Below are 57671 nucleotides of genomic sequence, written 5' to 3'. Positions count from 1 at the left end.
TCCACCCTTCCATGGGCTGCCAAAACAGGCAACCTTACCATGCATCACCATGCAGTGGTACACTCTATCATTTATGATGATGAAAAAGGAAAGGCCACAGGAGTAAGGGTGATCGATGCCCAAACCAAAGAGATGAAGGAGTTCTATGCAGAAGTCATCTTTGTCAATGCCAGTGCTTTGAATACCAATTTAATTTTGCTGAATTCTACTTCCAGCCGCTTTCCCAATGGTCTTGGCAATGACAGTGGTGTGCTAGGGAAATATGTTGCCTTCCACAATTACCGTGCAGGCATCTCTGCAGAATACGATGGGTTGAAGGAATACACTACAGAAGGAAGAAGACCTACCTCAGGTTATTTCCCCAGGTTCAGGAACCTCCACAAACAAGAAACAGACTTTTTAAGAGGCTATGCAGCGGGCTTTAGTTCCAGTAGGCGAACCATCAGTGATTATTCCGGCATAGGCGATGAGCTGGAAAAATCCATGGCAAAGGCACCTGAGTATGGTCCTTGGCGCATGGGCTCCCACATGATGGGGGAAACCATTCCTAAAGAAGAAAGTCAGGTAAGCCTGGACTCCGAACTAAAGGATGAATGGGGTATACCACAATTGAAAATTGCCATGGATTATGACGACAATGATGAGGCCATGATCAAGGATTATTTGGAGCAAATGTCGGAGATGTTTGAGGCAGCAGGTTTTACCAATATCCGAACCAGAGACGACAAACGTGCTCCGGGTCTGGACATCCACGAAATGGGAGGAGCACGAATGGGCAAAGACCCAAAAACATCGGTACTTAATGAATGGAATCAAGTACATGCCTGTCCCAATGTATACGTTACGGACGGCGCTTGCATGACTTCCACCAGCACCCAAAACCCTTCCCTTACCTATATGGCCATTACTGCAAGAGCAGTAGACCATGCGGTGAAGAACAGGGGTAAAAGTTAAATTAAAAATAAATTAGAAAGACCCAAAAGGTCAATCAAACAGGCCGGGAATATTTTCCGGCCTTTTTTTGGGGATTGGGTTCGCCTTCAGGAGGTCGGGGGGATTTGTTTGATGATTAATGAACGTTTGAGATTTTGTCAGCATTGTTGCTAAATTAGCCCACTGATTATCATCAAAAAAATTAGTTTAAATTGGTTAAATCAATTTGATTTTATCAGGACACTATCGTTTTTCCTCACCAACTAAATAGTTCTTTAAAAAAGCAATTTTCTTATCATAACCTAGTGATAGTTCCTGAATTTCTTCCTCTATTGGATCCGTGCTTCGATCACAAAATTTGATAGCGTTAGAATAACTTTCTTTCCAGTCAGGTTTATTTTGAGCGAACAATAATCGTCCCAAATACAAGTGGCTTTCCCATTGCTTGGAATTCAAAGTGAGGGCTTTTTGAAAGTGTTCTTGCGCCAATTCCTTTTTTCCTTGTTGCCTATATGCTTCAGCAATGTTGTGTGTGATCCTGGCATATCGAATACTGTTTTTCTCCAAATAGAATCTGTGATTATCAATTGTATGATATAGGATTTCTAAAGCCTCAGAAGGTACACTTGATGGTTGCTTTAAAAGTACAGCGGCTCGAATATGTAATACCTCTGCCATTGTTAGTAATAAATCTTTTGACGGAGTTGGATCAGCAATATATTTAGCTTCATTTTCGATCAACAAATTCTCATAATCTTCGGCAAGAGTATTTAAAACTTGCAGACAATCCTCCCACTTTTCTGCAGTGTAAAGGTCAAGAACCAATAACCAATAACCAACCAGATAAAAAGAGGCTTCGAGTTCTGAACCAGTATATGCTGCTTGCTCAGCATGAAGGAACCCCTCACAAACAATGGTACCATGGTAAGCTGGATCCCAATCACGGTCCTTTAACGTAATCCTTACATAATTATGAATTTTAGAGGGCGCTTCCTCTGCAGCTCCCATAAGAACCACATCAAAATGATCTGTATCTTCACTGAGTTCTTTTTGTTCAGTTGTATCAACGGATTGAATGTTAACATTCATTCCATATTCGTTATAAATCAATGCGAATACTGAACTAAGCTTCCCTATTAAAGCTCCGGCAGGTTGGTTTGTCCCTTTCCGCGCATTGATCCTTCTGATGTTGCTGATTAGAATATCCGGTAAATCTTCTTTCTTAGTGTTTGTTATAGGAGGCCGTAATTTAGTTTTATTTTTAGGCAAGACTTCTTTCGCATAGTCAAGAAAGTAAGATATCTTTCCATTAGAAATAAATATTGATAATAAATCTAGTTCTTCAATTTTGGGACGAAAGCAGTCTGTATAATTATAGGAATATTCCTTGTAATAGTAATCAGCTGTAACCTTTGGAGATGTTAAGAGGCATCTTTTAAAAGCGTAAAGCGATTGAAAAAAATTTGGATTTACAAATTCAAATTGATATTCTGAGGCAGTTTTATTGAGTTCCCTTTCAAAATCAATCCGCTCAATTTTATGATTGACATTAAATGATAAACTTTTTACCAATTTTTTATATCCCTCAAAATAATCAAAGTGAATTTTTAGTATCATAGGTATCAATTTTTTGAAATAGCTAAAATCAAGTCGATCTCATCAAGTATGTAATAGCTAAGACAATTGTTTAAACTCAACATCTCGAAGCACAATTATCAACACTAAATATCAATATAGTTGATTTGATTAAATTGCCAAGGGCTCCTTTGCGTTTTTTTACCCGTATTCGAGGACATAGTCAAAAAGTAACGTCTGGTTGTTAACTTAACTAGAAATTTTGTCAGCATTGTTGCTAAAAATTGGCAAGAATACCGCCAAAATCGTGACGTATACATCACCTTACCACGGGCTACACCCGTGGCTAAGTTATATCAGGCTTTCAGGCCATTAGTGGAATAGGTTTGCTTCCGAAATAATTTTCGATCCATTTAATTGACAATGTATCAGCTATTCAATAGCTGATAACAAATAAAACCCTAAAGCCATGAGCATAGTTTGGATAATTATTTTATTTATTGCTGCAACCCACGGAGGAGCATTCGCTTATATGATAGTAAATAAGATAAAGTCAGGACAAAAATCAAATAGAGATAAATCCTCTAAGGAAATAAAGAAACTGAAAGTTCAGCACTCAAGGCAAATTTAAAAAAAAACGGTAAAGCCCTTATAGAACTTTACCGCCTCTCTATTCCTTAAATTGAATAGCTTTACTTTTCGTCAATAAATTGCTTCTGGATATGGTCCTCTTCTTCTTTTTCCCCATGTTCTTCATTTTCTTCATCAAAGAAACGCTTCTGGAAAATTAGGATGATACCTACACCTACAAAAATGGATGCATCTGCTATATTAAAAATTGGCCATAGGGCAGTATAGCCTCCTCCAAAGATTGGAATCCATTCAGGCACAAAACCTTCCCAGATGTCAATATAAAACATGTCCACTACCTGTCCATGAAACCATGGGGTGGCAGCATCAAAAGGGGCGTTTCCAAGCCAAACACCATAAAATACGCTGTCAATAAGATTGCCCACTGCTCCTCCGAGTATCATGGCAATACATATAATGTATCCCGGATGCGCTTTTTTAGTGATTAGGGAATACAAATAATAACCAATCCCAAACATGGCCACCAATCGAAAGCTGGTAAGCAAAAGTTTACCATATTCGGAACCCAATTGCATGCCAAATGCCATTCCCGGGTTGGTGGTATAATGGAGCTTGAACCAATCTCCAAAAACTTTGATTTGTCCTGCTGTGCCAAAATCCATTCCGTAATGGACCATCATCTTCACCGCTTGGTCAATCACTATCACCAATAAGGTGATGCCAAAATATTTCCAATATTTCATATATTATACTTTCTCTACTTTAACGGCGAGTTCAAACTCATCCATGTCCAAAACGGTAGAATTATTACTGTCTCCATCAAGGGTTAACGCCAATGCTTGTGTTTCAGTTTTGATATAGTCGGAGAAATTAAGCAATGCATTGTCCACCGTTGCATTAAGTGGCGCAATATGGATACGAATTTTGTCCTGAACTTCCAGTCCCATGTCCTTACGGAAATTTTGGATCCTGTTAACAAAATCCCTGGCAATCCCTTCTTCCTTCAATGCTGTGCTTAGGGTAACATCCAAGGCCACAGTAATGCCATTGTCTGTAGCTACAGACCAACCAGGGATATCCTGTGACTGGATCAATACTTCTTCCAGTTTAAGTGTGGCAGCTTCTCCATCAATGCTGATTTCTACCTGTCCTTCCTTCTCGATTTGAGCGATTTCTTCTTTGCCCCATTGCTGAATGAGCTGGTTGACAGCCTTCATTTTAGGACCAAAACGCTTACCCAAAAGGGCGAAATTAGGCTTGACACTTTTCACTAAAATGTCAGAAGTATCATCTATGTATTCAATTGATTTGATATTAACCTCTGATTTAATAAGGTCCTCTACATGCTCAATCAAAGCCTTGGTTTCTTCATTCAATACCGGTATAAGCACTTTCTGAAGCGGCTGTCTTACCTTTAATCTTTCCTTTTTCCTTAGGGAATGCACCAAAGATGAGATGTCTTGGGCCAACTGCATGCTGTTTTCCAGGGACAGGTTGATCAAGTTCTCATTGGAAGGCTTCCAATCTGTCAAATGCACAGACAAAGTTTTGTTTTCCAAGCTTGAAGTAAGGTTCTGGTACAACCAATCCGAATAAAAAGGTGCCACAGGGGACATCAATCCGGCAATCACCTCCAAGCATTCATACAAGGTCTCATAGGCAGCCTGCTTGTCTGCATTCATGTCGCCTCTCCAAAATCGTTTTCTTGCCAAACGCACATACCAGTTGGACAGTTGATCCACAGTAAAATTCATGATGGCCCTGGAGGCAGGCGTTATGTCATAATTTTCGTAGGCCGTTTCTGTTTCCTTGATCAATGACTGCAACTTGGAAAGGATCCATCGATCCAGTTCGGGCCGTTCATTCACAGGGATTACATTGGCTGCATCGTAAGCAAAGGCATCCAAATTGGCATACAGCGCAAAGAAATTATAAGTGTTTTGAAGGGTTCCAAAGAATCTTCTTTGCACTTCCACTACGCCTTCTTTGTTGAACTTAAGGTTGTCCCAAGGGTTGGCATTGCTCAACATGTACCAACGCAAGGCATCCGGTCCAAATTCCTTAAGGGTTTTGAAAGGATCCACAGCGTTGCCCAGACGTTTGGACATTTTGTTGCCATTTTTGTCCAGCACCAGGCCGTTAGCGATTACATTCTTGAAAGCTACGCTATCAAATAACATTACCGCCAGCGTATGCAGGGTAAAGAACCACCCCCTTGTTTGGTCAACGCCTTCTGCGATAAAATCTGCAGGATAATTGGCCTTAAAGATTTCGTTATTTTCAAAGGGATAATGCCACTGGGCATAAGGCATGGCCCCGGAATCAAACCATACATCGATAAGATCAGGTTCGCGGAACATCTTGTCTCCGTTCTCTGCTACCAATACGATATCATCTACAAAAGGTCGGTGAAGATCCACTTCTTTGCCTTTGTAGGGAGATTCTTTCATATATCCTTTAGCAACCGATTCTTCAATGGCTGCTTCCAATTCAGCTACTGAACCAATACACCTGGTTTGGGTACCTTCCTTATTTCTCCAGATAGGCAAAGGTGTCCCCCAAAATCTAGATCGACTAAGGTTCCAATCCACAAGGTTTTCCAGCCAATTGCCAAACCTACCTGTTCCGGTAGATTCAGGCTTCCAATTGATGGTTTTATTAAAAGCTACCAACTTGTCTTTATAAGCAGTGGTTTTGATGAACCAACTTTCCAGCGGATAATACAAGATAGGCATATCCGTACGCCAGCAGTGTGGGTAGCTGTGCTCGTACTTTTCTACTTTAAATGCCTTGTTTTCATTTTTTAAAATGATGGAAATGATGACATCCGTACTCTTGTAGGCTTTGTTATTTTCGTCATCGTGGGTATAATTTTTTACGTAAAAGTCATCCGCAGTAAAGGTTTTGTGAACCGGGATTGAATGTTCTTCTATTTTGGAAAGCAAATACTCGCCCACCACTGGAAGGAACTTTCCTTTTTTATCCACAATAGGGATTTCCATCCCCTTCTCATCTTTCAGGAATATTCCGGGAACATTTTGCTGGGCAAGTGTTCTAAAGTCATCGGCACCAAAAGCTTTGGCCAAATGCACGATTCCAGTACCATCTTCAGTGGTTACATAATCTGCGGAAATCACGGTAAAAGCCGGTTCGGGAAGTGCCAAAGCTTCGATAGGGAACAATTGTTCATACTTCATTCCTATCAAATCCTTGCCTTTTATTTCCTCCACTACTTGGTAAGGAATGACCTTGTCTCCCGGTTTATAGGCAGACAAATCTGCATCAGCACTTTTGGGGTTGAAATAAGCAGACATCCTGGCCTTGGCCAATAGTACTGTTTGAGGTGCAAAGGTGTAAGGGTTAAATGTTTTGACCTTTACATAATCCAACTTCTCACCGATGGCAAGGGCTGAATTGGAAGGCAGGGTCCAAGGTGTGGTGGTCCATGCCAATATATATAGATCCTCCTCTCCCTTAACCTTAAACTGGGCTGTGATGGAAGTGTCTTTTACATCTCGATAACTACCCGGCTGGTTAAGTTCATGCGAACTCAGGCCTGTACCTGCAGCCGGTGAATAGGGCTGTATGGTATAACCTTTGTAAATCAAATCCTTTTCATAGAGCTTTTTAAGCAAATGCCAAAGACTCTCTACATATTTCACATCAAAAGTAATGTAAGGGTCATCTAGGTCTACCCAATAACCTATTTGTTCGGTCAGGTTGTCCCATTCATGCTTGTAACGCATGACGGTTTCCCTACATTTTTGATTGTATTCTTCTACGGAGATTTTTTTACCAATATCCTCCTTGGTGATTCCCAACTCCTTTTCTACCTGTAACTCTACAGGCAAGCCGTGGGTATCCCAACCTCCCTTTCTTTTTACTTGAAATCCTTTTAGTGTTTTATAGCGGCAAAAGACATCTTTTATTGCCCTTGCCATTACATGGTGAATTCCCGGGGTTCCATTGGCTGAAGGCGGGCCTTCATAAAAGGTATAGGAAGGTGCACCCTCCCTATTGCTAATGGATTTTTCAAAAACGGCATTGTTTTTCCAAAAAGCCAATACGTCCTCCCCTATTTTGGGGTAATCTACCTGTTTAAACTCCTGATATTTCTTCACTGTAATTAGAAAATATTATCTGTGTCTTGATGCGCCTTATTTTTTAGGACATTTGTAATCTGTCCAAAACGAAGCCGTAAAGTTAATAGAAAACAGGGGTATATGTATGGCAATTGAAGAAAATCTATGCACTTGGTCTACTGAGCCTAAGAGAAACATCAATTTAGCAGTTTTAAACAAGGTCTATGTTCAAGTAATTGCTTTTGAGCTGGCTAAATAGCCCTATTAATTATTGAATTGTACCGTAGTTCCTTGGAGAAGTTAAGCGAATCCAAAGGCGTAGGTAAAACAAGCACCTATTCCTATGGCTTCGACTCCGCTCAGCCGTAGGTAGAGGGAGCAGTGCTAGTCTTAACAGCGTAGAAAAGTTATATTCTCAAGCTTATTTTTTATAATATTTACGAAAAAATCCCCCTTTGTCCCCCTTTGAAAAAAAGGGGGATTTTGGTTTTTCGGGCTTACAGTATGTTTCTGATTTCACATTTCAATGGCCCACTTAAATTCGGCGTTAAAATACCATTTCTTGCAACTCCCCCTTATTACGGGAATTACGGAAAATAGGGTTTTAGGCTAATTTTCGAATAGTGAATTTTCATAGATTGTTATACCTTTTTTCTGAAGACGTATCTATCAATTACACTATAATTAATATCGGGTTTCGATTATAGCCTACCTGAAAGAAACGGAGAAGCCTGAAGGGCTGAAAATAGAATAGCCACGGGTGAAGCCCGTGGTCAGGGGAACCTACTCGATCTTGATTTTGGCGGCATTGTTGCGCCTTTTCTGCAACAATGCTGACAAAATCTAACCTAAGAATTCGATTTATTTAGGGATTCCAGTTTTTCAACAAATCCCCCTTGATCCCCCTTTGAAATAAAGGGGGAGTTTGGTTTTTTTAGGACTTACGAGTTCATTCCTGATTTAATATTTTTCATTTACAAACTCAAGTACCCGGAATGGTAATTCCTTTTACCCGCCTATAAAGAGAAAGGGCATGTTTGTCTGTCATCCCGGAAATAAAATCCAACAAACCTCTCATTAGCGCATAGGCATCACCGGATTTTTGGAGTTCCAGCTCCTCAGGAAGCAAACGCAAAATACTCTTGTTGTGGCCTGAAAACCTTGATTTCTCAAAGTGAAAATTAAATAAGGCGTCAGAAAAGGTGGCCAATAAGCCTTCCAATACCTGATATCCTGCTGCCTCCTTTTCCAATACAGGTTGAGACCGGTATATTTTTTTAACAGAAAGCGAAGTAATGGCTTCCAAGTTCTCAGCTGAAGGTATAATTTCTGTCAAAGCTTGATCAAATTCACCGCTTAAAATGGCTGCCTCTTTCTCTTCAAAAACAGCCGTGGTTTCCTGAATCAGCTGGCTGATGGCCATGGCCCGCATGATGGCCAATTGCTGTTTTGGACTACTGTATTTTTTAAGTTTCTCCGGTGAATATCGCTCTCCAACAATCGCCCCCATTAAAGAAATGGTCTGATCAAGGGAAACCAAACCTAGGGTACAACCATCCTCCAGGTCAATAATACTGTAACAAATATCATCTGCAGCCTCCACCAAAAAAGCCAAGGGATGCCTCATCCAGCAATTGTCAGCCAATTGAGGAATGCCCATTCCTTCTGCCAAGAGTTCATAATGAGAAATATTACTGGTGAAGAACCCAAATTTCTTTTGGCTTCTTCTTTTCTGACCGGAAGCTTTGCACCAAGCAGGCCTTGGGTATTTGGTAAATGAAGCCAAGGTAGCGGGGGAGATATTCATCCCATTTTTTTTGTCCACCAGCATGCGAAATCCTTGGGCATTTCCCTCAAAGTTGGTAAGGTCCTCCCATTCGTTGGCCGAACACTTTTGCTGCCATAATTTCCCGGTGGCATGAAACTTAAAAAAATCTGAAATGGCCTCTTCTCCGGCATGCCCAAAAGGAGGGTTGCCAATGTCATGGGCCAAAGCCGCAGTGGCCACAATTCCTCCTATGTCAAAAGGCTGCAATTTCTTTGAAGCCAATTCCGGATATTTGTCCAAAAGGAATTTTCCCGCTGACTTTCCCAGAGATCGTCCTACACTTGAAACTTCGAGGCTATGGGTCAATCTGGTATGCACAAAATCATTTTCAGGAAGGGGAAAAACCTGGGTTTTATCCTGAAGATTTCGAAAAGGTGCCGAAAAGATTATCCGATCAAAATCCCGTTCAAATTGACTTCTTTGAAGGTCCGTATCCGAAGGCTTTAAGCCTTCGGGCAATAGTAATTTTTCCCAATTCATCATAGCACTTCAAAAATACGAAGTGTAGGCTTAGGTAAAAAAGAAATGGCCGGACTATTTCCAACCACCTCCCAATGCACGGTAAAGGTCCACTACAGTGAGGAACATTTCAATCCTTGTATTGGTCTTGTCCAATTCTGCTTCCAGTACCCTTGACTGGGCCGTAATCACCTCCAGGTAAGTCGCATATCCTCCTCGGAACAATTCATTGGCCGTCGATACTGCATTGAGCAGGACGGCTGTTTCTTCATCTCTAAGGCTGTAAATATTTCTAAGGTTACCCACACGCTGAAGTTTACCTGACACCTCCTGGTAACCATCCAGAATGCTTTTTTGATAATTATACAAGGCAATTTTATTGGAAGCTATGGACTGATCGTATCCTGCTCTGATACGATTCTGAGCAAAAATCGGAGCTGTCAAACCGCCCAATATCCCGATGGTCAAGCCACCGGGCATTTCCAAAGCTGCCGGAAGGCTCTTATCATTCAACCCTACGTAAGGGGTAAGGCTTAAGGAAGGCAAAAACTCTTTTCTAGCCGCTTCTACATTGAAATTACTTGCCCTTAGCTCATGTTCGGCCTGACGAATATCAGGTCTACGAAGCAACATGTCTGCTGGCAAACCGGCTTCCATCCCATACGGAAGTTTGATTTCCAATAAGGAGGAGGCCCTTTCAATAGGCTGAGGAAACCTGCCAATAATAAAGTTTAATCTATTTTCTGTCTCGATGATTTCTTGTTGCTTCTCGTAAGAAAGGCTTTTTGTAGAAAGCAATTGAGCTGAAAACTGTTGCACAGCCAGCTCTGTCGCCCTACCGGCCATTTTCTGAATTTTAATCAGCTCCAATGCCATCTCTTGGTATTCAATATTCCTATTGATGGTTTCCAACTGAATGTCTAAACCCAGTAATTGATAGTAAATTCTTGAAATCTCAGCTACCATATTGGTGACCACCAGGTGTCTTCCCATCCCTGTAGCTAGAAATTTTTCATAATCAGCTTCCTTTCTATTTTTCACCTTTCCCCAAATATCGATTTCCCAGGTACTCTGAAAGCCTATGAAATTATTCTCTGCTCTATTGACAACATTTCTGTCTCCATTGATGGTGCCACTAAACAAGTTGGGCCGAATATCTCCAGAGCGGTATCGAACCATCCCATTTAAGGTCGGATACATTTGCCCTTTAGTAATTCTATACTGAGCCCTGGCAATTTCAATTCTTTCCAGGGCTGTCAGGATATCCAGGTTATTCTCAAGCCCAGTTTCGATTAGGCTAACAAGATTGGGATCATTGAAGAACTCCTCCCAGGAAATGTCCCCAATACTGGCAGAGTCCTCTATATCCAAAAAGGTCTCAGGCATTGGCTCCATTTCTGGCATTACCGGAGCCTCAATACTTTTACAGGCAAACACCGATACCATCGCCAGGATGCCTATGGAAAGACGAAGGATCAATTTATTTTTTAAAAACATGGAGTATTTGTTCAATTATTTGAAAAAGATACTTGTGTATTATCTTTCTTTTCTGAAGTTGGCTTTTGATTTTCTTCTACTTTCTGGAAGGTGAAATGGGCGAAAATCACATACAATCCTGGGATGATGATCAACCCAAATATGGTCCCGATTAACATACCCCCGGCAGCTGCCGTACCAATGGATCGGTTACCCAAAGCCCCGGCACCAGTGGCCATTGCCAAAGGCAATAAGCCGGCAATAAAGGCAAAGGAAGTCATTAATATGGGTCGCAACCTGGTCACGGATCCTTCCACAGCTGCTTGTATCACAGAATGCCCTGCTTCTCTTTTCTGAATGGCAAATTCCACAATCAAAATGGCATTTTTACCCAAAAGACCGATAAGCATGATCAATGCCACTTGCGCATAAATATTGTTCTGTAAGCCCAATAAGTAAAGGGAGATAAAGGCACCAAATACCCCCACCGGAAGAGATAGAATCACCGGAAGTGGCAAGAGAAAACTTTCATATTGTGCGGAAAGAATCAAATAGACAAACAACAAGCAGATCAAGAAAATAACAATGGCTTGGTTTCCTGAAGTAACCTCTTCTCTGGACATCCCATACCAGTCATGATTGTATCCTTGGGGAAGTTTTTCGGCCGTTACTCTTTCAATAGCAGCAATCACATCTCCACTACTGTACCCGGGGGCAGCAGAACCTTTTACGGTAGATGAATTGTACATATTAAACCTCGTCAACTGTTCGGGACCATAGGCTTTTTCCATGGTTAGGAAAGAAGAGATGGGCACCATTTCACCTTCATTGTTTTTTACTTGAAGCGCCATTACATCCTCAGGTTTGGCCCTGTATTCCGGCCCGGCTTGTAGCATTACATCATACATTTGTTCAAAGCGAACAAAATCAGAAACAAATTGCCCACCCAATAAAACCTGCATGGTTCCAAGGGCTTTGGCTATCGTGACTCCATTTTTGGCTGCCTGATCCTGATCAATCCGGATAAGAAACTGCGGGAAGGTAGGGTCAAAGTCAGTAAAAGCAAAGCCTATTTCCGGACTGGCCATCAGCTCCTCCACTAAGTCATTGGTTACTGTGGACAAGCGGTCCAGATTACCTGTTCCTGTTTGGTCGAGTACTTTCATCTGAAAACCACTGGAGTTACCAAAACCTGAAACTGTAGGAGGCAAGAAGAAACTGATCTTCGCATCAGAAATTTCATCACCAAGCCTTCCAAATTCGTCCAATGTCTGCTGAATGGGCAGGTCTTTCCTTTCATCCCAGGATTTGAGATTGACCATGGCCATACCATAAGAGGCCCCGGAAAGTCCATTTCCCAGTGAATACCCAGCCAAACTGGAAACAGAAGCTACCGCCTCATTTCCTTCCAATTTATGGATCAATTCATCCAAAACCTTTTCTGTCCTTTCCACTGTTGCACCCACGGGAGTGGTTACATTTACATAAACCATACTCTGGTCTTCAGTTGGGATAAAGCCTGTGGGCAATATTTTACTTACCCCCCAAGTGGCCGCAAAGAAGAAGAGTAATATCAGCGTAGTGATTCCCTTTCTAGGCACCAAGAAGGTGACATATTGAAAATATTTGTTTTCAAAGAAATTGTAGTAATGGTTGAAACCATTGAAAAATCGTTGTAACAAGGTTTGTTTCTTTTCTTCACCATAATGGTTTTGAAGCAAGATGGCACAAAGCGCAGGAGTTAATGTCAGTGCATTGATCCCGGAAATAAAAATGGCGATGGCCAAAGTCAAGGAAAACTGCCTATAAAATACGCCAACCGGACCGGACATAAATGCCACCGGAACAAACACGGCAGACATTACCATGGTAATGGCAATGATGGCCCCACTAATTTCTTTCATGGCAGCAAAGGTAGCCGCACGCGGTGCCAGACCTTCTTTCTCCATTTTGGCATGAACTGCCTCCACCACCACAATGGCATTATCCACCACAATACCTATGGCCAGTACCAGTGCAAATAAGGTAAGCAGGTTAATAGAAAAGCCCAACCACTGCATAAAAAACAAGGTACCGATCAATGCAACAGGAACGGCTAAAGTAGGGATAAGTGTGGAGCGAAAATCCTGTAGGAAAATAAAAACCACAATAAAAACCAATATAAATGCCTCTACCAAGGTAACCAATACCTCATGAATGGAAGCATCCAAGAATCTGGACACATCATAGGAGATTTTATAATCCATCCCTGATGGGAAATTGTCCTGCTTAATTTGTTCTATTTTCTCTTTTACATTGGCAATAACCTCACTGGCGTTGGATCCGGGACGCTGAATAACCATTACCGAAGCGGCAGGTTTCCCATCCATCTTGGCAATCCTACCATAATTCAAGTTACCAAATTCCACATCAGCAATGTCTTTTAACCTTAGTATTGACCCATCCGGGTTGGCCCTGATGACCAAGTTTTCATACTGCTTGGGCTCATAAAATTTACCGGTGTATTTAAGGACATACTGGAGCATTTGCATGTCTTTACCGGAGCTGATCCCCAGCTGCCCGGGGGCTGCTTCCACATTCTGATTGTTGATGGCAGCGATGACGTCGTCTGTGGCCACTTTATAAGCCGTCATTCGATCGGGCTTGAGCCATATCCTCATGGAGTAATCTTTGGTACTCATGATTTCGGCAAGACCTACACCATCCACCCGCTGCAACTCTTGGAGCACATTGAGATCGGTAAAGTTATAGATAAAGGCTTCGTCCAGTGAGGGGTCATCACTGGCCACGTTGATATACATGAGCAAGCCTTCCACTTGCTTTTCCACCGTAACCCCTGCTTTGGTAACAATTTCCGGTAAGTCATTGACCACCGTAGAAACCCTGTTCTGTATTTCTACCGCTGCCAGATCCGGATCAACTCCGGCCTGAAAATAAACTTTGATGATAACTGTACCCCTGTTACTACTTACAGAGGTCATGTAGGTCATCCCCGGCACACCATTGATCACTTTTTCAAGAGGAGTGGCCACTGTTTTGGCCGCTACTTCTGCATTTGCTCCCCTGTATTTGGCACGAATGGATACAGATGGTGGCGCAATATCCGGGAAAAGTTCTACCGGCAAGGTGAAAAAAGACAACAATCCCAGCAACACAAAGAAAAGGGATATCACCAGTGATAAAACCGGCCTTTTTATAAATAAATCAAACATAGCTTATTTTTCTGTACTGGTAGGCATTACTTCTGCAAGGGTATCGTCATTTTCCGGTAAGGCAGCATCTGTCTCCCCTGCAATAATTTTTGGTTGGATGGTCATTCCATCTTTTACGTTTTGGATGCCTTCATACACCATGCGCTCTCCTACTTTCAAACCGGATTCTATGACATAATAATGGGAAAATCTTGCTCTAGGGACAATACTGCGCATTTCCACTGTATTGTCTTCTTTCACTATGTATACAAAACTCCTGTCCTGAATTTCAAAAACCGCCTTTTGAGGTATAATAATGGCGTTCCTTATCTTATTGGTAAGAATGATTTTACCAGTTGCACCATGTTTGAGGATTTTACTCGGATTAGGAAATAATGCCCTAAAGGCAATAGAACCGGTATTGGCGTTGAATTCTCCTTGCATGGTTTCAATAATTCCCTCATAAGAATAGGGAGCGCCATCTGCAAGTACCAACTGAACTACATTGTTTTCTGTGGTTTCGCCTTTTGACTTGATGTATTCAAGGTATTCTTTTTCGGAAACATTGAAATAGACATGCACAGAACTAATGTTGGAAACAGTAGTAAACAAACTGCCTTGATCTACCAAACTACCTGTTTTTAAAGGGATTCTATCAATGATCCCATCAAAAGGGGCCCTGATATTGGTATAGGACAATTGAACTTGGGCATTGTCTAAGGCTGATTTTGCCTCTTCAATCTGGGCCAGTACGGCATCGTATTTTGCTTTTGTCAGATTTAGCTCTGATTCAGAGATGACATTTTTGTCAACCATTATTTTTAGGCGGTCTACCTCAAACTCTATTACTTTGGCTTCCGCCTTGGCTGTTTCCAAATTGGCTTTGGCTTTGGCTAACTCTGCCTTGTACTCCTGCTCATTGGTTTTGAAGAGAATTTGGCCTTTCTTAACCTCCTGGCCTTCATCCACATTTACTTTTTCAAGAAACCCTTGAACCCGAGCCCTAAGTTCCACATTCTGAATGGCTTTAATATCCGCTACATAATCTCTGTGTAAAATGGTATCAGATGCTACCACCTCAATTACAGGAAATTCTTTGATGGCTTCGGCCTTTTTCCCCGTCTTATTGTCACTATTACATGAAAAAATGACAACCATCGGAATAAAAAAGGTGAAAATCCCGATCTTGTTTAATTTTATCTTACTCATATTCGATGCCAAAACTAGTTTTACTTTTATTCAAGTGATGTGCTTTTTACACTTTAAAGCAACAACAAATAATACAATAATTTTGGTGAAAACCAGATAGATTTTTCCAAAGTAACTTTTACAGACTTTCAACGGGCAATATCATGGATAAGTAAGCCTGCCGACCAATCCAAGGATTAAGGGTTCTACAAAGCGGGTTCATTCTATTACTTATTGTATATTTGCAGCAATTTAATAGCAAAAATATGTTCAAAAGACCACTATCATTACTAGCCCTTTTAAGCTTAAACTTTAATTCATTTTCTCAGGATATTCCGCAGCCCAGAAGCTACGTAGCCTATCAAGTGTCGGAAAAACCCTTAGTAGACGGACAACTAAACGAAGCCGTTTGGCAAGCCGCAGATTGGTCCGAGCCCTTTCTCGATATTCAAGGCCCTGACTTGCCCACTCCCAATCAATTGACCCAAATGAAAATGCTTTGGGATGAACAGCACTTATACATAGGGGTCAAACTACATGAAAAAAACATTTGGGCCACTTATACTGAAAGAGAATCTGTTATCTTCCATGAGAATGACATTGAAGTATTTATAGATCCGGATGGTGACACCCACAATTATTATGAAATTGAGGTCAATGCCTTGGGGACGCTCTGGGACCTGCTACTTACCAAACCCTACAAAAACGGCGGTAAGCCAATCAATGGATGGAATATCAACGATCTAGAATACGCCATCCACCTGAGTGGAACAGTTAATGACCCTACTGATGTGGATGATTATTGGTCCATAGAAATGGCCATCCCATGGAAAAGCCTTTCCCAATCCGGCCCATCCTATAAAGCCCCTGTTGATGGTGACCAATGGCGCATTAACTTTTCAAGGGTGCAATGGCAAATAGAACCCAATTCCAATGGGTATAAAAAAACCATCAATCCAAAAACCGGTAAGGCATTTCCTGAAGACAATTGGGTTTGGTCACCTATGGGACCTATCAATATGCACCTTCCGGAACGTTGGGGTTATTTACAGTTTTCGGAGATCAATATTGGGGAAGGAAAGCAGGCTTTTAAAGCTGAGCCCAATGAAAAAATCAAAAATGAGTTGAGGAAGCTCTATGATGCAGAGAAGCAATTTTTTGCAGGAAATGGACGGTATACCAACAAATTATCTGATTTAAACGTTGATACTAGCCTAACCAAGGTGGAAATTGAAGCCACCAAATCTTGGTTTAAAATTTCCAGCCCGGCTGTTTCCAATGGTGAATACTGGCATATCACTGAAGACAGTAAGATTTGGAAAAAATAAATGGCAGATCCGCAGAAGGAGGTATTCATTCAACCCATGGCAAATCTCATCTCATGATAAAAAACACGATTTATTTGTTCCTGCTTGCCCTTTTTGGCGCTCTTTACACAGGCTGCACAGAACCTTCAGAGACCCGATCCTTGGTAAATATTTTGCTAATTGACGCACCCGGAGACTTTGATGAAGTATGGATAGAAGTGGAAGGCGTAGAAATCCTTCCTGCAGGAAGTCGGGGAAGTGAGGACAACGCCAATTGGGTCAGTATCCCCTATCAAGCGGCCAGCAATATGGTGTTGGTCAGTGCCTTGATAGACGAAACCCAGTTGCTCGTGGGCCGAACAGAATTACAATCCGGAAATATTTCTAAAATACGATTTCTCTTAGGCGAAGAGGCTTACTTCTTAAATGAAGATGACGAGCGAACAGACATGACTTTATCTCCGGATATAGAGGATTTGTTGGAGTTAGATGTAGACATCTCCGTAGAAAGTGGCTATTCTTATGACATCATTTTGGATCTTGACTTGATACAATCAGTAGTAGCTGACCAAAATGGAGATTATGTCTTTACACCCCATTTCAGGGCATTTGTTAGCAACGGTTTGTCGGAAATTTCTGGGACTATCCTACCAATTGATATTGCCCCACATGTTATGGCGATCTCAGCCACGGACACCTTTAGTACACTTACCTCAGATGATGGCGGTTTCTTTCTCAGTGGCTTACCGGAAGATGAATACCTATTTAAGATCGAGGCACCCAGCGGATATGTGGACACTACTTTCAATCTTTTGACTTACCCCGATAGTACCTTGACCCTGGAATCCATCACTTTACAAGAAAGCACCTCATCCGAATAATATAGCCAAAGTGATGACAGAAAGTACGCATAGAAAATACATGTTAAGGGCCATAGAATTGGCGGAATTGGGTAGAGGAAGCGTGAGTCCAAATCCCATGGTGGGCTGTGTGATCGTACATGATGGTTTGATCATCGGAGAAGGTTACCACCAAAAATATGGGGAAGCCCATGCAGAGGTAAATGCCATCGCTTCAGTTCAGGACAAATCCCTTTTAAAGGAGGCAACCCTTTATGTTAGCCTGGAACCTTGTGCCCATTTTGGAAAAACACCTCCCTGCGCAGACCTAATTGCTAAGCATCAATTAAAGGAAGTCATCATCGCTGCGGTAGACAGCAATCCATTGGTAGAGAAAAAAGGCATTCAGAAGTTAGCGCAGGCAGGAATAGCCGTGACTATAGGAGTGATGGAGCAGGAGGTTAGAAATCAGAATGTGCGGTTTTTTACCCAGATGGAAAAAAAGCGTCCCTATATTATTCTAAAATGGGCCCAGACAAAAGATGGCTTTGTAGCCCGAACCAACTTTGACAGTAAATGGATCAGTAATTCACTTAGCAGACAACAGGTACACCGCTGGCGAACAGAAGAGGATGCCATTTTGGTGGGTACCAATACCGCACGCTATGACAATCCCCGACTGAATGCCAGAGATTGGTATGGAAAAGATCCACTGAGGTTGGTCGTAGACAGGGAGTTGAAATTGGAGGAAAGTTTACATTTGTTTGATGGACAGCAGAACACCATCATTTACAATAACAAAATCAATAAGAAAGTCGGAAAGACTGAATGGGCAAAAATGGACGTTCGCATCGATGCCAAAGAAATTGTGGCAGACCTTTATGACAGAAACATTCAGAGCCTGATTGTGGAAGGTGGATCTGCTGTATTGGGGGATTTTATAGCGAATGACTTATGGGATGAGGCCAGGGTTTTTACCGGAAATGCTGAATTTGGTTTGGGCATCCCTGCACCCATCATGACATCTATTCCCAAAGCCCAATATACTTTTAAGGAGGATTTACTAGCAATTTACAGAAACCATGACTGAGGAAATCAATCTACCCAAAAATGCCAACAAGGAGGAAATATACAAAGCCCTTCTGCCACAAGTTAAGGCTTTGCTTTCCGGAGAGGAAGACTTGGTCGCCAATATGGCCAATATGTCCGCTGTACTAAAGGAGGCTTTCGGCTTTTTTTGGGTGGGCTTTTATATTGTCAAAAAAGGTGAATTGGTGTTGGGCCCTTTCCAAGGACCGGTAGCCTGTACGCGAATCCAAAAAGGAAAAGGCGTATGTGGCAAAGCCTGGGAAACCGGAGAAACGCAGCTGGTACCTGATGTCAATGCCTTTCCGGGCCATATTGCCTGCAGCGCCTCCTCCCAATCAGAAATAGTGGTTCCCGTATCCAAAGGAAAGGAGATTATCGCTGTTTTGGATATTGATTCTGATCAGCTAGACGCTTTTGATGCAGTGGATCAGAAGTATTTGGAGGAAATGGTGGGGTGGTTATAAGGTTTCTTTAATTTCAGAACACCTAATTAAAATTGTTAATTATTCTTTGTCTGTCCTCACTTTCTTTATCATTCTTATGGTAGATTTCAACAAAAATGACTTTATTTTCGTTTTGGAAATGAGCGTAAATCAAACGCAATCCTGAATTTACTCCTCTTCCTTTCAATGCTCTACAAGCAATTTTTTTCACTTTTATTACACAAGTTTTCAAGCCTAAATTATCAATACGAAAACTGAATGGAGGTCTTTCTATAGGCGAATATTCTATCACCTTTTTTACGACATCTAAATCATCCTTTAATGTTTTATATTTTTTTACAAGCTTTTTTAAATCTCTTTTAAATTCTGGTAATTCTTCAAAAGTCATTCCTGTTCCTTTTCATCTCCATAGTTTCTCACCGAAAAAGGAGCTTCTCTATAAAAAACTAATTCATAATTTATATCCTCACCCTCTTTTGAAGCTAACCAAGGCAAATCTTTATGAGAATAATTACTTATGGCAGTAGCAGACCAATCGCTCATTTGTTCAATAACTCTATCAAGAATGTCCGTTTCACTTGCTTTCAACGCTGCTAAATCGGCTTTTTCTAAAGGCAAATAACGCGTTTGGGGATAGTCATGATATTTAACTTTGACTCGTTTCAATAGCCCCCCCTCAATCATTTGATTGATAATTGTATTTAATTTTTGAGGAACAGGCCCATAGGGTAATTTCTTATACCTTGCTCCAGTTAAATGCTCTTCATATAATTCGTAGTAGTTGAAATCAGAAAAATACAGCAACTTATAAAGAACCGTTTCCCCAACATTTGGCTTTCCTGCGCATTTTTCTAAAATATAGAGTAACACATTTTTGAATTTATCAACTTTTAAATAAGGTACAGCAATACGCTCTTCAACTACATTAGCATTTATTTTACCCTCCTCATTAACTTTTTGATGAACCTCAAAATTTTCAGACATAAAATCATCCAGTGAAAATCCTAACTCCATCGAAAACTGTTGTAATTCAAGAATATTTACACTTCTATTACCTAATTCAATTTGGGCCAATGATGAACGAGAAATATTAACACTTTTTGCCAAATCTTCTTGAGACAACCCCTTAATCTTACGGAGTTCAACTATCCTCTGACCAATCTGCTTTTGTGATAATTTTGTTTTCATTCCTATATTTTCCATGGTTCTGCTCAAAGATACAAAAATGTTTTAATATGAAACATTTTATTGTTTGTTTACAAAACATTCTTTAATCCTTTATTTAGCTATTTACTTTCCCAAGTCGCACTAAAAAGCTACCAGCGCAAACCAAAACTGGTCAATAATAACCTCTTTACTAAGGCAACTTATAAAATGGTAAAAATTGTGGTATACTTTTCAGTTGAAATAAACAGTGCTAAAAGAATTGCGAACCTATTATAAGGAATACCGCCCAAAAAATGGTTATTTGAGGAGGATAAAGGCATGAAGTATTCTGCTACAAGTGTCATGAAAAGAGTTTCGAATTCAGCCATAAGGGCAGGGATAAGAAAAAGAGTTAGGCCACATATGCTTCGACATAGTTTTGCTACTCATTTATTACAGTCCGGCACTAATTTAACCCGAATTATGCACTAGGCTTCGTAGTAGCCTGTCCTGAAATTTCTCAGGAAGGGTTGAAACCACAAGAAAATTAGGCTATTTGGAGACGAGGCATAGCCCAGCTATGGTGAATTCGAAAATAGTCTGATTTTGAAGTGGTTTCATCACGTAATAGAAGATCTATTGACTATTTCGGGTTTATGAATGATCCAGGTGTTACTAGGGCATTGCAGCTCCATTTCCACGGAGATATACAGTCATACTTTGGCTGTTTCCAATAAAAATGTGGTCTCACCCCTAGATTCCTTGTCCGAAACCCTTAATTTGACGGGTGAAAACAATGCAAAGGAGCTGAATACATAGTCGATATATACGTAACTCCCGAGCTAAACATGTATATATACAATTGTTGGCGTGCATTAAAAACAAAACAATATGCCAGATAATCTTTCAAAATTGGTTTCATGTGGTCATTGCAACAATATATCTCACATGAAGATAATTGGAAATGTTAATGATACAGAGTCAGATGTTGACCCAGAATACGGTCCAATTGGAGAATGGGGAACAACATATAGTGTGTTAGAGTGTCCAGCATGTAATAAACCAAATATAGTATCCTACGAGTGGCACGATGGAATGGAATCTGAAGATGAGATAACCTACAAAACTCTCTTCCCACTTGATAAAAACATACCCATTGGACTGCCTGAAAAAATTAAAAAAGCTTTTCAAGCTGCAAACAAAATAAAAACAGTAGATGTGAACGCTTATGTTATTCTACTACGCAGGCTTCTAGAGCTTGTTTGTATAGATAGAAATGCAAAAGGAAAAACACTTGCTTTAATGCTCAAAGATTTGGCTGATAAAAATGAAATACCTGAAAAACTCGTAAATGTTGCTAAAGGCTTAAAAGATTTTGGAAATATCGGAGCCCACGCAGGAATTGGGGAACTAAGTGAAAAAGAAATCCCAATTGTTACAGCTTTAAGTACAGCAATTCTTGAATACGTCTATAGTGCACCTTATTTAGCAACCTTAGCTGAAGACAAATTGAAAACAATCAAGGCTAAAAAGTAAATATGCTTACTGCTGAACAGAAAAAAGAATTTTCAAGTTTGCGGGTTGAAATAATTGACCTAACCATTTTAGCATGTTTTTATATTAGAAAATTAAACAGACTTGGTTATCTCTTCCAAAAAACGACCAGACACTATATTCTTGAAGAATTTAACGCTCTTAGATATATGGAAAATGGTTTGATTCTACACTTAACAAATCTTGATGATGACAGTTCTTTCTATTCTTTTCGAAAAATTTTAAAAGCAACAAATACGACTATAAAAGATCAAAAAGCTCTTAAAGTGCTCAGAAAGGACTTTGAATTATTTCGTAAAAATATCAACACTTTAAAGGTTCAACACAGAAACAAGCGAATTGCTCATTTAAATTACTCCCATGATTTAAACATTGACGAATTTTTAAATTTTGACGAGCTAATTAAACCTTTGATTATTCAGGCCAATGAAATAGGTGACAAACTTTGGGGAGAAAAAATAGAATATAAGTTTAAGCTAGGAACTTGTGAAGGAATACTAAATTTTAGAGAAATATTTGAAAAACTTGAGACCGATTTAAACGGACAAAAAGAATTTGTATAAAAAAAACGACACGCCAATCGTGTAGACGGCCCCGCCAGATTCCTCTGACGGGGAGCGCCTCACACACCACCGGACGTACGGGTCTCGTACCTGCCCTGCATTCCGGCTCTTCACTAAAATGATCCTAAGAGATCATTTTTTACGCTCAGCCCCAGTTCACTGGATTGTAGGTTGTGATTTGAGGTAATAGGAAAGCATAGATTCATATCCCTTTCTTCTCAGGCGTGACAGAGTAATAGTAGTAATCAAAATGGGACTTTGAGCTATTTCCCAGCCTCTTTTCCTTTCCTGCCGCCACCAAGCTACTACCAGCAAACCGCCCTGTGGAAAACAGTGCTATCTGCTAATGCTTCGCCACAGGTATTCACCGGCTGGAATAATTTGGTATCTTCGATACCAGACGCTCATGCAGGGCACACACAATGTATAAAAATAAGTGCCGAGACAGTTGTAAATTAAAAGGTTTTAGCCCCCTTCAACTAGGTAACGATTTGATAAGTTTCAAGCCCGCAATCGCCTACTTTGCTTATACTCAACGTTAGCCAACATATCGAGCAAGCAAAAAAATCATAGTAAAAACAAAATCAATATAAAAATTTGGAAACTCATATACCGTAGAGTATATTAGGGAAATGATAAGGTCCGAAAAAACCAGGCAATTAATAATTGAAAAGACTGCTTCTATATTCAATAAAAAGGGATATACAGGCACTTATTTATCCGATTTGACCAATGCTACTGGATTAACAAAAGGCAGTATTTATGGCAATTTCAAAGATAAAAATGAAGTTGCTCTAGAAGCTTTTAAATTCAATTATAAATTTCAGACGCGTCAAATAATTAACAAAATTGAAAAAGAAGACAATTCAGCAAATAAATTAATTGCATTTCTAAATCATTATAAAACAGCATTTAAACCAATTTTCAATAATGGAGGTTGTGCAATCCTAAATACTGCAGTTGATACGGATGATGGAAATGAAATATTAAAAAAAGAAGTTATAAAAACTATTCACAATTGGCATAAAAAAATTGAATCAATCTTAATTGATGGAGTTAATAAAAAAGAACTCAAAGAAATAGACATCGACTTATTTTCCTATCGAATGATTGCTATAATTGAGGGCAGCATTTTATTGGCAAAAACATTGAACAAACCAGAGATTTTATTAAATAACATAGAACATCTAGAGACAGAAATTCAACAATTAAAACAGCAGTAAAAAAATTTAATCACACATATACCTTACGGTATATGATAAAAATATATAAATATGAATAGAGTAGTAATAACAGGACTAGGGGCAATTACACCTATTGGAACAAATGTAAAACAGTATTGGGAAAATCTATTGAAAGGTGTTTCTGGTGCAAATAAAATAACACGTTTTGATGCAAGCAAATTCAAAACTCAATTCGCTTGTGAAATAAAAGACTATGACGCTTTAGATTATTTTGACCGAAAGGAAGCTAGAAAACTTGACAGGTTTAGTCAATATGGACTAATTTCAGCTGAAGAAGCCATCAAAGATGCTAATCTCGATTTTTCACAATTGGACACGAATAGAATTGGTGTAATTTTTTCGAGTGGAATTGGTGGCTTTGAAACCTTTGAAAAAGAAATAATTGATTATACAAATGGGAATTTTAACCCTCGTTTTAATCCGTTTTTTATACCAAAAATAATATCCAATGGTTTGTCTGGTATAATTTCAATTAACCACGGTTTAAGAGGTGTAAATTATTGCCCTGTCACCGCTTGTGCTTCATCAACACAGAGCATAATTCAAGCCTTTAATTATATCAGATTAGGAAAGGCAGCTATTATTATCGCCGGTGGTTCAGAAGCACCAATTACGGAATCATCGATTGGAGGATTTAACGCTATGAAAGCAATGTCTACCAATAATGAAAATTATAGTTTAGCTTCAAAACCATTTGATAAGAATAGAGACGGTTTTGTTGTTGGAGAAGGTGCAGGAGCTATAATTGTTGAAAGTCTTAATTCGGCATTGAAAAGAAATGCAAAAATTTATGCAGAAATTGTTGGTGGTGGAGAAAGTTCAGATGCTTACCACATAACTGGAACGCATCCCGAAGGTCTTGGAGCATATTTAGCAATGGAAAACGCAATAAATGAAGCTGAAATTATACCAAATAATATTGGTTACATAAACGCACACGCAACTTCTACCGGATTAGGAGATTTATCTGAAATTAAAGCAATAACAAAACTATTTGAATCAAATATTGACCAGGTACAGATTAGTGCCTCCAAATCTATGACTGGTCATTTATTAGGAGGAACAGGTGTTATAGAAGCAATATCGACATGTTTATCCGTGAAAACAGATTTAATTCCACCAACAATCAACACGACAGAAGTAGATGATAATATTCCGAAAGAATTAAATCTGTCATTAGGGAAGAAATCTTCAAAAAAAGTGGATTATGCATTAAGCAACAGTTTTGGATTTGGAGGTCATTGTTCAGCAATGATAATCAAAAAATACGTTGGCTAATAACAAAGCATTCTGACGGCTGGCCCTTCGACCCTTCGACTCCGCTCAGGGACCACAGGCTCAGGGAACGTGTTCAGCGACCAGTTCAGGGTGTTGGGAACTTGGTTGTTTTGGGGAATGGTTGGATAAAGGGGGTTTGTTTGCTAAGTTTTATTTTATATCACTTTTCTAATGGCTTAAGCGTGATTATTAAGCTGTCTTTGTCATTAGGACATACCTGTCCCATTAAGCCAATTGCCATTTATTCACTTCTAAACCCTTATACAATAAAAAGAATCTAGCTGTAAGTCCAATTTTAACCCTTTCCAATAAATATGTGGTCTCTCCTTTAGATTCCTTGTCCCAAATCCTTAATTTGACAGGGAAAAACAATGCAAAAGAGCTAGGTAAATAGTCGATATATACGTAACTCCCCTGCAAAACAAAGCTATATATAATTGTTAGCTGCAATGGTAAAAACACACCATCTTACAATAAATTGACTAAAAAAGAACTTCTAATTAATGAGTACTTCACAACCAACCAAAAATGCATTAAAAACAATATCGCTTAAATTTAACCATAGTTCTCTATGGAGTTGGTTTCAGAAATTAATTGTCTTTATAATTTTCTCTTTAGTCGTAAACCATTTATCATCTCCGGAGAGTTTTCCAGATGGTAAATCGTATAGATTCCCTGTAGAAGGTTTTCTATCTACTATTGCTTTGTGTATTCTTATAGGAATCATAGCAGAGCTTAATTTTAAACATTACAAGAAAAAGTATTTCTCTAAAAAAGTAGAAATCACTTCTATCTCATGGTATATGGTCTCTACTCTTGGGTATATTACCATCATGTATATTCCGTTGGGTATTGTCTTAAATAAAATTTCGGGCGGAGAAACTGAATTCTATTACTTATTAATTGGACTGCTTATTACCTTGTTGTTAAGTATCATTCTCATAGGGTTAGCATATTCCCTAGATATCTATAATTTATATAAGCTATCTATAAAAGATAATAAAATTATAATTGAAAGCGGTGCGAAAATAACTAAGCTTACTTACGAAAATATTGCGTATTTCTATAGCGAAAACAAAATTGTCTATACTATTCAAAACAATGGTACCTCTATTACCACCGATTTTACATTGAATGAACTCGAGGAAAAAATAAACGACCAATTATTTTTTAGAGTTAATCGTAAAATTATTATTCATAAAGATGCGGTAGACCAAATTGAAAAGATTGAAAATGGCAAGTTGCGGATTACTTTAAAAACTTCAATTGAAAATGATGCCATTACCGAAATCAACATCAGTCGATATAAGCGAAAAGAATTTATGAATTGGTTTCAATAAATTAAAAGCTATCGACCATCCAGTTATCAATTTCCTACCATTCAGTAAAAACATTAATATTTAAAGGGTTTTTTGGGAATCCAGTTCATTACTTCGTCTCAGAATTTAAAATCAAAAAAGATGAAAAAAATGACCTTACAACAAATAGTAATTCCATTAGTGACCCTTGCTATTATTTGTTTCATGTACTTTGGACCAATCACAAGAACACCTTTTGAAAATATAATTATCTCTATTATAATCATTATAGCTAATTATATAGAATTCAAGGGAAAACCATTTTCAGCGCTTGGGTTTAAACGAGCAAAATTCAATGCAAAAAATCTCCTTGTACATGCTCCATTAGTTGCTCTGGGACTCTTTATTTTTTATGTCTTTGTTGTGGTACCTGGAATCGAGATGTTAACAGGAGTTCCTATTGACTATTCAAGCATGAGTCAATTGGAAGGAAATCTTGTGACCACCATCGTATGGTTATTGATAGTTTGGGCTACTTCGGGATTTGGAGAAGAAATCATTTTTCGAGGTTATCTTATGCAACAGTTCGTCAAATTCTTTGGAGACAGTAAAATCAGTCTTGCTATTAATATTCTAATAATTTGCGGTTTTTTCGGATATATGCACATGCAGCAAGGAATCACGGGGCAACTTGTTGTGGTAATTATCGGAGCACTTTTATCAATAATATTCTATATGCGCAAATACGATTTGTGGTTTATGATTATGATACATGGCATTTTCAACACGCTAGGTATTTTGAGTTTTTACTTTGGTTTGGCATAACTACACCAAGAAAGAACCTTAAACAATTAGACTTTTAGTTTGTTTGAATAAATGGATTTGACTCTTGCGCAATCGTAGCGCAAATGGACTAGTTACAGCATCAGTACGCAAAAAAACTCAATGTTTCGTACTTACTCGGACGAAACCACAACAGCTAATAACCAAGCCTTCTGACGGCTGGAACAGCCTAGTCTGAAGGCAATATTGAACCCTGAGAAATGCTTAGGGTACCCTTCGGCAAGCTCAGGGACCAGTTTGTCTAGATCACGGTTTTAGGAACTTGGTTTACTATGGGGAATGGTTTTCTCCTTTAGTTTTTTTAGCGTTGGGAGAATGAAAATTTACTGATTTTAAGTTTTTCTTTGATCTAGAGTTTCATTTTTTTAATGGCTATTTTTTACTTTTGAACGTACCAGTCCCGTTAAGTCAGCTGAGGCACATTTTCACAGGCTTTTCAATGAAAGATTTTTTTCCGTCGCTAAAATGTTGGATATTAAGAATAAGTCTAATGCTAGGAAGAAATGGCAATAAAGCCGGCTTCCTGCCTTAGCAGGATTCGTTCAACCAGGTGTATAGTGCATACCCTTCGGGACACGCTTCATAGTGCGGCCGTTGTGCCCAAGTAAAAAATTCCGTTTCATAAGATAATTCAGATTAATGATGGTATCTTTGATAGTATCATATGATAGTATCACGAATGAAACCACCATACGAAATAACAACTTCTATTTTAAAGTTAATAACTTCAATTTCGGAAAAAATAGGAGAAGTAAATGCTAATTTATTAAATAAACCTTCACCTAAATTACGAAAGCAGAATAGAATCAAAACAATTCATTCTTCTTTGAAAATAGAAGGAAACACACTTACAGAAGAACAAATAACAGCACTTCTTGAAAACAAAAGAGTTATTGGTCCTAAAAAAGATGTTATTGAGGTTCTAAATGCAATTAAAATCTATGAGAATTTAGAAGAATACAAACCATCTAATGAAAAATCCTTTTTAAAAGCGCACAAAAACTTAATGGAAGGATTAATTGAAAATTCTGGAAAATATAGAAACCAAGGCGTCGGAATTGTAAAAGGCTCTAAAGTTGAGCATTTAGCACCTCCTTTTGAAAATGTGCCCTACTTAATGAAAGCCCTTTTTGAATATTTAAAAAAGTCTGATGAAATTGAATTGATTAAAAGTTGTGTTTTCCATTACGAAATGGAATTCATACATCCATTTTTAGATGGAAATGGTAGAATGGGAAGATTATGGCAAACTTTAATTTTAATGGAAAAACATCCAATCTTTGCGTTTTTGCCTTTCGAAACTTTAATTAGTAAAGACCAAGAGAAATATTATAAAGTTTTGGCTGAATCTGATAAATCAGGGAAATCGACTAAGTTTATTGAATATATGCTAAACGTAATTGACATTTCAATTGGTGAATTATTAGATTTTAATAATCGAACTTTCAATGAAAAAGACAGATTAGAATATTATGTTTCCTTAAATAAAACTGAATTTACAAGGAAAGATTATATGGATATTTTTAAAGATATCTCTTCTGCGACAGCAAGTAGAGATTTGAAAAAAGGAACTGAATTAGGCTTATTTGAAAAAATAGGAGAAAAAAACAAAACAATTTACCGTCTAAAATAACTGGGCACAATAACTAAGCATTCTGACGGCTGGCCCTTCGACCCTTCGACTCCGCTCAGGGACCACAGGCTCAGGGAACGTGTTCAGCGACCAGTTCAGGGTGTTGGGAATTAGGGTTACTATGGGGAATGGTTTTCTCCTTTTGCTTTTTTAGCGATGTGAGGATGAAAATTTGCTGTTTTTAAATTGTTCTTTGTCCTAGGGTTCCTTTTTTTAGTATTTATTATTGAATAGGTAAACGGTTTTGGAGCGAATTTTAGGCAGTTTTCACGCTTTGGACATACCTCTCCCATTAAGCTAGCTGGCGCTTTTTATTTTGCTTCCTGATTTTATTAAGCCAGTTGGCTGGTGGCTCCCTTTGGTCGAAAAAGGCCAGAGGATGCTATCTCCGGTTTGGCAAGAAGGGCAACTTTGAGCGGGGCAACCGGTTTTGCCACTGCTTCAAATGTCCATCGACTGCCTGTGCCTTTTGAGCTAAAAATCAAATCCCGGTACATATTCACAGGCTTTTTCAATGATAGATTGGTTTTTTATAGCTTGTAATTCTAAATATTAACGATTAGCCTAATGTAGTAAGGACCGGAATAATTGTTGAATTCCTGTCAAAGCAGGATTCGGCCAACACTGTATACAGCTTTTGGCCAGCAAGGATTATTTTGGAAGCGTAATTGAGAATGTACTTCCGACACCTAAAGTTGAATCAACATTAACTATCCCCCCTAAATTTTCTGTAATCTTTTTTACAGAAGCCAAGCCTATACCTGATCCCATTTTTCCATCCTTATCTGCTATTCCAACAATGCTAAAAAGATCAAAAACCTTATTTAATAACTCCTTAGGTATCCCATCTCCATTATCTTTTACATAGATGTTATATTGTTGTTCATTTTCAGAAAAGTTAATTTCAAGTTCCGGATTCCCCGTATGATTGTATTTTATGGCATTGGTAACCAAATTTATCATAATCTGCAATAAGGCAGACTTGTTAGTGAAAATGGCATTTGAATTGCCCTTTAAAATAAATTTCACTCTTCTTTCTGAATCCGCTATTTGTTGAAGCTCATTAAATATCTCATTTACCGGAATTAGCTCAAATCTATTTTCCAGTAATTCATCATTTTTGTAATACTTGAGCAAGCCATCCACATATTTCTTTAACGATTGGGAGGAGGATCTCAAATATTCTATGTAATTCTGTGATTCTTCACTAAGTTTCCCTTCATTTTCTTCATTCAGAAACTCAGTCAGCGAAATAATATTTGATAAAGGAGACTTTAAATCATGAGAAACTGTTTTGGCAAATTTTCTTAATTCTTCATTCCGCTTCTTTAATTCCTTTTGATATTTTATTAGAAGAAAATTTTGATATCGTTGCTCAAACAGACTTGTTACTTGCTGAGCCATGGCAATTAATGCATTTTGTTATTCTTTTGTTAACTTTCGGGGTTTTGTGTCATAGACACATAAAGTTCCAAGTTTAAATCCTTCCGAATTTGTCAATGGTGCCCCTGCATAGAAAATTGCTTGGTGTTCGGTAACTAATGGGTTATCATGAAATCTCTCATCTTTTCTCGAATCCTCAACAATTGTGATAGCATCTTGGGAATTTATTGCATGTCCACAAAAAGAAATTGCCCTAGGTGATTCATTAAATGGAAGTCCATAATGTGATTTCAAAAAATTTCGGTCCTTATCGAGTAGTGTTATCAGCGAAATTGGGGCATCACAAATGTAAGCCATTAATGCTGTGATATTATCATAACTACTTTCAGGAATAGTGTCTAATAATTGATATTTGTTTACTTCAAACTGCCTTCTTTTTTCGTTATCAGGTAACCTTGGAGGGATCATTTAATTTACTTAAGCTAATAAAGCTTGAAGATAATGAAATAAGATGATACAATTCATTGCGTAATTTTTAGTAATAAAAACATTTTATAATAAACAGGCATAATGACGGCCGGCCTTTCAGCCCATGACCATGTCCAGGGACCGTGCCAAGGGACCAGTTCACGGTGTTGGGAACTTGGTTTACTATGGGGAATGATTTTCTTCTTTTGCATTTTATCGCCTTGGGAGAATGTAAATTTTAGGATTTTGTTAGACAGGTTGGCCATTGGCCAAAATAGGGCAGTGTATGCGTTCTCCGGTTTGGCTACAAGGACAATTCTGAGCGAGAAGGCTGATTTTTTTCTCACTTATTTGACTGAACGAATCATTTCTTTTTAGAATCTATGACTTTATCCTGCATAAAATGGCCACCCTTCTGCTTTGCTACAGGTTTCCACACGCTGGAATATTTTGGTGACTTAAATACCTGAAGCTTATACCAAGTACACCCAGCATGTGTAGTGCATCCGCTTAGTAGCATTATAGGCGCCATAAACAAATTAATCATACTGTTCTTAAAATAATGGGGGAGATCAATATTTAAAACCAAGAGAAATCCAGGGGAATTAAAAGCGCTATGTAGCTCTGGTTTTCTCTCTCCAATCGCTTAACTTGCTAGTAAACCTATTTTTGAGTATAATAATCAAAAAAATGAAACTACACCAGTACCTACTTTTGCTATCAGGCCTACTTGTTTCTGCCTGTAGTTCTCCTAAAAACAACTCATCTGAACCTGTCAAACAAGCAAGTGCGGCAGAAATCACCCATTCTCTTTTTATTGCAGGCCCCGACTTTACCGGAATTTTGGGCGAAAAAGGAGAAGTCCTTTGGGATGCTGAACGTCCAGGTGCGAGAGATGGCTATGTTTTGGACAATGGACATGTATTGATTTGCTGGTCAGAAGAAGTAGTAGAGTTTGACAGGGATAAAAAAATAGTATTCCGGTATGAAAAGACTGCGTTGAATAAAGAATTGGGTACAGCTGTTCGTTTAGACAATGGCAATACCCTCATTACAGAATTAGGAGATGAGCCTCGAATATTGGAGGTAAACCAAGCAGGAGAGATAACTGTTTCCGTTCCTTTGCAACCTGAAACCGACAATGCGCATATGCAAACCCGTATGGCCCGAAAATTAGCCAATGGGAACTATCTTGTTCCCCATTTATTGGCCTTTGCGGTTAAAGAATATAGCCCTGCAGGCGATGTAGTCCAGACTTTCCGTACAGATCTACCCGAATTAGGTGGTCGAGAGGCTAAAAACTGGCCATTTACAGCGATACGTCTTGCCAACGGTAATACCTTGATCAATTTAACGAATGGGAATAAATCAGTTGAGCTAGATGGTGCCGGAAATGTAGTTTGGAAAGTTAGTAATGAAGATTTTGAAGGAAATCCTTTTCAAGATCCTTGTGGTGCCCAGCGTTTACCCAACGAAAATACGGTAATTGCGAGCTATGGAGCGAAAGAGGGGATCAAACTTTTTGAATTAACCCCTGAAAAAAAAATGGTCTGGAAGTACCAAGGGGTAAACAGGGTGCATCATTTTCAGGTATTAACGACCAATGGAGTATCCCTGAAGGGAACCCCTTTAAAATAAGTGGTAATGTTTGTCCAACTTCGTTTTTACTTTAGAGTTGTCTGCAGGAGGAAAAGGGTACGTTTTCCCAAGGCAAAGAAAAAGGCATCGCAACACCCATTATCTAGCTATTGACCAAGCCTTACTAGTCCTTATATTGGCTTATTCAAACATTAGCTACTCTTATGTTGGCTTTAATTAAAGAAATCTTACGAATCAAAAATTACACTTAAACATTAAACAATTATGGGCTCAGGTAAAATTCAAGGAAAACTTTGGGGACAAAAACCCGAAGATTGGGCTTCAATTCAAGAACCAACTGGTAATTCCGGATATGAACACGCATTAAAATCACTCAAAATGAAGCCTGCTCAAACTTTATTAGATGTCGGTTGTGGAACTGGTTATTTTAGTGATTTAGCTTACCAACAGAATATTGATGTAAACGGAATTGATGCGAGTGAAGTATACGTTGCACAAGCAAAAAAACGGAATTCAAAAATTAAGTTTTCTGCCGGGGAGATGGAAAATTTACCATTTTCTGACAATAGTTTTGATGTGGTTTGTGGATTTAACTCTTTTCAATTTGCCGCTAATATGAAAAATGCTCTATTGGAGGCAAAAAGAGTATTAAAAAATAATGGAAAACTTGTGGTGATGATTTGGGGTAATAAAGAAGATTGTGAAGCATTAACCTACCTAAAAGCCATTGAAAGTTTACTTCCACCACCACCTGGATCAGGAGGCCCGTTTGCACTTTCGGAAAACCAATTATTGGAAAAAACATTGGAAGAAATTGGATTTAATTTAATTAGCAATGACGATATAGCGTGCACTTGGGATTATCCAAATTCAGAAGTTGCATTAAAAGGGTTATTATCTGCTGGCCCTGCTGCGAAAGCTATTGAATACTGTGGTTTGGAAAAAGTGCGAGAAACCATGGTAAAAGCCATAAAACCACACACACAACATAACGGAAGTGTCATTTACAATAACAAATGGCGAGTAGTGATTAGTGAGATTACACTAAAAATGAAAACCGGTAATTAACATGACGAAAACTTAATCAAGTAGGTGACTATTTAGTAAACCTTGGTTTCGAGGGAGAGTTAATCGCTCTGAAAGTACCTTTCTTTGCCTGAACTTTTTGTGTCATATACGAATGAAAAATACTGATGGTAAGAATCAAACTAATTACTACAATAGCTCTGTCGCTGGTTTTATATGCTTGCACCGGACAAAAAAATAAAAAAGGGTTACAACCTGAAAATTCAGTAAATAAGGCAAAAGAGAATAATTCAAATACTGAATCCTCTTTTTCATCGGATTTCAACGACCAGATAAGTCAGGTCGTGAGGACTATATTTCAAGATAGTAAAGGGAATTTATGGTTTGGAACTCAAAACGGAGCATTTAAACTTGAAGGTGATTCATTGTCCCATATTGATAATTTAACCAGTATAAATGGGAAAGGTATTGCAATAAAAGAAATTACAGAAAGTAAGGATGGTAAAATATGGTTCGGACATACCGATGGAGTAAGCAGTATTGAGGGAAATACCGTGACAAATTATTACGAATCTGATGGATTAATTAGCAATGATGTATGGTCTATTACCGCGGATAAAAATGGCAATATTTGGATTGGAACCATAGCGGGTGTTTGTGTTTTTAATGGTCAAGAGTTTACAGAATTTGTTCTTCCCGAAGGAATAATAGACTCTACTTTGGGTATTTCAAGCACAAAAATGGTTCATAGTATATTCGAAGACAGTAAGGGCACATTATGGTTTAGTTCAAATGCCGGTCTGTTTTCATATGCCAATAATTCGCTTATAGATGTTTCTAAAAAAGCAGGAATTCAAACGAATTTTGTCAATGAAATATTCGAAGATAAAAATGGCGAATTCTGGGTGTCAACAAAAAAAGGACTATATAATTTAAAAGATAATAAGGCAACAAATATTACAAAAGAAAAAATTGTAACAGGGAAAGGGATAGGAAGTGTAGCGGAGGATAAAGAGGGTAATCTATGGTTTGTTTCAAATCAGCATTTTCTATTTACTTATAACCGAGAAAGATTAATTGAGTACAATAAAACAGAAAGTAATAAAGACCCAGTAGTTTTTCAAATATTTAAAGACCAAAACAATAGACTTTGGTTCGTTGGTTTTGGCGGTGCTTTTAGATTAGAAAATGGAAAATTTATTAACGTTACCAAGAATGGACCTTGGTAAAAAAATACAAACGCACAACAATTAAACTAAAATGATGCGATTGGGCTTCGGTTCATTGTAGTCCTGAACGGTCAAGATTAGTACGCAGGTTTAGGTAGCTTTCTCCCAGAAGTGAAAGATTTGACCAAGCCTTATTAGTCCTTAAATTGTCTTATTCAAACATAAGAGACCCGATTGTTTAAATGTGAAACCAACTCTAGAACCTCCTAAAACACTTTGCCTACCAGAAATAGATGAAGTTCCGATGAACGCTTCAATTAAAAAAAGAATTCGAATAAATAGCTACAGGTTATAAATAAGTATTCTGACGGCCCTTCGACAAGTTCAGGAGCTGGGATTTAATTCAAGGCCAAGTTCTGGACATTGGGTCTAATTCAAATTATTGGAACCTGTGAAAATAGTTTTCCTCTTTTTAAAGCTTTTTGAAATTAAAATTTACTGATTTTTTAAACCAATAGGCTACAAAAGCCCTTTGGGATAGGCAAGCCTCTGTTTGCAGTCCTCCATTTTGCTGCCCGAATACTTACTGAGCGGAAACTTGGTTTTTTCTTAACTTTCTGAATTTATCTCTCTTCAGCAATTTTGGTATTGTAAATCCAAGAAAAGCATCTTTTCACCTCCCTGTCCGATGGTTAATTGCTTTTTTTTTCATAGCTTAAAATATTGAATAACAACGAAATCTCTAAGACAAATAGAAACGCAATTAAATTCCTGTGCATCATTCATCATGCAAGGGCATTAGTTAATGCGATTTTAAAGATATAGCGATCACTCTTTTCTAGAAAAGTTTTGACAAATTTTCTTGGGTAAGCATCTCCTCAAAATTTGGTTCGGCTTTATTAAAAATTAATCATACAGGGACATTCATTAAGACCACATGCCCAATTATAATAAAAATGAAAACCCAATTATTCAAAGAATAGTTGATGTGGGAACCAAAAACGCATTTTCTATTGCTGAAACCAGGTATCTCCGAGTAACTAATATTGCCTCAATTTTAGGGCTTGTATTTATGGGAATTTGGATGGTTATTGCTTTTTACCTTTCAGACGCACCAATAATTTACATAAGCAACGGATTGATGGGGTTGATGTTTCTACTTGTTTTAATCTTTAACGGAAAAGGATGGCGGGTACTTGCTTCAACTTGGCTAATTCTATCTTCCTATTTTTCTGTTCTCCTATTTCTTTACCTGTTGGGATATTCTTCAGGCGTTACAGCATGTTGCTTTTTAATAATAGTTTTACCGCATATGACTTTCCCTAGGAAAGCACGGTACTCAGCCTTAGGCTTCAGTTTATTGGCCTGCTTTACGTTGATTTTTGCCGTATTGTTCCAATCCAAAATACAAGGTCAATATGATGTTTTGGACCCCTATTTATTACAAGTAGTTAATATCAGCATAACCGGATTCATTTGTCTCGCCCTTATATGGAGCATGTCTGTACAAATTGATAGATCAGAGAAATCTTTAATGGCTGAACAGAAAAAATCGGACAATCTCCTACATAACATTCTTCCGGTCAAAGTTGCGAAAGATCTAAAAGAAACCGGTAAAACAATACCCCAAAGGCACCAAAAGGTGACTATATTATTTACTGATTTCAAAGGTTTTACGGAGTTAGTCTCATCCATTTCAGAGATCACTTTGGTCAATGAATTGAATGACATTTTTGGACGGTTCGATGAAATCGTTGAGGAGGCAGGAGTTGAGAAAATTGAAACCATAGGTGATGCCTATGTGGCTGCATGTGGGCTTGGAGAAGGAATAACGGAGCATGCCAAGAACTGCATTTCAGCCGCCCAACAGATGATTTACTACCTTGATGAAAGAAATTTGACCCATGAAATAAAGTGGAGAATGAGAGTTGGTATACATTCCGGACCTATTGTGGCCGGAGTCGTAGGAAGAAAAAAATTCAGGTATGACCTTTTCGGTGATACAATTAATACAGCAAGTAGAATGGAGTCATCCGGAGAACCCGGCAAAATAAATATTTCAGCACCAACCTATCAGCTAGTCAAAAATGACATTGATTGTGAATACAGAGGGGAAATTTATGCCAAAGGAAAAGGGGAAGTGGACATGTACTTTGTAAAATAACCTATGGGCAATAAGCGCACTTGATTTACAAAAATTAATAAGCCAAGATCGTAGATGCCTGTAATGATAAATTGTTCTTATGAAAAAATACAACCTACACATCGTTTTTGGACGATCAATAAAGTGTAATTTATTGGTGAGTTGGACAGTTTTTCCGAGGTTAGATTCAATCCCAATGATCCGATCCTACCGAAAACAGTCGAAATTAAACCCCTTGTTACTACCACCAACCATTAGCATTTACTAGAAAAGGGAAGCTATATTTAAAACCTTAGTAATTGTAATAAAATTCAATCTGACAGGTCCTATTAAATTAAATCATATGAAAAATCTATTCTTACTAATACTTGCAATAGGCATACTTATCGCCTGTGAGGAGTCCACTAAATACGGCACCACCAATCAACCTTCGCTAGCTGATTATCAGGTGGGTGAGAAATGGGTCTGGAAATATAAAGGAGTGACTACGGAGGGAGAAGTACGCTCGGATGGAAAAGATACGCGAGAAATAGTCAGTATTGACGGAGTTTTAGGAATGACTATCGGTAATGACACCATTCCTGTATCCGAAATCGTTAAACCGGAAGAAAGCGAAACACCTAAGTATGCTTGGCCTCTGGAAGTGGGTAAAAAGTGGAAATATGAAAACAATTGGACAAGTCAAGATGGAACAACGGGAAACCAAAGTCAAGTGGCTGAGATACTGTCTTACCGAGAAGAAACAGTAGAAGCCGGAACTTTCATGGCTTACACAATTAAATACACTGGTAAAACCACGAACTCCAGAGGGTATAGTGCCGATGAAGAAGAGATTTGGCTGTATGCTCCCGAAGTTAAAACATTCATTAAATTGACTCAAAATCAAGGTGATTTTTTGTATATAGAGGAACTAACTGAATACTCAAAACCTGACTAAATTAAACCATTTTTTAAGCACTAATAAAAACAAAGCACCAAAACAAAGCCTGCTAATCGCCGGACCCCATTGACACCCTTCGACAGACTCAAGGATCGGCAACTTGGCCTAGGATCCATTATCAATCCTTATAAATAGATTGAAAATGGTTTTTCATCTTTTGATTTCTTTTATTAATATCGGCTGGCGTAGCAGGATTCGCTCAAAGACAATAGGTAACAAATAAACCAAAATAGACTTTAAAAAAATTATGGAAGTAATTAAAAAGACAATCCTTTTCTCATTCTGGTTGGTGTTAGGGCTTAATTCGGTAAAAGCGCAGAGCGATATTTACGGGGAAGCCAGATTGATAAATAAGCAAGCTGAAGGGTACAGAGGAATTTGGTATTATATCAATACTGCCGGACAGGCAGGAAAGGTCACCAACCAGTACAAATATAAATATAGCGGAGGGCTGGGGACCTATGGTGCTACACAATACCCTTTCTCAGTTTATGCGGAAGAGGTGGACAAAACCTTTTTCTGTTATGGTGGAACCGACCAAAGTGAGAAAACCCTGCTGCACATGGTCTCCTATTTTGATCACAAGACTGGCCAGGTGCCTCGTCCCACCATCGTTCTCGACAAAGCCACCGAGGATGCCCATGACAACCCCGTGCTTCAAGTGGACAAAGAGGGTTATATATGGATTTTTTCGACTGCCCACGGAGTCGAAAGACCTGCTTTTATTCATAGGAGTGTAAAACCCTACGACATTTCTGAATTCGAATTGATGCCGACAACGAAAACCGTGGATGGCAAAAAAGTGCCATTAAATAACTTTTCTTACATGCAAATTTACTATTCCAATACAGATGGTTTTATTGGCCTTTTCACCCATTATGAACAAATTGGCGGTCGTGTCATTTCCTGGATGAGGAGTGAGGACGGAATAAATTGGTCTGAGTGGAAAGACTTGTCCTTATTGGGCGATGGCCATTACCAAACAAGCGCAAATCAGGGAAAGCGAATCGGTACTACCTTTATGTATCACCCCAACAGAAAGGTAAGGGGTGGCCTGGACTTCCGAACCAACCTTTATTATCTTCAGTCGGATGATTTTGGAAAAACCTGGAATACGGTTGATGGGGCAACAATAGATTTGCCACTGCGGGAGATAGCTAATCCGGCAATGATATACGATTACGACGTTGAAGATCGCAATGTTTATATTGACGATTTAAATTTCGACAAGGAAGGAAGACCCATAATTTTATACAAAACAAGTAATGGACCCCTGCCGGGACCGGTTCACGGACCACGAATGTGGCATACTGCCTGGTGGAATGGGAGCCGCTGGGAAATCCAATATTTCACACCCGCAGGAAACAACTATGACAGCGGTTCCATCTATGTCCAGGAGGATGGAAGTTGGAAAGTAATCGCCCCAACTGCAATGGGTCCACAAGATTACAACACCGGTGGGGAAATGGAAATGTGGGAGAGCAAAGACCATGGAAAAACCTGGACAAAACTGAAAATGTTGACCTGGAATAGCAAGTACAACCATAGTTATGCCCGGCGTCCTGTCAATGTGCATCCCGACTTTTACGCTTTCTGGGCAGACGGTCACGGGCGCGAACCTTCAGAATCAAGATTATACTTCTGTGATCAGGAGGGCAATGTTTACCGACTTCCTCAACAAATGAAGGGTGATTTTGCAAAACCCGAGTTGTATACATTTAAAATGAAATAAATGCTGCACAGTCCCTTTGGCACCCCGCTACCAGTTGATACAAATAATCACCCTATTCTAACCTGAAGTTAGGAAAGGGCTCTTTGAATGGGTCGACTTAAATCAGGAGACAAAATGCTCAAATCTAACTAATCTCAAAAGTTAAAATTTAACTTATGCTTTTTATTTAAGGGGGCAGCATCTGCCGGAATGTCCGATAAAACCAATTAATTTCAAAGGGGTCAAGATGCTCCGATATTTCCAGCGATCGCAAGTTTATTTGGACAAAAAAGCCTCTAAAAGTAATCGAGACCTACAACACTATTGAAAATATAGAGCTAAAAGGAGAAGTTTTGAATAAGGAGAACTTATCCGTTAAATAATAAGAACATTATTAAAATCCGGTTTTCTGAAGCCTCTGGCAAGCATTGCGACAAAAAAAAACTCCGACAAAGCTTTTCCTGAAATCGATCCGGAACACTCTCCCATAAGTGACTTTCACTTATTGTTATAATTTGATATATTCAATAATAGAATACTTATGCCGGAAACTAACAGTAAATAAATGGAGGGTTGAGAAAGTAGCCAATAAAAGGGCAATGGTCACTTCAACTTCTTTATTACCTCTCAGAAGCCAATAAAAATTTTAGGCTTCTGCAATCAAAAGATCGATACCCGTGGCCACAGAGTAATTATATACTAAATAAAGATTTATGATTTTAAGAAATTTGATATTAACCGTAATAATTTTTGTGGCAATGCCGGTATTTGCTCAACAATCTCAAAATAAAGAAATTTTAAAGCCTCGCATTGTTGTGCTTACCGATGTTTCCACTTGGGAAACCGACGATAGCGAATCATTGATTAGGCTTCTTGTACATGCAGATTTATTTGAAATTGAAGGGATAATTTATACTACAGGCTGGAGCCATGAGGTGCTGCGCGATGATTTTATTGATTTAATTCATGATGCCATTGATGCGTATGAAAAAGATTTACCAAACCTCAAGAAACGCTCTAATCAGCTTACCTTCCAAAAAGATGAAACCCGGCAACTAATTGGGTATTGGCCAAGTCCTGATTATTTACGGCAACATACTGTTTTTGGTAGCAAGCAGAGGGGAATTGATAAAATTGGCATAAACAATATATCTGACGGCAGTAATCTAATTATTAAACTAGCAAATGAAAATGATGAACGCCCTCTTTGGGTTTTGCTTTGGGGAGGCGGAAATACCTTGGCACAATCCATTTGGCAGGTTCAGCAAAACAGCAACGAAGATGAATTAAAGGCCTTCTTGCACAAAATACCAACTTATGCTATCACTGACCAAGACAGGTCCTATAAGGGAGGTACTCCTTTCCACATAAGTTCGCATCAATGGATGAGAAAGGAATTTGAAAAAGACTTGAAATTCCTTTGGGATGAGTGTGCATGGAAATACCAAAACGGCAACGGAAAAAGGAATTGGGATGAATATGCTCAGCATATACAAAACCATGGAAATCTCGGAAAAATCTATCCAAAGTATAAATACGGAGTTGAAGGCGATACTCCATCATTCCTATACCTAATGCCTAATGGCTTAAACGACCCTCTTGTTCCTAATCAAGCCAGTTGGGGCGGTTATTTTGAATGGGGAATTTCACCTGATGATTCTACTTTTGCCTATAATAACCATACAGGAAAAGTGAAGCAAATTTGTAGTAACTATGCTGCTTATTTTTATGCCGCCACCTTTAATAATTTTGCCGCTCGAATGGATTGGGCCTCTAAAGGTATAGGGAATCGAAATCCAATAATCGTTTTAAATGGAAATGAAGGGATTGACTTGGTTCACATCGAAAAGAAACAAGGCGAAGCAATTGTCCTTGATGCCTCAAAAACATTCGATCCGGAAAATGATCCACTGACTTTTAAATGGTGGGTAATGCCGGAAGCAAGTACCTATAAAGGCAAGGTCGCAATTGAAAGTAAAAATTCAGATACCATTACCATAGACATCCCATCTGATGCGGCGGGTAAAACAATTCATATTATTTGCGAAGTTACCGACAAGGGTGTACCATCACTTACAAGTTATCGGCGGATAATAATCGCTCCAAAAAACTAATTTCAAATGAAAAGATTAATAATAGTTTTTATTGTAAGCGTAACAATGCTCAATAGCCCTTGTGCGTTCCCCCAATTTAGGGTAATGATATCATCCGATTTTCCTCCCTTTCCAGTTACAAATAGTGACCCTGACGATGTTCAATCTATGGTGCGCTTTTTATTATATTCAAATGAATTTGATATTGAAGGTTTGATTGCCTCGGCAGGGACATTTGGAATGGTGGCAGAAAAGAAAAATATTCTTAAAGTTATTGACAAATACGACGAAGTAGATGAGCATCTAAGAAAACACGACGTTGATTTTCCAACCGCAGACTATTTACGTTCGATTACATTCGAAGGCTTAGGAAACAATCACCATATAAATATAAAATGGGGCTGTGGTAAACAACCTTGGCAAGATATTATTGGTGAAGGGAAGGACAGTGAAGCTTCGAATGCCATTATAGCAGCAGCCGACAAGCAAGATGCCAGACCTATTTATATTGGGGTTTGGGGAGGGCCAAGGGAAGTGGCGCAAGCAATCTGGAAGGTTTAAAATACAAGAAGTGAAAAGGAACTAAAAGCTTTTATTAGCAAGCTTCGTATCTTTTTAATTGCTTGTCAAGATGCCACCCATGAATGGCTCATGGAAAATTACCCGGACTTATTTATCATTGAATCAAGAAAAACATATTACGGCATGTTTGGCGTGGATGACCGTTCCTGGGTTGAAAAAAATATTATCAATAACCATGGAGTTTTAGGTTCAATTTATCCACCTAAAGCAATTGCCGGACCAGGAGTTATTGAAGGTGATTCACCCTCTTTTCTTTATTTGATCAGCGCTAATCGAGGAATAAACAATCCCGAAGACCCTACCCAACCCAGTTGGGGAGGACAATATATCCGTGTGGATTCAACGAATCATTTTATTGATGGAGTTGGTAAAGCTTCAATTTCCAGATGGAGTAAGGATTTCCAAGCCGAGTTTATAGAACGAGCAGATTGGATGTTACCCTAAAAAATTCAACACAAAGCGATAACAGTTGGTTTTAATCCACAATAAGTTCGCTTCATATTGGGCCATTAAAAAAATCAACTATATTTATTATTAAAACAATTTGCTCCCTAATCTATATGCTTATTTTTCTGGCAATATGGTCGAAAAACATTTCTGTGTGAATAACTGATACCGCCACTTTAATTTCCTTATGGATTAGGCCGATAAATTTATCGAATTAAATAAATGTTAGGATATCAGCCCATGGGAGGAATTGGCTGAAGTCAAAACGATCAAAAAAGACCTTTGAACAATAAACCCATGCGGGAGGCCTTGGCTATCAACCAAAACCTCGGCAATAATTAGAATGACGAACAGGATAGATAATATTGACAAACACGAATATGGAAATGTGGTGGGCCTTTGGGAGGCCTCCGTTCGTGCTACCCATCATTTTTTGAAAGAAGAGGACATTGAATACTTTAAACCCCTGATTTTTCATACTTATTTAGATGCAGTTGAATTAAGAGGTATTAGAAATAAGGATAAGAAAATAATTGGATTTATCGGAGTAGCCGACCAAAACTTGGAAATGCTGTTTATCCATCCAGATTATAGAGGAAATAGCTTAGGGAAAATATTATTGAAGTATTCAATTGATCAATTAAATGTGTCGAAAGTGGATGTCAATGAACAAAATGAGCAAGCCGTAGGATTTTATAAGCATTACGGATTCGAAACCATAAGGCGCTCAGCATTGGACCCTACAGGAAAACCTTACCCGATTTTACATATGGAATTAAGAAAATAACAACAACCATTAATTTATTTAGTAGATAGAAAAGCGGCATAGCTAAGCCTGTTCAATTCATTTTGCCTGAACACAAAATTAGAAATAGATGGATAGTAGGTAAGTCCTAGATAGAAAAGCAGCTCTATTGGATTTAGGATTTGCAAGGGTCACTGAAAGAAAGTTATACAAAGAGCTTAATTCTAATCCATCATTAAGTAGACAAAAATTTAACATATTCTCTCTAGCCACAAACTGACCAAAAAATGATAAAAAATACAAAAGCCAAATGGATTGCAAGGGTGGTATTGCTTGTTGGAACTGTTATTTCATTGTTTTACGTGCCATGGATTTTAGTAAAGGCTTGGATATTACCTCTACCCGACACCATTCAAGAACAAGTAGATGAAGCCATTGGACACGGATTCGATGGAATGATTGTCTACGTGGATCAAGCGGGGAAACCACCGGAATTTTACACAGGAGGCTGGAAGGATAGACAAAAAAGAATTCCTGCCGACCCCAATTCTTTGTTCAAAATTGCCAGCATTAGCAAGTTATATGCAGCTGTAGCAGCCACTAAATTGGTCAAAGAAAACCGTTTGTCATTTGACAAAACACTTGCGGAATATCTTCCGGAATTAAAAGATAGGATTGAAAATTCAGAAGAAATTACCTTGAAGATGATGATTCAACATCGGTCCGGTATTCCAAATTTTACAGATAACCCTGCCTATTGGAACAACGAAGAGGAAAACAGTAAAGATGCCCTGGAGTTTGCCCTCGACTTACCTGCAAAGTTTAAACCAGACAAAGGATATGGGTATTCAAACACAAATTATTTGTTATTAAGAAGGATTATGGATGATGTTTTAGGTTATAATCACAACGAATACATCAAAGAAAAAATATTGGTACCCTTGGGTCTTAAAAACACGTTTTTTTCAATTACTGAGGTTGATTTGGATGATGTAATGAGCGGATACTATGTTGGGTATGAGGAAGATTTCAAAGCCAATGAATATGGGATGTTGGCTACAGCAGAAGACGTGGGCCATTTTATTCGCGCCTTAAATAACGGCGCTGTATTTGATGAAGGCGAACAAGAAATCTATCCTTACGAATACAACCATGGAGGATTGGTTGTAGGCTACCAAAGCCTTGCCGAGTACCACAAGGATATAGACGGGGTAGTGGTTCAATTTATTAATACTACAGATTTTAATGGCTATGAGTGGAACCTATCGGAAATTACAATTAACCGAATTGTAAAAATCATACGAAAGAATAACTAGCAAACCGGGTTATTTAATAAAGCGACAAATAAAGCACATGGACCTAGAAAAAAGGCTAAAAAAACAATCCCGAATTTTACTCTTTCCATTTTTTACCAGATAGGGGTACAAATGCTTTCTCTCTTATTATAGATAGCTTATAATAGCAATTCTTTCAAATACTACCTAAGCAGTTGTTATGTATAAATTTTGGTTTAACAACCCAAAGATAATTGTAAGGCTGATCAATTATTTTTTTTGAATTTTATCGGCTTTTCTCCCTCAGCAATTACAGGTTCTACATTCCGATCCCATTTTCACCATTCTTTGCCATAAACTTACCTTTTTCATAATTGATTTACTCCATTACTTTGTTTCGTAAATATTGTTCATCAATAGCAACACGAAACAAAGTAAACAATAAGAGAAGTTTTAAATCTTATTAAAGCAAAAGTAAACTATTGAACAAAAAGGACTGGCAATCAAGGGATACTTTTACGGCAGCCTTAAAATAAAAATGCCTGAAAAATCAAGTAGAGATCCTATAAAAAGAAATATTAAAAACTTTTATTATGAAAACGAAATTTATCACATTAATAATGGCGTTTATTGTTTTTACAATAACATCTAACGCACAGGAAACAGAAGCTACTCGTCTCCTACAAGAACATAACAAGGAGTTTGTACCTGAAATTTTTAAGTTTGGGGAAAAAGTACACTTTGCTGTTGGTTACGACGTAAGCAACGTGGCGATGATTGAAGGTGAAACAGGCATTATAATCATTGATGCGGGGATGTCTCCCATCCGTATGGAAGCCTTACGATTAAAGTTTCGTGAAATAACAAACAAACCCATAAAAGGCATTTTAATTACTCATGGGCATGGTGACCATTTTGGTGGTATTCAAGCTTTTTTAGATGAAGGCAGCAATCCTCAAGTGTGGGGAAGAAGTGGTGCATTGGGCAATGATACGGGCTTTAACATAGAAGCCAATGCCGGAGAAAAAGCCGGTTTAACTTATGGGAATGTACGCGGAGGAAGGCAAGCCGGCATTATTCTTCCTGATTCCATCCATATAAATAATGGTGTTGCGCCCAAGCCGGACAAACAACGGACCATGTTTACCCGAGGAAAAGAAACTGCTAAATTTAGTCCAACTCATTTGTTTACAGAAGAACGAAAACAAATTGAAATCGATGGGGTAAAATTTGAATTGGTGGCCGCTTCAGGGGAAACCTACGACAATATGTACATTTGGATGCCTGAAGAGAAAATACTTTTCTGCGGTGATACTTATTATAAATCCTTTCCAAACTTATACACCATACGTGGATCACAATACCGGGACGTCAAAAGCTGGTATGAAAGCCTGGACAAAATGCAGGAGGACAAACCTGAATACTTATTGCCTGGACATACTCGCCCGGTAATTGGCAAGGAGAACGTAAACACAACTTTAACCAACTATAGGGATGCGGTAAAATTTGTATTTGATAAAACCATTGAAGGCATAAATAAAGGCCTAACCCCAGACCAATTGGTTGCCTATGTTAAATTACCGGAAAATCTCGCCTCCTTGCCTTATTTAATAGAGTATTATGGTCGTGTGGACTGGGCTGTGCGTTCCATTTTTTACGGATACCTTGGTTGGTTTGATGGAAACCCCGTAAACTTGAATAAACTCGCTCCAAAAACAGAAGCCGAAAAAATGGCAAAATTGGCAGGTGGAGAAAATAAACTGAAAGAAATGGCATTTAATGCATTTGAAGAGGGAGATTTTCAATGGGCAGCTCAATTGTCTGATTATTTACTTGAATTAAATCAAAACAACAAGGAAATAATTAATTTGAAAGCAGACGCATTAATGGAAATAGCCAAAACCATGATTACAGCTACCGGGCGTAATTACACGAATAGCTATGCCATTCAAATGAAAGAAAAAATCAAGGAGTAATGGGATTCAATGGACAGGTAATAGGTCACCAGAACCAAGAAAACAGATAATTGAAATCAAGTGCCAAGTCTCTCTTCTGCGTTTCTTTCTCCCTTTGGAATAATTTGGTATCTTCGATACCAAGTGCCAAGCACAGCACTTATGGCCGATAGCAGGTTAAAGTTTGCAAGCGAAGTTCTTGCCTCCTTCCCCCCTTTGCTTTCGGTGTTCCCAGCACCGCTTAGTTCCAGAGGAGCAAGAAATTGCTTTTTTACCGCCAAAAGCCATAAGTGAAGCATTGCCTTAACAAAGAAACAAGAATGGAACTTGAGGATATAGGATACAATAGTGAACTGGAGAATTATCGAAAAGATAAAAATTTAGATGCCTTTCAGGTTGGACGTGTAACTTCTGAGCATAAAGAACGGTATATCGTAAAAACCGCAGATAAAGAATACGATAGCGAAATCATTGGGAATTTAAGGTATACAGCAAATGATAGAACTGATTTTCCTGCAGTTGGGGATTGGGTGGCTTTTTCTGAATTTAATGAAGGCAAGGCACTAATTCATGCTGTTTTACCAAGAAAAACGGTTATTGAAAGGCAAGCTGTCGGTAGAAAGGGTGAGAAACAAATTATTGCTACCAATATTGATTTTGCTTTTATTGTTCAGGCCGTAGACAGGGATTTTAACATCAATAGAATTGAAAGATACCTTACCATTTGTCATTCATCAAATGTAATTCCAATCATCATCCTTAATAAAATTGACCTTATTAATGAAGCTTACCTAAGGGACTTGGTTGAAGAAATTCAGGCTAGAATCAAAAATGTTACAATTTTCAAATTAAGTAGTGAAACAGGAGAAGGGCTTGAAAAAATTAAAGGAAGTATCAAAAAAGGAAAATCTTACTGTTTGTTAGGCTCCTCAGGAGTTGGAAAATCAACCCTTTCAAATTTACTAACGCATAAGCAGGCAATGAAGACCAGCACGATTAGTACAAGTACCAACAAAGGGAGGCATACAACAAGTCACCGTGAACTACTAATTCTGGAAAATGGAGGAGTGATTATTGATAATCCCGGCATTAGAGAAGTAGGTATTACCGATACATCCGGAGGCATTGAAACCACCTTTGACACCATCAATACAATTGCCGAAGGGTGTAAATTTAAGAACTGCACGCACACTTCAGAAAAAGCTTGTGCAGTCATTTCTGCCGTTGAGCGTGGGGAAATAGATGCGTCACTATATGACAACTATTTAAGAATGGAAAGGGAAAAAGAGCATTTTGAAGCTACAGTCGCTGAAAAAAGAAAGAAAGGCAAGCACTTGAAAAAGATCATCAAAGACATGAAATCACATCATTCCAAATACAAATACTAAGCATCTCAAAGAGAAAAGCGTTAGGATAAAAAAACTTAAAAACACACATTAACACCAAGTCGGGTCAAAACCGTAGATTTAAAGCATAAGCGTATGCAAATGGGCCGGCATAGTCTGTTTCTGGTGATTCAATAGAAGGGAGTAATATGAAATGTTCTGTATATATCGCTACAAGTGTTGATGGTTTTATTGCTAAACCGGACGGAAATGTCGACTGGCTACATACAGCAGGTAATTTGGAAGCTGACATGGGGACAGAAGACATGGGGTTTAAAGCTTATATGGATGCTGTGGATTGTATGATCATGGGACGAAAATGCATGGAGGTGATTTCCAATATGAACCTGACCCCTGAGCAATGGCCTTATGGTGACACACGTATACTAGTATTAAGTAGCACAATGACCGAACCACCTGAAAACCTCAAAGGAAAAGTAGAAATGTATGCCGGAGATATAAGTAGCTTGGTAGATACATTGGAAAAGGAAGGTTTCAAGCATGCCTATATAGACGGAGGAAAAACCATTCAGTCGTTTATAAACCTTCAGTTGATCAATGAAATAATCATAACTAAAATTCCTGTATTATTGGGAGAAGGGATTCCATTATTTGGGAAAACATTCAAGGACATAAAACTTGAAAAAGCCAGTTCAACTACTTTTCCTAATGATTTTATCCAGGTAAAATATTCGGTGAACTATGAATAGAAAATTAAAACAGCCTTTTTTTGAGAAGCTCGAGCAGAGCCCTTTGTCTCAACTCAAGCTTTCAAATTTTATTAGAATTAGAAACCTTATCAACTTTGAGACACAAAGCCTAAGCATTTCCTACTGTTTTTTCTTCTGAAGCCAATCAGGAATTTCAGTAGGCTTATAAGCTTCCATTTTGTCCAGTAAATCCACCGGATCATCTGCAACAATTAAATTACTCAACTGATCCGGTTTTAAAAAACCTTGTTCACCAACATGGGTCAAAAAATCAAGTAATTTGTCATAATAACCCGATACATTGTACAAGGCAAGTGGTTTTTGAAGGTACATCAGCTGGTTGAGCGTCATGACTTCAAACAACTCCTCTAGTGTACCTATGCCCCCGGGCATGGCTATAAATCCATCTCCCTTTTCAGCCATTAACCATTTTCTGTCCCTCATGGTTTCCACAACAACCAAATCCGTACATCCCTGATGGGCAACTTCTATGTCTACGAGTTTTTGAGGGATTATTCCATACACCGGACTTTTGGAAGAAAGCATCTCATCTGCAATAATTCCCATAAGTCCAACTTTCCCTGCACCATAGACCAGTCCTAATTCCCTTCTGACCATTTCCTTGGCCAGGGCCTTTGCCTGATCTGAATATTCTTGAAGAATTCCTGTGTTTGATCCGCAATAGACCGTGATGTTTTTTAATGGAAACATATAATAGTAAGTAATTTTAGTATTTTGAGGGCACGCATAGCAATATCATTTCCTATCTCCCTTTTATATTTCTTATTCCGCTTGATTCATCTTTCAGTTTTGACCTGATTCATTACTGTCTTCAAATATAAACTCCTATTCTCTAAAAATTGATATCCGAAAGCCCATCAAGTCACAAAGCCTATAAGAAATTGATCGTCTCTTTAAATTAATTTAACCTCTTCATAACTTAATAATTGGCCTGTAGCGCAAAAAATAGAACCGAATAATTTCTTTTCAATCAAAAAAGTAGGTTTAAGGGAAGATTTCTGAAAAAGCTAAAGTAATTTTACAACATGAAAATCTGCTTTGCGACAAATAATTCAAAAAAATTAAAAGAAGTTAGGGCTGCTTTGGGCGATGAGTTTGAGATAGTTTCCCTTGAGGAAATCGGCTGTAAGGAGGAATTACCTGAAACCGGTGACAAGCTAGAAGACAATGCTTTTCAAAAAGCCCGGTATGTTAAAACCCATTATGGTGTAGACTGCTTTGCAGATGATACCGGTCTGGAAGTAGAGGCTTTGAACGGTGCCCCTGGGGTTTATTCAGGCAGGTATGCCGGAGAACCTAGAAGTGATGAACGGAATGTTGATCTATTGTTAGAAAACATGCGCGGAAAGCAAGAGCGAAATGCAGCTTTCAGGACCATTATTGCTTTGATAATCGGGGAAAATGAATGGGCATTTGAAGGGAAGGCTGAAGGAGAATTACTGGACAAACGATCTGGAGAAGGAGGCTTTGGCTACGACCCTATCTTTAGGCCTTTGGGTTATAAGAAAACCTTTGCTGAGTTAAGCATGGAAGAAAAAAACACCATCAGTCACAGAGGGAAAGCAGTAATGCTACTGGCCTCTTTTTTAAAAGAGAAAGCTTAGGAGCTGCATAAAATTGAATGAAACCCTAATTAACATTTTATGACCAAGCCATTTATCATAGGAATCACCGGAGGAAGTGCTTCAGGTAAAACCCACTTTTTAGACAAGCTCTTGCATTCTTTTGAGCCGGGCCAAGTTTGCTTGATCTCACAAGACAACTATTATAAGCCCAGGCACCAGCAACCTATGGATGATCGGGGCATTCATAATTTTGACACGCCCAATTCCATTGATTTTGAGCAGTACGCAGATGATATTCGTAAAATTCAGGAGGGTCAAACCATAAACCGACAGGAATACACCTTCAACAATCCCAATAAAAAACCCAAAATGCTTACCTTTTCTCCTGCCCCAGTGGTGGTGGTTGAAGGAATTTTTGTGTTATATTATCCTGAGTTGGCGAATTTATTGGACCTAAAGGTCTATATAGATGCCAAAGACCATATCAAGCTGAAGAGGAGAATTGTGAGGGATAAAGTAGAACGAGGTTACGACCTGGACGATGTATTGTATCGCTATGAGCAACATGTGATGCCAACTTATGAAAAGTACATTGCCCCCTTTAAGCATGATGCAGACATTATTGTCCCCAATAACAGTGATTTTAAAAAGGCCCTGGAAGTAATAAAAACCTTTTTGCGTTTTAAAATAGGCGACAATCGATCCTGATTCTCTTCTTTTAATCCCCGATTTTAAGTGTCAAAGCAAAACTTAATTTCTCAAACCTCTCCCAATTAAAACATAAATGACTGTATTCCAGTATCTTCCATCTCAAAAATTAATAAGGATAGCCATACAGGAATTGAAAAAACTTTTTTATATTTGCAACCCATGAAACTGAACAGGAAAAATAAAGGATTGATGCGCCAAAGGCTGACATTACTGATCGTAATGCTTTTCTGCGTGTTTGTTTCCAGTTCAGAGATTGTTGTAAGCCTTGACAGCCAGGACAGGGCACTTGAAGTAAAATTGGACCTAAACTCTACCAATGATGAGGGTCCGGCGGAAGACAACCAAACATTTATTCATTCGAATATAGATGCAGTTGTTCCATTCGTTCTGTACGCATTTGATTTCATTTACAATTTTATTTATGAAATCATTGTAGCAGCGCTTCCTCAGACCAATTTCCTTTTGGGTACTGAACTTGAATACAATCAATTATTCAAAATACTTTTTGAACAGATTATATCTGTCAATGCCCCCTGAGTAAGCCCCTGCTCACTATTTTCATTTGCCACCATTATTGGATCAGGAATTCAAATGAAAAATGCTTCAATAGAAATCAAATACAACATTTAATAGTTAATCAACAATCATGAAAAACAAAGGGATAATCGTTTTTTTTACGGTGGTCATTACAGCCCTATGTCTGTATTATCTATCATTTACATTGGTATCAAACAATGTTCATGAGAAAGCCACTACTTATGCAACTGATGCCTCAGGCAACGTCGATTTTGACAAAAGGCAAACCTACCTTGACTCTGTATGGAGAGAGCCTGTTTACAATTTTCTAGGCATACCATTTACTTATCAGGAAGTAAAGAATACGGAACTAGGCTTAGGACTGGATCTTCAAGGTGGTATGCACGTGACATTGGAGGTTTCTCCGGTAGAGATCGTAAAAGGCCTAGCAGGAGGCAGTAAGGATCAGGTTTTCAACGAAGCTGTGGCCGAAGCCAAAGAGCGCTCCAAAACGGTAAATGATAAATTTGTAAACATCTTTTATCAAGCATGGCAAGAAAAAGCAGGTGACAAATCCTTGAACACCATTTTTGCAACAGCAGCCAATAGAGGAAGGATTTCTTTAGAAACCTCGGATGCAGAGATTTTAAATATCATAGATACTGAGGTAGAAAATGCCATCGACCGATCTTTTAACATCCTAAGAACCAGGATTGACCGGTTTGGTACTTCACAGCCAAACATCCAAAGGATTCAAAATACCGGTAGAATTCAAATTGAACTTCCAGGTGTAGACAATGCTGAAAGGGTTAGAAACCTTCTTCAAGGTGTTGCCAAATTGCAATTTTGGCAAGTAGCAGAAATTGATGAGTTTGGGGATGCTTTGCAACAAGTGAATGCATTTCTCATGGAAGAAGCCGAAAACCAAAAGGCATCCAACCCAACTGCGGAAACGACTACTTCTTCCGATACAACAGATTTGGAAAGTGACCTTGCCAAGCAATTGGCTGAAGGTGCTACAGATGCTGATTCTTTAGGAACTGAAGCTTCTCCAATTTTTGCTTTGTTGAAAGCAAATTATGGGCTTGTTTATGAATTAAGAGATACCATAGCCATCAATAGGGTTTTAAATAGGGAAGATGTAAAAGCTTTGCTACCTAGGGATGTGAAGTTTATGTGGTCTGTCAAGCCTCAGGTGCAAGACGGAATGGACTTGTTGGAACTACATGCCATCAAAGCTCCACGCGGAACAGATCAAGCACCGTTGGAAGGTGATGTAATTACAGATGCCAGACAATCATTGGATCAAACTTCAAGACCTGCTGTAAGCATGCAAATGAATGCTGAAGGTGCGAGAAGATGGAGAAAATTAACGGCTGAAAATATAGGTAAAAGAATAGCCGTTGTGCTGGATAATTATGTATATACAGCGCCTACAGTACAAGGAGAAATTCCTTCAGGACAATCTGAGATAACGGGGAACTTCACCATGGAAGAAGCCAAAGATTTGGCCAATATATTAAAATCCGGAACCTTGCCTGCTCCTACCAATATCGTGGAAGAAGCCATTGTGGGTCCTACTTTGGGTGTAGAAGCAAGAAATCAAGGCATCAACTCAATGGTTGCCGGCCTGGTATTAGTGGTATTGTTTATGATCGCTTACTACTCTAAAGGTGGTTTTGTTGCCATCGCGGCATTGTTGTTCAACATTTTCTTTATTCTTGGAATCCTTGCTCAGTTAGGCGCAGCCTTAACCCTTCCTGGTATTGCTGGTATTGTGCTTACCATTGGTATGTCCATTGATGCCAACGTGCTTATTTTCGAAAGAATTAAAGAAGAGCTAAAAAATGGGGCCGGCATATTGCAGGCAATAAGCAGTGGCTATAACAAAGCCTTCAGTGCCATTCTGGATTCAAACGTAACCACCTTCCTAACAGGAGCCATACTCTATGCTTTGGGACAAGGTCCCGTAAAAGGGTTTGCGATTGTATTGATGATAGGTATTGCTTCATCTTTCTTCTCAGCAGTATTTATCACAAGAGTGATTGTGTATTGGATGAGTAAAAAAGGTGAGAAGAGCAATATTTCTTTCGCTACACCATTTGCTAAAAACTTGTTTAGCGACCTAAAAATTGACTTCTTAGGAAAACGTAAGGTAGCATATTTGATCTCAACAGGTATTATTGTCGTTGGGATGATTCTTGCCTTAACCTCAGGCATCAAATTTGGCGTTGACTTTACAGGTGGTAGGTACTATATAGTTGAATTTAGCGAATCAGTTCCTGCATCTGAATTAAAAGTTGGACTGGACAGTGAATTTGATGGTGCGGTAGAAGTCAAAACTTATGGGGCCAACAATGTCTTAAAAGTAACCACATCTTATTTGGTAAACGAAGACAATGATGAAGCCAACAGAGAAGTGGAAGACAAGGTTAGGAATGGTATAGCCACAGTAACCGGCTTTAGTTTTCTGGAAGATGCCACCAAGCTATCCGGAAATGATTTCTCAATCACAGGATCCAATAAAGTAGGAGCTACGGTAGCAGATGACATCAAAAATTCCTCATTAGAGGCGATGTTCTTCTCCCTTATAGCCATCTTCCTTTATATCCTATTGAGGTTTAGAAAATGGCAATTCTCGCTTGCTTCGATTATTGCATTGGTTCATGATACTTTTTTCGTCATTGCCGCTTTTGCGATCGCCAGTGCATTTGGTGCCACCTTCGAAATCGACCAGGTATTCATTGCCGCTGTATTGACAGTTATTGGTTATTCAATCAACGATACGGTAATTGTATTTGATAGGATCAGAGAGAATATTGCCAGCCGAGGCACAAGCAAAATTGTCCAGATGTTCAATGATGCAATCAACCAAACAATGGCCAGAACCCTAATTACCTCTGCAACTACCTTAATTGTAGTACTGGTCTTACTAATATTTGGTGGAGAAGTGCTTAGAGGATTCTCTTTCGCTTTGTTGATAGGTGTATTGGTAGGTACCTACTCTTCCATCTATATCGCAACTCCGGTAGTTGTGGATTTAATGAAAAAAGAAATCGAAAGTGAAAGTGAAGTTCCGGTAAAATAAGCCGAAAACGACACATTTTTTTATACAAAAGAGCCATTCTACTTTAAGAATGGCTCTTTTTCTTTATAAATGCAGATTAAATACCCTGAACAGGGTATTGATTGAAGTTTTAGTTATTGATACCTTGCAGACCTATCATGTTGTCATATGCAAATGTCATTCTATTCCATCGCGTTAATTCTTGGGATTTTATTTGCCACACTTTATTTGTTTTTGGGCTTTCATCCTAAAGAATATAGAAAGATTAACTTTCTGGTATTATTAATTCTGTTTACGGAGTTACTCTCTGTAATCATATGGTCCAATTCATCTAAAGGTGGGAGCGAAAATCTCTTGCTATACAATTTACTCTATGTATATGTAAGGCCTACAGCCATGTTGCTATTGTTTAGCCAGCTTCCCTTTAGTTGTCAACTTCAGAAAACAGTCTTTCCTACTATTTTTGGTTTCTTGATAACCGGTGGACTTATCAGCACCTTTCTCCAACCCCTAGGTGGGGCCATACAGTCTTATAGTTATTTACTCGGTCACGGATTGGTGCTGTCCTATAGTGTTATCTTCTTTAAAGACATATTGAAGCAAAGCAAGTTTAGAGACATCAATTTGCTGTCTTTGCCCTATTTTTGGATGGCCTCCTTGATTTTGTTTTCCTATGGAGAGAGGTACATATTCTTTATTTTAACCTATTATTATCCCTCCATAGGTGATTATAGTATGGGTCATGTTTTTATTTGGGTTCAATTCTTGGCGGGCATAATGTACTTATCATTAGGACTTTCCTTTTTTGCCCCCAGGGTTTTCAATAGATACTATACTTAATAATTGTCGGCTTTTGAAAATATAGTTTTTAATTTATAACCTTTAAATGTAAATTTAAACTTTAATCAAAAAACGCATTGTATGTCCTATCTATTCACTTCGGAATCTGTCTCCGAAGGTCATCCAGATAAAATATCTGATCAAATATCAGATGCAATTATTGATAATTTTCTGGCTTTCGATCCTAATGCTAAAGTAGCCTGTGAAACACTTGTTACCACAGGTCAGGTTATTCTGGCAGGAGAGGTCAATTCATCTACTTATTTGGATGTGCAAAAAATCGCCAGGGATGTCATCAACAGGGTGGGATACACTAAAAGTGAGTACATGTTTGATGGCAGTTCCTGTGGTGTTCTTTCCGCCATTCATGAGCAATCCCCTGACATAAACCAAGGTGTGGACAGGAGTGAACCTGAGGAGCAAGGCGCAGGAGACCAAGGAATGATGTTTGGCTATGCAACCAAAGAAACCAGCAATTTTATCCCATTAGGGCTTGATTTATCTCATAGGTTACTGAAAGAACTGGCTGAATTGAGAAGAGAAAATGACCAAATCACCTACCTACGTCCCGATTCTAAAGCTCAAGTGACTATTCAATACAGTGATGACAATACCCCGGAAAAAATTGTTGCCATTGTAGTATCCACGCAACATGACGAATTCGGCGAGGAGCAGGCAATGTTGGAAAAAATTAAAAAAGACATTGTTGAAATCTTGATCCCAAGGGTAAAAGCCCAACTACCGGAAACCATACAAAACCTCTTTAATGATGACATCCTTTATCATATCAACCCTACAGGTAAATTTGTTATTGGAGGTCCTCATGGAGATACCGGGTTAACCGGAAGAAAAATCATCGTTGATACTTACGGAGGTAAAGGAGCCCATGGTGGCGGTGCTTTCTCCGGAAAAGATCCTTCAAAAGTTGACCGATCTGCAGCTTATGCTACTCGACATATTGCCAAAAATTTGGTAGCCGCAGGCATTTCAGATGAAGTATTGGTGCAAGTTTCATATGCCATCGGCGTAGCCAAACCCATGGGACTGTATGTCAATACCTATGGAACAGCCAATGTAGGTTTGACTGATGGGGAAATTGCCAAAAAAATAGAGAAACTTTTCGACATGAGGCCTTATGCCATCGAAAATCGGCTAAAATTGAGAAACCCTATTTATGAAGAAACGGCAGCTTACGGGCATATGGGTAGAGAAAATGAAGTGGTAACAAAAACCTTTATCGCGCCCGACAAAGCTTCTATAACTTTAGATGTGGAACTATTTACTTGGGAAAAACTGGATTATATAGATCAGATTAAGAAAGAGTTTGGTCTTTAAACGAATATTTAATATTATTTTAAAAGGCAGCTTCAACGGCTGCCTTTTTTATTTAACCATACCTACCCAATAGTTGGCCCTAATTGCATTTAACCTCAAAGATGCAATCAACCTATTATAAGTTCTTTATGGCCAAAAACGAGATAAAGCAATGGCTGGAATATTGCTTAAACTACTCACATGAATAAATTAACCCTTTATTTTGAAAATAATAAACTGTCCACAGGATCTTGCTAGCGACGCATCCTTATAAGGCATTTCCGGGAGATTAACTTATGCACACTAATTACGTAAATAATAAAGAGGGCTTATTCGGTAAATCTTTCAGTCAATGATTGCATAGCAAACGTTTGAAAGGGTTCAGGGGAAAGGTAATTCCATAGCCATTTGCCTCCGACCACGCTATGTAAGCCTAGGATATTTGCAGGCAGCCGTAGGTTTTTGTCTTATTGATTTATATCCAATGCTATGAAAAATAATGCACAAGTATTTCTAGAGAGTAGTCTCCACCTTTTTACCTATTACAAAAACTTAGGGGAGAAGGCGCTTCAACAAATCCCGGATGAAAAACTCTTTTGGCAATTCAATGAAGACAGCAACAGTGCTGCCACCATTGTAAAACATTTGTCAGGAAACATGTTATCCAGATGGTCTGATTTTATGAATTCAGACGGGGAGAAACCTTGGCGCAACCGAGATGCTGAATTTGAAAATGACCTGCATTCTCGAGAAGAGATAATGGAAGCCTGGGACCTCGGCTGGGACAGCCTTTTTCAAGCCTTGGAAAACTGTGGTGAAGATGACTTTGAAAAAAAAGTATATATCAGAAATCAATCCCATCATTTGATAGAAGCCATCAGCAGGCAACTTACCCATTATGCCACGCATATCGGGCAATTGATCTACCTTGCCAAGATGCTTCATCAGGGCAGCTGGAAAAGCCTCAGCATTCCAAAGGGAGCCTCTCGTTCATTCAATAAGGAGAAGTTTGATCAACCCAAAAACGATGGGAAGTTTACAAATGATTACTTAAAAGAAATAAAGAAGTAAACATGTCAATCAATAAAGAATACATCGACCAGCAGTATGAAGCCATTGCCCAAAAAGAGCTCAAAGCTTGGTTGGAAAAGCAACATCAAAGCCCTTCCATCCTCAACCGGATGACCAGCGGCACCCAAAGGTCTATCAATAAAATTATACCGGATAAAATTCATCAAGCCATCACTTACGCCATTGAAAAAATGGTAAAAGGGGTGCTCTTTGGCAACCAATTTATTGCCCCGAAACCCTTGCCCCAAGCTTCGCTTCGGTATAAGGAATTTAAGGCCAGAAAAAGCATTAAAACCTATACAAGAACGGCCTCTGTGGAGGGAGCCATTACAGGAGCCGGAGGTATATTGATGGGTTTCGCCGATCTCCCAGCCTT

Annotated in this window: 49 protein-coding genes and 1 pseudogene (2 of these 50 cut by a window edge); 35 read left to right on the top strand and 15 right to left on the bottom strand. The window is 38.6% G+C overall.

Going from position 1 to position 57671, the window contains the following annotated elements:
- On the top strand, positions 1–954 hold the 3' portion of the coding sequence (locus ACYVHJ_RS10655) for a GMC family oxidoreductase (protein ID WP_460514584.1). It extends 756 nt beyond the left edge of the window; the window shows 954 of its 1710 coding nt (coding positions 757–1710); its start codon lies off the left edge, out of view; it ends in the stop codon at positions 952–954.
- A 222-nt stretch (positions 955–1176) separates the two neighbouring features.
- Here the strand turns inward: ACYVHJ_RS10655 and ACYVHJ_RS10650 are convergent, their stop codons facing one another.
- Complete coding sequence (locus tag ACYVHJ_RS10650) at positions 1177–2550, bottom strand: tetratricopeptide repeat protein (protein ID WP_460514581.1); 1374 nt, start codon at positions 2548–2550, stop codon at positions 1177–1179.
- A 427-nt stretch (positions 2551–2977) separates the two neighbouring features.
- Here ACYVHJ_RS10650 and ACYVHJ_RS10645 point away from each other — a divergent pair, with 427 nt between their 5' ends.
- A complete protein-coding gene (locus ACYVHJ_RS10645; protein ID WP_460514579.1) occupies positions 2978–3139 on the top strand; it encodes a hypothetical protein in 162 nt (53 codons plus the stop codon).
- Between the two features lie 61 nt (positions 3140–3200).
- Here ACYVHJ_RS10645 and ACYVHJ_RS10640 read toward each other — a convergent pair whose 3' ends face one another.
- The 6 genes from ACYVHJ_RS10640 to ACYVHJ_RS10615 all read right to left on the bottom strand — a co-directional run bounded on the left by ACYVHJ_RS10640 (position 3201) and on the right by ACYVHJ_RS10615 (position 15344).
- Positions 3201–3842, bottom strand: coding sequence for a lipoprotein signal peptidase (locus ACYVHJ_RS10640; RefSeq protein ID WP_339905426.1), 642 nt, complete (start codon positions 3840–3842; stop codon positions 3201–3203).
- 3 nt (positions 3843–3845) lie between these two features.
- The gene (gene ileS / locus ACYVHJ_RS10635) at positions 3846–7220 is read right to left on the bottom strand and encodes an isoleucine--tRNA ligase (protein WP_460514577.1); all 3375 of its coding nucleotides are present in this window, start codon (positions 7218–7220) and stop codon (positions 3846–3848) included.
- A gap of 943 nt (positions 7221–8163) precedes the next feature.
- A complete protein-coding gene (gene dgt, locus ACYVHJ_RS10630; RefSeq protein ID WP_460514575.1) occupies positions 8164–9492 on the bottom strand; it encodes a dGTP triphosphohydrolase in 1329 nt (442 codons plus the stop codon).
- Positions 9493–9543: 51 nt separating this feature from the next.
- On the bottom strand, positions 9544–10965 hold the full coding sequence (locus ACYVHJ_RS10625; RefSeq protein WP_339903722.1) for a TolC family protein: 1422 nt from the start codon (positions 10963–10965) through the stop codon (positions 9544–9546).
- Between the two features lie 11 nt (positions 10966–10976).
- Positions 10977–14156, bottom strand: coding sequence for an efflux RND transporter permease subunit (locus ACYVHJ_RS10620; RefSeq protein ID WP_460514573.1), 3180 nt, complete (start codon positions 14154–14156; stop codon positions 10977–10979).
- A gap of 3 nt (positions 14157–14159) precedes the next feature.
- Complete coding sequence (locus ACYVHJ_RS10615; protein ID WP_460514570.1) at positions 14160–15344, bottom strand: efflux RND transporter periplasmic adaptor subunit; 1185 nt, start codon at positions 15342–15344, stop codon at positions 14160–14162.
- A gap of 245 nt (positions 15345–15589) precedes the next feature.
- On the opposite strand from ACYVHJ_RS10615, the gene ACYVHJ_RS10610 reads away from it, so the two are divergent.
- From ACYVHJ_RS10610 to ACYVHJ_RS10595, 4 genes are read left to right on the top strand one after another with little or no spacing between them, the layout of a single operon-like run.
- On the top strand, positions 15590–16651 hold the full coding sequence (locus tag ACYVHJ_RS10610; RefSeq protein WP_460514568.1) for a carbohydrate-binding family 9-like protein: 1062 nt from the start codon (positions 15590–15592) through the stop codon (positions 16649–16651).
- Positions 16652–16704: 53 nt separating this feature from the next.
- Complete coding sequence (locus ACYVHJ_RS10605; RefSeq protein WP_460514566.1) at positions 16705–17511, top strand: DUF4382 domain-containing protein; 807 nt, start codon at positions 16705–16707, stop codon at positions 17509–17511.
- Between the two features lie 13 nt (positions 17512–17524).
- Positions 17525–18559, top strand: a complete 1035-nt coding sequence (ribD, locus tag ACYVHJ_RS10600; protein ID WP_460514564.1) for a bifunctional diaminohydroxyphosphoribosylaminopyrimidine deaminase/5-amino-6-(5-phosphoribosylamino)uracil reductase RibD — start codon at positions 17525–17527, stop codon at positions 18557–18559.
- A complete protein-coding gene (locus ACYVHJ_RS10595; RefSeq protein WP_460514562.1) occupies positions 18552–19022 on the top strand; it encodes a GAF domain-containing protein in 471 nt (156 codons plus the stop codon). The genes ribD and ACYVHJ_RS10595 overlap by 8 nt, the downstream gene beginning before the upstream one ends.
- Positions 19023–19044: 22 nt before the next feature.
- Here the strand turns inward: ACYVHJ_RS10595 and ACYVHJ_RS10590 are convergent, their stop codons facing one another.
- Positions 19045–19389: a hypothetical protein gene (locus tag ACYVHJ_RS10590; RefSeq protein ID WP_460514560.1), complete on the bottom strand. Its 345-nt coding sequence runs from the start codon at positions 19387–19389 to the stop codon at positions 19045–19047.
- Positions 19386–20204 (bottom strand): type II toxin-antitoxin system antitoxin SocA domain-containing protein, encoded by an 819-nt coding sequence (locus tag ACYVHJ_RS10585; RefSeq protein WP_460514558.1) that lies wholly within the window; start codon positions 20202–20204, stop codon positions 19386–19388. The genes ACYVHJ_RS10590 and ACYVHJ_RS10585 overlap by 4 nt, the downstream gene beginning before the upstream one ends.
- Before the next feature lie 282 nt (positions 20205–20486).
- Between ACYVHJ_RS10585 and ACYVHJ_RS10580 the strand changes: the two genes are divergently transcribed.
- The 8 genes from ACYVHJ_RS10580 to ACYVHJ_RS10545 all read left to right on the top strand — a co-directional run bounded on the left by ACYVHJ_RS10580 (position 20487) and on the right by ACYVHJ_RS10545 (position 28560).
- Positions 20487–20639 (top strand): tyrosine-type recombinase/integrase, encoded by a 153-nt coding sequence (locus ACYVHJ_RS10580; protein WP_460514556.1) that lies wholly within the window; start codon positions 20487–20489, stop codon positions 20637–20639.
- Between the two features lie 399 nt (positions 20640–21038).
- On the top strand, positions 21039–21683 hold the full coding sequence (locus tag ACYVHJ_RS10575; RefSeq protein ID WP_460514554.1) for a DUF4145 domain-containing protein: 645 nt from the start codon (positions 21039–21041) through the stop codon (positions 21681–21683).
- A gap of 2 nt (positions 21684–21685) precedes the next feature.
- Positions 21686–22264: a hypothetical protein gene (locus tag ACYVHJ_RS10570; RefSeq protein WP_460514552.1), complete on the top strand. Its 579-nt coding sequence runs from the start codon at positions 21686–21688 to the stop codon at positions 22262–22264.
- A gap of 632 nt (positions 22265–22896) precedes the next feature.
- Positions 22897–23487: a TetR/AcrR family transcriptional regulator gene (locus tag ACYVHJ_RS10565; RefSeq protein WP_460514550.1), complete on the top strand. Its 591-nt coding sequence runs from the start codon at positions 22897–22899 to the stop codon at positions 23485–23487.
- 51 nt (positions 23488–23538) lie between these two features.
- Positions 23539–24786: a beta-ketoacyl-[acyl-carrier-protein] synthase family protein gene (fabF, locus tag ACYVHJ_RS10560; RefSeq protein ID WP_460514547.1), complete on the top strand. Its 1248-nt coding sequence runs from the start codon at positions 23539–23541 to the stop codon at positions 24784–24786.
- A gap of 503 nt (positions 24787–25289) precedes the next feature.
- Entirely contained in the window at positions 25290–26126 is an 837-nt protein-coding gene (locus tag ACYVHJ_RS10555) for a LytR/AlgR family response regulator transcription factor (protein ID WP_460514545.1), read from the top strand.
- A gap of 120 nt (positions 26127–26246) precedes the next feature.
- The gene (locus tag ACYVHJ_RS10550; RefSeq protein WP_460514543.1) at positions 26247–26909 is read left to right on the top strand and encodes a CPBP family intramembrane glutamic endopeptidase; all 663 of its coding nucleotides are present in this window, start codon (positions 26247–26249) and stop codon (positions 26907–26909) included.
- A gap of 697 nt (positions 26910–27606) precedes the next feature.
- Entirely contained in the window at positions 27607–28560 is a 954-nt protein-coding gene (locus tag ACYVHJ_RS10545; RefSeq protein ID WP_460514541.1) for a Fic family protein, read from the top strand.
- 332 nt (positions 28561–28892) lie between these two features.
- On the opposite strand, the gene ACYVHJ_RS10540 is transcribed toward ACYVHJ_RS10545, so the two are convergent.
- From ACYVHJ_RS10540 to ACYVHJ_RS10525, 4 genes are all read right to left on the bottom strand, one after another.
- Positions 28893–29075 (bottom strand): hypothetical protein, encoded by a 183-nt coding sequence (locus tag ACYVHJ_RS10540; protein ID WP_460514539.1) that lies wholly within the window; start codon positions 29073–29075, stop codon positions 28893–28895.
- Between the two features lie 136 nt (positions 29076–29211).
- Positions 29212–29964, bottom strand: a complete 753-nt coding sequence (locus ACYVHJ_RS10535) for a sensor histidine kinase (protein WP_460514537.1) — start codon at positions 29962–29964, stop codon at positions 29212–29214.
- A gap of 18 nt (positions 29965–29982) precedes the next feature.
- Positions 29983–30411, bottom strand: a complete 429-nt coding sequence (locus ACYVHJ_RS10530; protein WP_460514535.1) for a GAF domain-containing protein — start codon at positions 30409–30411, stop codon at positions 29983–29985.
- 53 nt (positions 30412–30464) lie between these two features.
- Entirely contained in the window at positions 30465–30758 is a 294-nt protein-coding gene (locus tag ACYVHJ_RS10525; RefSeq protein ID WP_460514533.1) for a hypothetical protein, read from the bottom strand.
- 343 nt (positions 30759–31101) lie between these two features.
- On the opposite strand from ACYVHJ_RS10525, the gene ACYVHJ_RS10520 reads away from it, so the two are divergent.
- The 11 genes and pseudogenes from ACYVHJ_RS10520 (at position 31102) to ACYVHJ_RS10470 (ending at position 46116) form a co-directional block, all read left to right on the top strand.
- A complete protein-coding gene (locus ACYVHJ_RS10520; RefSeq protein ID WP_460514531.1) occupies positions 31102–32049 on the top strand; it encodes a beta-propeller domain-containing protein in 948 nt (315 codons plus the stop codon).
- A gap of 225 nt (positions 32050–32274) precedes the next feature.
- Positions 32275–33078 (top strand): class I SAM-dependent methyltransferase, encoded by an 804-nt coding sequence (locus ACYVHJ_RS10515; protein WP_460514529.1) that lies wholly within the window; start codon positions 32275–32277, stop codon positions 33076–33078.
- Between the two features lie 125 nt (positions 33079–33203).
- On the top strand, positions 33204–34265 hold the full coding sequence (locus tag ACYVHJ_RS10510) for a ligand-binding sensor domain-containing protein (RefSeq protein WP_460514527.1): 1062 nt from the start codon (positions 33204–33206) through the stop codon (positions 34263–34265).
- 877 nt (positions 34266–35142) lie between these two features.
- The gene (locus ACYVHJ_RS10505; protein ID WP_460514525.1) at positions 35143–36369 is read left to right on the top strand and encodes an adenylate/guanylate cyclase domain-containing protein; all 1227 of its coding nucleotides are present in this window, start codon (positions 35143–35145) and stop codon (positions 36367–36369) included.
- Positions 36370–36691: 322 nt separating this feature from the next.
- Positions 36692–37285: a hypothetical protein gene (locus ACYVHJ_RS10500; RefSeq protein ID WP_460514523.1), complete on the top strand. Its 594-nt coding sequence runs from the start codon at positions 36692–36694 to the stop codon at positions 37283–37285.
- Positions 37286–37535: 250 nt separating this feature from the next.
- On the top strand, positions 37536–39020 hold the full coding sequence (locus ACYVHJ_RS10495; RefSeq protein WP_460514521.1) for a BNR-4 repeat-containing protein: 1485 nt from the start codon (positions 37536–37538) through the stop codon (positions 39018–39020).
- 692 nt (positions 39021–39712) lie between these two features.
- Positions 39713–41113 carry a DUF1593 domain-containing protein gene (locus tag ACYVHJ_RS10490; RefSeq protein WP_460514519.1) on the top strand — a complete coding sequence of 467 codons (1401 nt, stop codon included), beginning with the start codon at positions 39713–39715 and terminating at the stop codon, positions 41111–41113.
- A 6-nt stretch (positions 41114–41119) separates the two neighbouring features.
- Positions 41120–42118 (top strand): annotated as a pseudogene (locus tag ACYVHJ_RS10485) (DUF1593 domain-containing protein).
- A 346-nt stretch (positions 42119–42464) separates the two neighbouring features.
- Complete coding sequence (locus ACYVHJ_RS10480; RefSeq protein ID WP_460514517.1) at positions 42465–42908, top strand: GNAT family protein; 444 nt, start codon at positions 42465–42467, stop codon at positions 42906–42908.
- 245 nt (positions 42909–43153) lie between these two features.
- Positions 43154–44182: a serine hydrolase domain-containing protein gene (locus ACYVHJ_RS10475; RefSeq protein ID WP_460514515.1), complete on the top strand. Its 1029-nt coding sequence runs from the start codon at positions 43154–43156 to the stop codon at positions 44180–44182.
- A 551-nt stretch (positions 44183–44733) separates the two neighbouring features.
- Entirely contained in the window at positions 44734–46116 is a 1383-nt protein-coding gene (locus ACYVHJ_RS10470; protein WP_460514513.1) for an alkyl sulfatase dimerization domain-containing protein, read from the top strand.
- A gap of 56 nt (positions 46117–46172) precedes the next feature.
- Here the strand turns inward: ACYVHJ_RS10470 and ACYVHJ_RS10465 are convergent, their stop codons facing one another.
- The gene (locus tag ACYVHJ_RS10465) at positions 46173–46394 is read right to left on the bottom strand and encodes a hypothetical protein (RefSeq protein ID WP_460514512.1); all 222 of its coding nucleotides are present in this window, start codon (positions 46392–46394) and stop codon (positions 46173–46175) included.
- Between the two features lie 21 nt (positions 46395–46415).
- Between ACYVHJ_RS10465 and rsgA the strand changes: the two genes are divergently transcribed.
- Both rsgA and ACYVHJ_RS10455 read left to right on the top strand, forming a co-directional pair.
- Positions 46416–47483, top strand: coding sequence for a ribosome small subunit-dependent GTPase A (gene rsgA / locus ACYVHJ_RS10460; RefSeq protein WP_460514510.1), 1068 nt, complete (start codon positions 46416–46418; stop codon positions 47481–47483).
- Between the two features lie 146 nt (positions 47484–47629).
- Positions 47630–48190, top strand: a complete 561-nt coding sequence (locus ACYVHJ_RS10455) for a dihydrofolate reductase family protein (protein ID WP_460514508.1) — start codon at positions 47630–47632, stop codon at positions 48188–48190.
- A 120-nt stretch (positions 48191–48310) separates the two neighbouring features.
- Here the strand turns inward: ACYVHJ_RS10455 and ACYVHJ_RS10450 are convergent, their stop codons facing one another.
- Positions 48311–48901: an LOG family protein gene (locus ACYVHJ_RS10450; protein WP_460514506.1), complete on the bottom strand. Its 591-nt coding sequence runs from the start codon at positions 48899–48901 to the stop codon at positions 48311–48313.
- Positions 48902–49236: 335 nt separating this feature from the next.
- Here ACYVHJ_RS10450 and ACYVHJ_RS10445 point away from each other — a divergent pair, with 335 nt between their 5' ends.
- From ACYVHJ_RS10445 to ACYVHJ_RS10410, 8 genes are all read left to right on the top strand, one after another.
- Positions 49237–49815 (top strand): Maf family protein, encoded by a 579-nt coding sequence (locus ACYVHJ_RS10445; RefSeq protein ID WP_460514504.1) that lies wholly within the window; start codon positions 49237–49239, stop codon positions 49813–49815.
- A gap of 39 nt (positions 49816–49854) precedes the next feature.
- Complete coding sequence (gene udk / locus ACYVHJ_RS10440) at positions 49855–50484, top strand: uridine kinase (protein WP_339903250.1); 630 nt, start codon at positions 49855–49857, stop codon at positions 50482–50484.
- A 162-nt stretch (positions 50485–50646) separates the two neighbouring features.
- Positions 50647–51024, top strand: coding sequence for a hypothetical protein (locus ACYVHJ_RS10435; protein WP_339903251.1), 378 nt, complete (start codon positions 50647–50649; stop codon positions 51022–51024).
- 109 nt (positions 51025–51133) lie between these two features.
- On the top strand, positions 51134–54091 hold the full coding sequence (secDF, locus tag ACYVHJ_RS10430; RefSeq protein ID WP_460514500.1) for a protein translocase subunit SecD/SecF: 2958 nt from the start codon (positions 51134–51136) through the stop codon (positions 54089–54091).
- 147 nt (positions 54092–54238) lie between these two features.
- A complete protein-coding gene (locus tag ACYVHJ_RS10425) occupies positions 54239–54910 on the top strand; it encodes a hypothetical protein (RefSeq protein WP_460514498.1) in 672 nt (223 codons plus the stop codon).
- 81 nt (positions 54911–54991) lie between these two features.
- The gene (gene metK, locus ACYVHJ_RS10420) at positions 54992–56245 is read left to right on the top strand and encodes a methionine adenosyltransferase (protein WP_339902034.1); all 1254 of its coding nucleotides are present in this window, start codon (positions 54992–54994) and stop codon (positions 56243–56245) included.
- 468 nt (positions 56246–56713) lie between these two features.
- Positions 56714–57295 (top strand): DinB family protein, encoded by a 582-nt coding sequence (locus tag ACYVHJ_RS10415; protein WP_460514496.1) that lies wholly within the window; start codon positions 56714–56716, stop codon positions 57293–57295.
- Positions 57296–57297: 2 nt separating this feature from the next.
- A protein-coding gene (locus ACYVHJ_RS10410; RefSeq protein ID WP_339902036.1) for an EcsC family protein crosses the window boundary here: on the top strand, positions 57298–57671 show its 5' end (the start). Its footprint extends 403 nt past the window's final position; 374 of the gene's 777 nt are visible here — the first part of the coding sequence; its start codon is at positions 57298–57300; its stop codon lies off the right edge, out of view.

The sequence above is a fragment of the Cyclobacterium sediminis genome, from assembly GCF_054781075.1.
This window is presented reverse-complemented; position numbering and strand designations above follow the sequence as displayed.

Excerpts from the sequence above, each read along its gene's own strand:
- ACYVHJ_RS10650 (WP_460514581.1), bottom strand. The coding sequence starts at position 2,550 with ATGATACTAAAAATTCACTTTGATTATTTTGAGGGATATAAAAAATTG.
- ACYVHJ_RS10645 (WP_460514579.1), top strand. The coding sequence starts at position 2,978 with ATGAGCATAGTTTGGATAATTATTTTATTTATTGCTGCAACCCACGGA.
- ACYVHJ_RS10640 (WP_339905426.1), bottom strand. The coding sequence starts at position 3,842 with ATGAAATATTGGAAATATTTTGGCATCACCTTATTGGTGATAGTGATT.
- dgt (WP_460514575.1), bottom strand. The coding sequence starts at position 9,492 with ATGATGAATTGGGAAAAATTACTATTGCCCGAAGGCTTAAAGCCTTCG.
- ACYVHJ_RS10625 (WP_339903722.1), bottom strand. The coding sequence starts at position 10,965 with ATGTTTTTAAAAAATAAATTGATCCTTCGTCTTTCCATAGGCATCCTG.
- ACYVHJ_RS10620 (WP_460514573.1), bottom strand. The coding sequence starts at position 14,156 with ATGTTTGATTTATTTATAAAAAGGCCGGTTTTATCACTGGTGATATCC.
- ACYVHJ_RS10615 (WP_460514570.1), bottom strand. The coding sequence starts at position 15,344 with ATGAGTAAGATAAAATTAAACAAGATCGGGATTTTCACCTTTTTTATT.
- ACYVHJ_RS10610 (WP_460514568.1), top strand. The coding sequence starts at position 15,590 with ATGTTCAAAAGACCACTATCATTACTAGCCCTTTTAAGCTTAAACTTT.
- ACYVHJ_RS10605 (WP_460514566.1), top strand. The coding sequence starts at position 16,705 with ATGATAAAAAACACGATTTATTTGTTCCTGCTTGCCCTTTTTGGCGCT.
- ribD (WP_460514564.1), top strand. The coding sequence starts at position 17,525 with ATGACAGAAAGTACGCATAGAAAATACATGTTAAGGGCCATAGAATTG.
- ACYVHJ_RS10595 (WP_460514562.1), top strand. The coding sequence starts at position 18,552 with ATGACTGAGGAAATCAATCTACCCAAAAATGCCAACAAGGAGGAAATA.
- ACYVHJ_RS10590 (WP_460514560.1), bottom strand. The coding sequence starts at position 19,389 with ATGACTTTTGAAGAATTACCAGAATTTAAAAGAGATTTAAAAAAGCTT.
- ACYVHJ_RS10585 (WP_460514558.1), bottom strand. The coding sequence starts at position 20,204 with ATGGAAAATATAGGAATGAAAACAAAATTATCACAAAAGCAGATTGGT.
- ACYVHJ_RS10580 (WP_460514556.1), top strand. The coding sequence starts at position 20,487 with ATGAAGTATTCTGCTACAAGTGTCATGAAAAGAGTTTCGAATTCAGCC.
- ACYVHJ_RS10575 (WP_460514554.1), top strand. The coding sequence starts at position 21,039 with ATGCCAGATAATCTTTCAAAATTGGTTTCATGTGGTCATTGCAACAAT.
- ACYVHJ_RS10570 (WP_460514552.1), top strand. The coding sequence starts at position 21,686 with ATGCTTACTGCTGAACAGAAAAAAGAATTTTCAAGTTTGCGGGTTGAA.
- ACYVHJ_RS10565 (WP_460514550.1), top strand. The coding sequence starts at position 22,897 with ATGATAAGGTCCGAAAAAACCAGGCAATTAATAATTGAAAAGACTGCT.
- fabF (WP_460514547.1), top strand. The coding sequence starts at position 23,539 with ATGAATAGAGTAGTAATAACAGGACTAGGGGCAATTACACCTATTGGA.
- ACYVHJ_RS10555 (WP_460514545.1), top strand. The coding sequence starts at position 25,290 with ATGAGTACTTCACAACCAACCAAAAATGCATTAAAAACAATATCGCTT.
- ACYVHJ_RS10550 (WP_460514543.1), top strand. The coding sequence starts at position 26,247 with ATGAAAAAAATGACCTTACAACAAATAGTAATTCCATTAGTGACCCTT.
- ACYVHJ_RS10545 (WP_460514541.1), top strand. The coding sequence starts at position 27,607 with ATGAAACCACCATACGAAATAACAACTTCTATTTTAAAGTTAATAACT.
- ACYVHJ_RS10535 (WP_460514537.1), bottom strand. The coding sequence starts at position 29,964 with ATGGCTCAGCAAGTAACAAGTCTGTTTGAGCAACGATATCAAAATTTT.
- ACYVHJ_RS10530 (WP_460514535.1), bottom strand. The coding sequence starts at position 30,411 with ATGATCCCTCCAAGGTTACCTGATAACGAAAAAAGAAGGCAGTTTGAA.
- ACYVHJ_RS10520 (WP_460514531.1), top strand. The coding sequence starts at position 31,102 with ATGAAACTACACCAGTACCTACTTTTGCTATCAGGCCTACTTGTTTCT.
- ACYVHJ_RS10515 (WP_460514529.1), top strand. The coding sequence starts at position 32,275 with ATGGGCTCAGGTAAAATTCAAGGAAAACTTTGGGGACAAAAACCCGAA.
- ACYVHJ_RS10510 (WP_460514527.1), top strand. The coding sequence starts at position 33,204 with ATGGTAAGAATCAAACTAATTACTACAATAGCTCTGTCGCTGGTTTTA.
- ACYVHJ_RS10505 (WP_460514525.1), top strand. The coding sequence starts at position 35,143 with ATGCCCAATTATAATAAAAATGAAAACCCAATTATTCAAAGAATAGTT.
- ACYVHJ_RS10500 (WP_460514523.1), top strand. The coding sequence starts at position 36,692 with ATGAAAAATCTATTCTTACTAATACTTGCAATAGGCATACTTATCGCC.
- ACYVHJ_RS10495 (WP_460514521.1), top strand. The coding sequence starts at position 37,536 with ATGGAAGTAATTAAAAAGACAATCCTTTTCTCATTCTGGTTGGTGTTA.
- ACYVHJ_RS10490 (WP_460514519.1), top strand. The coding sequence starts at position 39,713 with ATGATTTTAAGAAATTTGATATTAACCGTAATAATTTTTGTGGCAATG.
- ACYVHJ_RS10480 (WP_460514517.1), top strand. The coding sequence starts at position 42,465 with ATGACGAACAGGATAGATAATATTGACAAACACGAATATGGAAATGTG.
- ACYVHJ_RS10475 (WP_460514515.1), top strand. The coding sequence starts at position 43,154 with ATGATAAAAAATACAAAAGCCAAATGGATTGCAAGGGTGGTATTGCTT.
- ACYVHJ_RS10470 (WP_460514513.1), top strand. The coding sequence starts at position 44,734 with ATGAAAACGAAATTTATCACATTAATAATGGCGTTTATTGTTTTTACA.
- ACYVHJ_RS10465 (WP_460514512.1), bottom strand. The coding sequence starts at position 46,394 with ATGCTTCACTTATGGCTTTTGGCGGTAAAAAAGCAATTTCTTGCTCCT.
- rsgA (WP_460514510.1), top strand. The coding sequence starts at position 46,416 with ATGGAACTTGAGGATATAGGATACAATAGTGAACTGGAGAATTATCGA.
- ACYVHJ_RS10455 (WP_460514508.1), top strand. The coding sequence starts at position 47,630 with ATGAAATGTTCTGTATATATCGCTACAAGTGTTGATGGTTTTATTGCT.
- ACYVHJ_RS10450 (WP_460514506.1), bottom strand. The coding sequence starts at position 48,901 with ATGTTTCCATTAAAAAACATCACGGTCTATTGCGGATCAAACACAGGA.
- ACYVHJ_RS10445 (WP_460514504.1), top strand. The coding sequence starts at position 49,237 with ATGAAAATCTGCTTTGCGACAAATAATTCAAAAAAATTAAAAGAAGTT.
- udk (WP_339903250.1), top strand. The coding sequence starts at position 49,855 with ATGACCAAGCCATTTATCATAGGAATCACCGGAGGAAGTGCTTCAGGT.
- ACYVHJ_RS10435 (WP_339903251.1), top strand. The coding sequence starts at position 50,647 with ATGAAACTGAACAGGAAAAATAAAGGATTGATGCGCCAAAGGCTGACA.
- secDF (WP_460514500.1), top strand. The coding sequence starts at position 51,134 with ATGAAAAACAAAGGGATAATCGTTTTTTTTACGGTGGTCATTACAGCC.
- ACYVHJ_RS10425 (WP_460514498.1), top strand. The coding sequence starts at position 54,239 with ATGCAAATGTCATTCTATTCCATCGCGTTAATTCTTGGGATTTTATTT.
- metK (WP_339902034.1), top strand. The coding sequence starts at position 54,992 with ATGTCCTATCTATTCACTTCGGAATCTGTCTCCGAAGGTCATCCAGAT.
- ACYVHJ_RS10415 (WP_460514496.1), top strand. The coding sequence starts at position 56,714 with ATGAAAAATAATGCACAAGTATTTCTAGAGAGTAGTCTCCACCTTTTT.